The 57,671-nt window shown below is 63.2% G+C and carries 44 protein-coding genes and 2 tRNA genes (2 of these 46 running past the window's edge); 28 read left to right on the forward strand and 18 right to left on the reverse strand.

Features of this window, described 5'->3' with window-relative positions:
- The 6 genes from EB812_RS00710 to EB812_RS00735 all read left to right on the forward strand — a co-directional run.
- On the forward strand, positions 1 to 2,155 hold the 3' portion of the coding sequence (locus EB812_RS00710; protein ID WP_242621152.1) for a DNA translocase FtsK. The gene continues 314 nt to the left of window position 1, outside the view; only the last 2,155 of its 2,469 coding nucleotides appear in the window; its start codon lies beyond the left edge, outside the window; it ends in the stop codon at positions 2,153 to 2,155.
- A 97-nt stretch (positions 2,156 to 2,252) separates the two neighbouring features.
- Positions 2,253 to 2,924, forward strand: coding sequence for an outer membrane lipoprotein periplasmic chaperone LolA (gene lolA, locus EB812_RS00715; protein WP_118228952.1), 672 nt, complete (start codon positions 2,253 to 2,255; stop codon positions 2,922 to 2,924).
- Positions 2,925 to 3,135: 211 nt separating this feature from the next.
- Positions 3,136 to 4,620 carry a 30S ribosomal protein S1 gene (locus EB812_RS00720; protein WP_118228951.1) on the forward strand — a complete coding sequence of 495 codons (1,485 nt, stop codon included), beginning with the start codon at positions 3,136 to 3,138 and terminating at the stop codon, positions 4,618 to 4,620.
- Positions 4,621 to 4,633: 13 nt separating this feature from the next.
- Positions 4,634 to 6,061, forward strand: coding sequence for a DegQ family serine endoprotease (locus EB812_RS00725; RefSeq protein ID WP_118228950.1), 1,428 nt, complete (start codon positions 4,634 to 4,636; stop codon positions 6,059 to 6,061).
- 551 nt (positions 6,062 to 6,612) lie between these two features.
- Positions 6,613 to 7,557 carry a glycosyltransferase family protein gene (locus tag EB812_RS00730; RefSeq protein WP_165450851.1) on the forward strand — a complete coding sequence of 315 codons (945 nt, stop codon included), beginning with the start codon at positions 6,613 to 6,615 and terminating at the stop codon, positions 7,555 to 7,557.
- A gap of 82 nt (positions 7,558 to 7,639) precedes the next feature.
- Positions 7,640 to 9,289 carry a phosphoglucomutase gene (locus tag EB812_RS00735; RefSeq protein ID WP_118228948.1) on the forward strand — a complete coding sequence of 550 codons (1,650 nt, stop codon included), beginning with the start codon at positions 7,640 to 7,642 and terminating at the stop codon, positions 9,287 to 9,289.
- Positions 9,290 to 9,321: 32 nt separating this feature from the next.
- Here EB812_RS00735 and EB812_RS00740 read toward each other — a convergent pair whose 3' ends face one another.
- Complete coding sequence (locus tag EB812_RS00740; protein WP_118229070.1) at positions 9,322 to 10,068, reverse strand: pseudouridine synthase; 747 nt, start codon at positions 10,066 to 10,068, stop codon at positions 9,322 to 9,324.
- A gap of 1,303 nt (positions 10,069 to 11,371) precedes the next feature.
- Between EB812_RS00740 and rdgC the strand changes: the two genes are divergently transcribed.
- From rdgC to EB812_RS00765, 5 genes are read left to right on the forward strand one after another with little or no spacing between them, the layout of a single operon-like run.
- Positions 11,372 to 11,995: a recombination-associated protein RdgC gene (gene rdgC / locus EB812_RS00745; protein WP_118228947.1), complete on the forward strand. Its 624-nt coding sequence runs from the start codon at positions 11,372 to 11,374 to the stop codon at positions 11,993 to 11,995.
- 13 nt (positions 11,996 to 12,008) lie between these two features.
- Positions 12,009 to 12,536, forward strand: a complete 528-nt coding sequence (locus EB812_RS00750; RefSeq protein WP_118228946.1) for a hypothetical protein — start codon at positions 12,009 to 12,011, stop codon at positions 12,534 to 12,536.
- A gap of 9 nt (positions 12,537 to 12,545) precedes the next feature.
- The gene (locus EB812_RS00755; protein WP_118228945.1) at positions 12,546 to 13,583 is read left to right on the forward strand and encodes an ABC transporter permease; all 1,038 of its coding nucleotides are present in this window, start codon (positions 12,546 to 12,548) and stop codon (positions 13,581 to 13,583) included.
- Position 13,584: 1 nt separating this feature from the next.
- Positions 13,585 to 14,421 carry an ABC transporter permease gene (locus EB812_RS00760; protein WP_118228944.1) on the forward strand — a complete coding sequence of 279 codons (837 nt, stop codon included), beginning with the start codon at positions 13,585 to 13,587 and terminating at the stop codon, positions 14,419 to 14,421.
- 60 nt (positions 14,422 to 14,481) lie between these two features.
- Complete coding sequence (locus tag EB812_RS00765; RefSeq protein ID WP_118228943.1) at positions 14,482 to 16,089, forward strand: DNA repair protein RecN; 1,608 nt, start codon at positions 14,482 to 14,484, stop codon at positions 16,087 to 16,089.
- A 104-nt stretch (positions 16,090 to 16,193) separates the two neighbouring features.
- On the opposite strand, the gene glmM is transcribed toward EB812_RS00765, so the two are convergent.
- From glmM to ftsH, 5 genes are all read right to left on the reverse strand, one after another.
- Positions 16,194 to 17,546 carry a phosphoglucosamine mutase gene (glmM, locus tag EB812_RS00770; protein WP_118228942.1) on the reverse strand — a complete coding sequence of 451 codons (1,353 nt, stop codon included), beginning with the start codon at positions 17,544 to 17,546 and terminating at the stop codon, positions 16,194 to 16,196.
- Between the two features lie 21 nt (positions 17,547 to 17,567).
- Entirely contained in the window at positions 17,568 to 18,518 is a 951-nt protein-coding gene (locus EB812_RS00775) for a CdaR family protein (protein ID WP_118228941.1), read from the reverse strand.
- Positions 18,505 to 19,242 (reverse strand): diadenylate cyclase CdaA, encoded by a 738-nt coding sequence (cdaA, locus tag EB812_RS00780; protein ID WP_118228940.1) that lies wholly within the window; start codon positions 19,240 to 19,242, stop codon positions 18,505 to 18,507. Before cdaA ends, EB812_RS00775 begins: the two co-directional genes overlap by 14 nt.
- 106 nt (positions 19,243 to 19,348) lie before the next feature.
- The gene (gene folP / locus EB812_RS00785; protein WP_118228939.1) at positions 19,349 to 20,227 is read right to left on the reverse strand and encodes a dihydropteroate synthase; all 879 of its coding nucleotides are present in this window, start codon (positions 20,225 to 20,227) and stop codon (positions 19,349 to 19,351) included.
- A complete protein-coding gene (gene ftsH, locus EB812_RS00790; protein WP_130957736.1) occupies positions 20,214 to 22,220 on the reverse strand; it encodes an ATP-dependent zinc metalloprotease FtsH in 2,007 nt (668 codons plus the stop codon). Before ftsH ends, folP begins: the two co-directional genes overlap by 14 nt.
- A gap of 305 nt (positions 22,221 to 22,525) precedes the next feature.
- Here ftsH and EB812_RS00795 point away from each other — a divergent pair.
- A tRNA-Sec gene (locus EB812_RS00795) sits at positions 22,526 to 22,619 on the forward strand.
- 340 nt (positions 22,620 to 22,959) lie between these two features.
- On the opposite strand, the gene EB812_RS00800 is transcribed toward EB812_RS00795, so the two are convergent.
- A tRNA-Met gene (locus tag EB812_RS00800) sits at positions 22,960 to 23,036 on the reverse strand.
- Between the two features lie 77 nt (positions 23,037 to 23,113).
- Positions 23,114 to 23,911 carry an undecaprenyl-diphosphate phosphatase gene (locus EB812_RS00805; protein ID WP_118228938.1) on the reverse strand — a complete coding sequence of 266 codons (798 nt, stop codon included), beginning with the start codon at positions 23,909 to 23,911 and terminating at the stop codon, positions 23,114 to 23,116.
- A gap of 132 nt (positions 23,912 to 24,043) precedes the next feature.
- On the opposite strand from EB812_RS00805, the gene EB812_RS00810 reads away from it, so the two are divergent.
- Positions 24,044 to 24,235: a hypothetical protein gene (locus EB812_RS00810; RefSeq protein WP_118228937.1), complete on the forward strand. Its 192-nt coding sequence runs from the start codon at positions 24,044 to 24,046 to the stop codon at positions 24,233 to 24,235.
- A 211-nt stretch (positions 24,236 to 24,446) separates the two neighbouring features.
- Here the strand turns inward: EB812_RS00810 and metG are convergent, their stop codons facing one another.
- Both metG and EB812_RS00820 read right to left on the reverse strand, forming a co-directional pair.
- Positions 24,447 to 26,435 carry a methionine--tRNA ligase gene (metG, locus tag EB812_RS00815; protein ID WP_130957708.1) on the reverse strand — a complete coding sequence of 663 codons (1,989 nt, stop codon included), beginning with the start codon at positions 26,433 to 26,435 and terminating at the stop codon, positions 24,447 to 24,449.
- Between the two features lie 23 nt (positions 26,436 to 26,458).
- The gene (locus EB812_RS00820; RefSeq protein ID WP_118228935.1) at positions 26,459 to 27,520 is read right to left on the reverse strand and encodes a PSP1 domain-containing protein; all 1,062 of its coding nucleotides are present in this window, start codon (positions 27,518 to 27,520) and stop codon (positions 26,459 to 26,461) included.
- Positions 27,521 to 27,668: 148 nt separating this feature from the next.
- Between EB812_RS00820 and EB812_RS00825 the strand changes: the two genes are divergently transcribed.
- From EB812_RS00825 to EB812_RS00845, 5 genes are all read left to right on the forward strand, one after another.
- A complete protein-coding gene (locus tag EB812_RS00825) occupies positions 27,669 to 28,238 on the forward strand; it encodes an HD domain-containing protein (RefSeq protein WP_118228934.1) in 570 nt (189 codons plus the stop codon).
- Positions 28,235 to 29,548, forward strand: coding sequence for an ATP-dependent 6-phosphofructokinase (locus tag EB812_RS00830; protein WP_118228933.1), 1,314 nt, complete (start codon positions 28,235 to 28,237; stop codon positions 29,546 to 29,548). Before EB812_RS00825 ends, EB812_RS00830 begins: the two co-directional genes overlap by 4 nt.
- Positions 29,548 to 32,961, forward strand: coding sequence for a UvrD-helicase domain-containing protein (locus EB812_RS00835; protein ID WP_242621144.1), 3,414 nt, complete (start codon positions 29,548 to 29,550; stop codon positions 32,959 to 32,961). The genes EB812_RS00830 and EB812_RS00835 overlap by 1 nt, the downstream gene beginning before the upstream one ends.
- A complete protein-coding gene (locus tag EB812_RS00840; RefSeq protein WP_130957709.1) occupies positions 32,958 to 36,023 on the forward strand; it encodes a PD-(D/E)XK nuclease family protein in 3,066 nt (1,021 codons plus the stop codon). The genes EB812_RS00835 and EB812_RS00840 overlap by 4 nt, the downstream gene beginning before the upstream one ends.
- 518 nt (positions 36,024 to 36,541) lie before the next feature.
- Entirely contained in the window at positions 36,542 to 37,699 is a 1,158-nt protein-coding gene (locus tag EB812_RS00845; protein WP_118228931.1) for an NAD(P)H-dependent flavin oxidoreductase, read from the forward strand.
- A 399-nt stretch (positions 37,700 to 38,098) separates the two neighbouring features.
- Here EB812_RS00845 and EB812_RS00850 read toward each other — a convergent pair whose 3' ends face one another.
- The gene (locus EB812_RS00850) at positions 38,099 to 38,407 is read right to left on the reverse strand and encodes a transcriptional regulator (protein ID WP_118228930.1); all 309 of its coding nucleotides are present in this window, start codon (positions 38,405 to 38,407) and stop codon (positions 38,099 to 38,101) included.
- 116 nt (positions 38,408 to 38,523) lie between these two features.
- Positions 38,524 to 39,039: a 2-amino-4-hydroxy-6-hydroxymethyldihydropteridine diphosphokinase gene (gene folK / locus EB812_RS00855; RefSeq protein ID WP_118228929.1), complete on the reverse strand. Its 516-nt coding sequence runs from the start codon at positions 39,037 to 39,039 to the stop codon at positions 38,524 to 38,526.
- Between the two features lie 157 nt (positions 39,040 to 39,196).
- Here folK and xerD point away from each other — a divergent pair, with 157 nt between their 5' ends.
- From xerD to EB812_RS00885, 6 genes are all read left to right on the forward strand, one after another.
- Positions 39,197 to 40,132 (forward strand): site-specific tyrosine recombinase XerD, encoded by a 936-nt coding sequence (xerD, locus tag EB812_RS00860; protein ID WP_207287298.1) that lies wholly within the window; start codon positions 39,197 to 39,199, stop codon positions 40,130 to 40,132.
- Positions 40,129 to 42,807, forward strand: coding sequence for a CBS domain-containing protein (locus tag EB812_RS00865; protein WP_380059451.1), 2,679 nt, complete (start codon positions 40,129 to 40,131; stop codon positions 42,805 to 42,807). Before xerD ends, EB812_RS00865 begins: the two co-directional genes overlap by 4 nt.
- A gap of 20 nt (positions 42,808 to 42,827) precedes the next feature.
- The gene (locus EB812_RS00870) at positions 42,828 to 43,343 is read left to right on the forward strand and encodes an HIT family protein (protein WP_118228927.1); all 516 of its coding nucleotides are present in this window, start codon (positions 42,828 to 42,830) and stop codon (positions 43,341 to 43,343) included.
- A 370-nt stretch (positions 43,344 to 43,713) separates the two neighbouring features.
- On the forward strand, positions 43,714 to 44,178 hold the full coding sequence (locus tag EB812_RS00875) for a LapA family protein (RefSeq protein WP_118228926.1): 465 nt from the start codon (positions 43,714 to 43,716) through the stop codon (positions 44,176 to 44,178).
- Positions 44,179 to 44,387: 209 nt separating this feature from the next.
- Entirely contained in the window at positions 44,388 to 47,174 is a 2,787-nt protein-coding gene (mutS, locus tag EB812_RS00880) for a DNA mismatch repair protein MutS (RefSeq protein WP_118228925.1), read from the forward strand.
- Positions 47,175 to 47,295: 121 nt separating this feature from the next.
- A complete protein-coding gene (locus EB812_RS00885; RefSeq protein WP_118228924.1) occupies positions 47,296 to 47,721 on the forward strand; it encodes a DnaJ family domain-containing protein in 426 nt (141 codons plus the stop codon).
- Between the two features lie 53 nt (positions 47,722 to 47,774).
- Here EB812_RS00885 and EB812_RS00890 read toward each other — a convergent pair whose 3' ends face one another.
- On the reverse strand, positions 47,775 to 48,218 hold the full coding sequence (locus EB812_RS00890; RefSeq protein ID WP_118228923.1) for an acyl-CoA thioesterase: 444 nt from the start codon (positions 48,216 to 48,218) through the stop codon (positions 47,775 to 47,777).
- A gap of 209 nt (positions 48,219 to 48,427) precedes the next feature.
- Positions 48,428 to 50,206, reverse strand: coding sequence for a formate--tetrahydrofolate ligase (locus tag EB812_RS00895; protein ID WP_118228922.1), 1,779 nt, complete (start codon positions 50,204 to 50,206; stop codon positions 48,428 to 48,430).
- A gap of 384 nt (positions 50,207 to 50,590) precedes the next feature.
- Here EB812_RS00895 and lpdD point away from each other — a divergent pair, with 384 nt between their 5' ends.
- Both lpdD and EB812_RS00905 read left to right on the forward strand, forming a co-directional pair.
- Positions 50,591 to 50,962 carry a prenylated flavin chaperone LpdD gene (gene lpdD / locus EB812_RS00900; RefSeq protein WP_118228921.1) on the forward strand — a complete coding sequence of 124 codons (372 nt, stop codon included), beginning with the start codon at positions 50,591 to 50,593 and terminating at the stop codon, positions 50,960 to 50,962.
- Positions 50,963 to 51,127: 165 nt separating this feature from the next.
- The gene (locus EB812_RS00905) at positions 51,128 to 51,328 is read left to right on the forward strand and encodes a hypothetical protein (RefSeq protein WP_118228920.1); all 201 of its coding nucleotides are present in this window, start codon (positions 51,128 to 51,130) and stop codon (positions 51,326 to 51,328) included.
- Here the strand turns inward: EB812_RS00905 and EB812_RS00910 are convergent.
- The 4 genes from EB812_RS00910 to EB812_RS00930 all read right to left on the reverse strand — a co-directional run bounded on the left by EB812_RS00910 (position 51,291) and on the right by EB812_RS00930 (position 56,327).
- A complete protein-coding gene (locus tag EB812_RS00910; protein ID WP_165450852.1) occupies positions 51,291 to 52,640 on the reverse strand; it encodes a sodium:solute symporter family protein in 1,350 nt (449 codons plus the stop codon). The two genes, EB812_RS00905 and EB812_RS00910, sit on opposite strands and share 38 nt — an antisense overlap.
- Positions 52,637 to 54,826, reverse strand: a complete 2,190-nt coding sequence (gene bioA / locus EB812_RS00915) for an adenosylmethionine--8-amino-7-oxononanoate transaminase (protein WP_242621145.1) — start codon at positions 54,824 to 54,826, stop codon at positions 52,637 to 52,639. Before bioA ends, EB812_RS00910 begins: the two co-directional genes overlap by 4 nt.
- Positions 54,827 to 54,863: 37 nt before the next feature.
- Positions 54,864 to 55,826 (reverse strand): biotin synthase BioB, encoded by a 963-nt coding sequence (gene bioB, locus EB812_RS00925; protein ID WP_130957710.1) that lies wholly within the window; start codon positions 55,824 to 55,826, stop codon positions 54,864 to 54,866.
- Positions 55,827 to 55,928: 102 nt separating this feature from the next.
- Complete coding sequence (locus EB812_RS00930; RefSeq protein WP_118228917.1) at positions 55,929 to 56,327, reverse strand: Ros/MucR family transcriptional regulator; 399 nt, start codon at positions 56,325 to 56,327, stop codon at positions 55,929 to 55,931.
- Positions 56,328 to 56,955: 628 nt separating this feature from the next.
- Between EB812_RS00930 and EB812_RS00935 the strand changes: the two genes are divergently transcribed.
- Entirely contained in the window at positions 56,956 to 57,246 is a 291-nt protein-coding gene (locus EB812_RS00935) for a hypothetical protein (RefSeq protein WP_118228916.1), read from the forward strand.
- Positions 57,247 to 57,515: 269 nt separating this feature from the next.
- Positions 57,516 to 57,671, forward strand: partial view of a cytochrome c3 family protein gene (locus tag EB812_RS00940; RefSeq protein WP_118228915.1) — the 5' portion only. 249 nt of this gene lie beyond the right edge of the window; 156 of the gene's 405 nt are visible here — the first part of the coding sequence; its start codon is at positions 57,516 to 57,518; its stop codon lies off the right edge, out of view.

A 57,671-nucleotide genomic window follows, 5' to 3' on the forward strand; every position in this document is an offset into this window, starting at 1 on the left:
CTGGGGCGGCGGCATGGTGGGCAGCGCCCTGCACAATAACGCCAGCCACTATCTCAGCCCCGGCGGTTCAGCCCTGCTCTGGCTGTTTGTGGCCCTGGTGGGCACGCAGCTGGCGGGCAATATCTCCTGGTTTACCCTGGCCGGCCGGCTGGGGCGCTGGCTGCACGCCCGCTGGCTGACCTGGCGGGAAAAGGCCGCGCAAAAAGAAAAAGCGTCCGCTTCCGAAGCTGTCAGCTTTGCCGAGCCGGAACCTGCGGCAGCAGGCGCGGAAGAGACTCCCGTGCTGGATCGCCTGCTGGCCCGTTGGCGCCTGCCCGCGCGTGATCTCTGGACCAGGCTGCTGGATAAACTGGGCGACATCCGGCCCACTGCAGGGCGGCTGCCCAGGGTCTATGAGGACGGTAACCCCATAGATGCGCCTGGGTCGGGCAGTTTGGGGGCAGCTGACTCCGGCACGGAGCAGCCTGACGCGGACGCCCCACCCGTTAAAGGGGCGGATTCCGTGGCTCCGGGCACGGCGTCGGGCTTTGCGCTTGACGATGACCCCTTCCCCCGGGCTGAAGCCTTCGGGCCTGCGACGCCTTCTACGCCTGTCGCGCCTGCCGACGCGGCAAAGCCGCAACCCGCTCCTGAAGAAGCGCCTGCCGCTCCCGCCCCTGAGGAGAAAGCCCCGCGCGGCGGTGGGGTGCGGGCCGCTTTGGCCCCCCTGCTGGGCAAAAAGGCCCCCATTCCTCTGCCTGGCCTGGACCTGCTGGCCCCCCCGACCAAAACGGCGGGCGGTCCGGCCCGGGAAGACCGGGAGGCCAGGGGCAAGGCCCTTATCGCCTGCCTCAAGGATTTTGACATTCAGGGCGAGCTGGTGCGCATTACACCCGGCCCCGTGGTCACCATGTATGAAGTGCGCCCGGCGCCCGGCATCCGGGTGAGCCGCATCGCCAATCTGAGCGACGACCTTTCCTTGGCCCTCAAAGCCATTGCCGTACGCATCCAGGCCCCCATACCCGGCACGGACACCGTCGGCATAGAGATCCCCAATGAGAACCGTGAAACCGTCAATTTTCGCGAGCTGGCGGCCTGCGAGGCCTTCCGCAAGGGCTGCGGCCCTCTGACCATGATCCTCGGCAAGGACATTGCCGGGCAGCCCTACATGGCCGATCTGACCCGCATGCCGCACCTGCTGGTGGCCGGGGCTACTGGCGCGGGCAAAAGCGTCTGCCTCAACGGCATCCTCATCAGCCTGCTTTACCGCACGCAGCCGGAAGACCTGCAGCTTTTGCTGGTGGACCCCAAGCGCATCGAAATGGCCGTGTATGCCGACGAACCGCACCTGGTGCACCCCGTGGTCACGGAAATGAGCGAGGCCAAAAACGCCCTGGACTGGGCCGTGCACGAGATGGACCGCCGCTACGAAGCCATGGCCCGGCTGGGCGTGCGCAACGTGGCCGGCTTTAACCAGAAGCTGGCCGCCTACAAAAATGACCTGCCGTCCGACTTTGCCGACCTGGAGCCTTTGCCTTATCTGGTCATTGTCATCGACGAGCTGGCGGACCTTATGATGACCGCCGCCCGCGAGGTGGAAACCAGCATTGTGCGTCTGGCCCAGCTGGCCCGCGCGGCGGGCATCCACATGATTCTGGCCACCCAGCGCCCCAGCGTGGATGTGGTCACGGGGCTGATCAAGGCCAATTTCCCCTGCCGCATTTCCTTCCAGGTCACTTCCAAGCACGATTCGCGCACCATTCTGGACCAGGTGGGCGCGGAACACCTGCTGGGCCGGGGCGACATGCTCTTCAAGCCCAGCGGCGGCCGTCTGCTGCGCCTGCACGGCCCCTTCCTGAGCGACGAGGAGGTGCAGCGCGTGGTGGCCCACTGGAAGCGCCACCTGCGGCCTTCCTATAAGGTGGATTTTGCGCAGTGGAGCCCGGAAGCGGCCAACGGCGGTTCCGGCGGCGGTGGCGGCGGCGATGCGGCCCAGGATCCTCTGTATAGCGAAGTGCAGGTTTTTGTAAGCGAGCAGGGCAGGGCCTCCATATCCCTGGTGCAACGGCGTTTCAAAATCGGTTTCAACCGCGCCGCCCGCCTGGTAGAGCAACTGGAGCAGGACGGCATCATCGGCCCGGCCGACGGCAGCAAACCCAGGGCGGTGGTGAAGTAACCCTCGCCCCGCGGCGGCCCGGACGCCGGACCAGACACCTTTCGGCGACGCCCGGCTGCGCGCCGTCGGAAAAGGCGGCTTCGGCCGCGGAGGAAGTATGCGCGCTCTTGTCCTGGCATTTCTGGCCCTGGCCCTGTGCGCTCCCGCCCCGGCGGCGAGCGCTGCCGACCCTCTGACGCAGACCATTCAGGCCCGCTACGAAAAACTGCAGGCTTTTTCCGCCGGCTTCACCCAGACCCTCAGCCACAAGGAGAGCGGCTCGGTGGAGCAACGGCAGGGCACGCTGCTGTTCCAAAAGCCCCTGCGCATCCGCTGGCAGACGGCACGGCCCCATGAAGAAACGCTGGTGGTCACGGACAGGGAGATCTGGGACTATCTGCCCGACGAAGACGTGGCCTATCGCTACCCGCCGAGCCTGGTGCAGGATTCACGCAGCATTATCCAGGTCATCACCGGTCAGGCCGCCCTTACCAAAGACTTTGAAATCAAGAATGAAGGACAGGACGATGGTCTGGTCAGGCTGCGGCTCTACCCCAAAGACCCTTCGCCGCAGATGGTGGAGGCCGTCATCTGGGTGGAGCGGAATACGGGCTATATCCGTCGGGCCGCCATCACGGATTTTTACGGCAACGGCAACGACGTGCGCCTCACCAGCTTTACGCCCGACGCCCGTCTGGAGGCCGGGGCCTTCAGCTTTACGCCGCCCAAGGGCATAGAGGTGGAAGACCGCATTGACCATAAGGTTCCCGAACGGGAACTGTTCAAATAATTTTTTCGGCGCCTGCGGCCGCTTGTGCCGCCTGTCGCGTACGGCCGGGCAGCGGGTAAAAAATACCCAGCTGCGTAAAAGTCACCCACTTTTGCCGACAAACAGGCGCAGCGTCGCTGCGGAACCCTGCCGGGCCGCATTGTTTTTCTACCAGAGATAGCATAGAATTTATAACTCAAGTATGAAATCCGCTTGTGAAGGAGCAGGAAAGATGATCGAGGAGAAAACCCCGGCCGTCGCGCCGGAGGAAGGCGTTGAAGATTTTGCCGCGCTGCTGGCGGCCCACGAGGCCACAGCAGGGCGTCTGCAGCCCGGCCAGAAGGTGGAAGGCACGGTCATCGCCATCAGCGGCGACAATGTCTTTGTGGATGTGGGCATCAAGGTGGACGGCATCCTAGACCGCAAGGACATTCTGGACGCTGAGGGCAACGAAACCGTCAAGCCCGACGATAAGCTGGAAGCCTGGGTCATCGGCGTTTCTCCGCAGGAAATCCGCCTTTCCCGTTCCATGAGCGGTAGCGGCGTGGCGGCCATAGAAGAAGCCCGCGACAGCGGCGTGCCCGTGGAAGGTCGGGTGGCAGCCATCTGCAAGGGCGGCTACACCGTTGAAGTACTGGGCAAAACTGCGTTCTGCCCCGGCAGCCAGATCGGCGCGTCCACGGCGGAAGCCGAAGGCCTGGTGGGCCGCACCCTGCAGTTCCTGGTCACACGGGTAGAAAATCGTGGGCGCAACATTGTGGTTTCGCGCCGCGCCCTGCTGGATCGTGAGCGGCAGGAAAATCTGGACGCTTTGCTCCAGACCCTCAAGGTGGGCGATACGGTGGAAGGCACGGTCAGCCGCCTGGCCCCCTTTGGCGCTTTTGTGGAACTGGCCCCGGCCGTGGAGGGCATGATCCATATTTCCGAGCTTTCCTGGTCCAGAGTCAGCGCCCCGGATGAGGCCGTGAGCCTCGGCGACGTGGTGCGCGCCAAGGTGCTCAACCTGGAAAAGGACAAAAAAGGGCAGGTGCGCATAGCCCTTTCGCGCAAGCAGGCCCAGGGCGACCCCTGGCAGGAAGTTTCCCAGCGCCTTACCCCCGGCGAAGTGGTGCCTGGCAAGGTGGTGCGCCTGGCGCCCTTCGGCGCTTTTGTGGAAATTCTGCCCGGTGTGGAAGGGCTGGTGCACATTTCTGAAATGTCCTGGGAACGGCGGGTGCTCAAGGCCGAGGACGTGGTGCAGCCTGGCGATGCCGTATCCGTAAAAATCAGGGACATCAATCCTGAAACCCGCCGCATATCTTTGAGCCTGCGTGAAGCCGAAGGCGACCCCTGGCAGGACGCGGCCCAACGCTTCCCCGTGGGCGCCAGCGTTGACGGCACGGTGGAAAGCCGCAGCCAGTACGGCCTGTTTGTTACGCTTGCTCCCGGCATCACCGGTCTGTTGCCCGCCGGGGTGCTCAAAAGCGCCAAAAACGCCGCCCAGTTCAGCAAATTGGACAAAGGCGACGCCGTGACCCTGGTGGTGCAAAATATGGACCCTGCGGCCCGACGCATCAGCCTGGCTCCCGAAGGCACCGAAGCCGCAGAAATGGCCGAGGATAAGGCCTGGCGGCAACATGCCAAAGCCGCAGCCGGCCACGGCGCCGGAAGCAATGGCGGCAGCATGGGAACAAGTATTATGGCACAGGCTTTGCAGAAGGCTTTGCAGAAAAAATAGCAAGGAGCTTTCCATGACTGTGCGCAAATACCTTTCCGCTTTGGTGGCTCTGGCGTTGCTGCTTTCCTGGCAGAGCGCCGGGGCCGCCGGACTGCCCGATTTCAGCGATCTGGCCGCCAAATGCGGCCCCGCCGTGGTCAATATTAATACAGAGCGCAAGGCCAGTGGCGGCGACCAGGACGACATCTTCGGTGAGATGTTCCGCAACATGCCTCCCGGTTTTGAAAAATTCTTTGACCAGTTCGGCATGCGCGGCGGCAAACGCCCGCAGATGCGCCAAAAATCCCTGGGGTCCGGCTTTATCATCTCTGAAGACGGCTACATCGTCACCAACAACCATGTGGTGGCCGACGCGGACGTTATCCGGGTGACCCTGGACCAGAGCACGGGCAAGAGCGAAGCCATCCCGGCCAAGCTCATCGGTGCGGACGAAGAGACGGACCTGGCCCTGCTCAAAGTGGACGTGAAAAAGCCGCTGCCCTTCCTCAGTTTTGGTGATTCCGCAGCCCTGCAGGTGGGTAATTGGGTGCTGGCCATCGGCAATCCTTTTGGTCTGGACCACACGGTAACGGCGGGCATCTTGTCGGCCAAAAACCGGAATATCCACGCCGGGCCTTTTGACAACTTTTTGCAGACCGACGCCTCCATCAACCCTGGCAACAGCGGTGGCCCTCTGCTCAACCTTCAGGGGCAGGTTATCGGCATTAACACGGCCATTATCGCCAGCGGGCAGGGCATTGGTTTTGCCATCCCCAGCAATATGGCCTCCAGCATCATTACCCAGATCAAAAGCGGCAAAAAAGTCAGCCGCGGCTGGATCGGCGTGACCATTCAGGACGTGGATGAAGGCACGGCCAAGGCCCTGGGTCTGGGCGAAGCCAAGGGCGCCCTGGTGGGCAGCGTCATGGAAGGCGAACCCGCCGCCAAGGCGGGCATGAAGGACGGCGACATCATCCTGAGCGTGGACGGCAAAAACATTGCCGACGCCGCAGCCCTGCTGCGGGCCATTGCGGACAAAGCCCCCGCCTCCAAGGCTGCCATCACCGTCTGGCGGGACGGCAAAACCCGTGACCTCACCGTAACCCTGGGCGAACGTAAGTCCTCCCTTACGGGCTTCAATGGCGGCAAGGCCGGCAAACACGGACAGAATGAAGGGCAGCTCGGCATCGCCGTGCGTCCCCTTACCCCAGAGGAACGCCGTGAACTGAAGCTGGACGCCAACGAAGGCCTGCTCATTGTGGATGTGGACCAGAACAAACCCGCTGCTGAAGCGGACCTGCGTCCTGGCGACGTGATTCTCAAAGCCAACCTCAAGCCCGTCAGCAGCGCCCAGGATCTTTCCCGGATCGTCAACGACGAGGGCGTCAAACGCGGCGCCGTCATGCTGCAGATTTCCCGGCGCGGAGACGTTTACTTCCGCACGGTGACATTGGGCAAATAGCACGAGCAGCGGCAGCGGGGTGGTCCGCACCGCATTTCCGGGGCGTCCCATTGACGGGACGCCCCGTTTTTTTTACTATTTTGCAACGTTATTGGTAAAAACACTTCCAAGACAGAGCAGCCCGGCACTGCCTTGGCGACTGCACCCATATGCCGCACAAGAGCATGGGCGTTAGAGCAGTTTACGAATGAAATGAGTTAATTGCTCTGCAAGGATTTTCTTGAAAATCCTTGCCACGAAATGCGAGAAGGCAGGCTTTTGCCTGCCGTAAGCGAGCATTTCAAGTGTTAAATACTCTAGTCTGGCTCACTTGCATTGAAGGGAGTTGCGACCCCAGCTACCGTGCCAGTTACGTGCGCACAGGTGCAGTTTTTGCTTCTCTTTGAGGGATGAACGAAATTCCAAAGGAAATCCGCTTACGACGGGCGGACGGTTCTGAGTGTGCGGAAAGACCATGGCAGTGGGGCAGGGACGTGGACGAGCGCATTCTAGTGTTTGGGGGTACATACCTCTGTGACGCCTTGAAAAAACTGGGATTCCAGGTGCTTCATATGGGCCCCGGGGCACACCAGGGCCTGGTGCTGGAACATCCGGTCACTGCGGCGCGGCTCTGGCAGTTGCTGGCCGCCCGCGGTTTTCTTCCGGATGCCTTCTTTTATGCCGACAACGGCAACCTGCCCCTGCTGCTGAATCCGGAAGACGTCCCGTGCCCCAGTGCCTTCTACTCCATAGACACGTATTGCAATCCCTGGCACATCCCCTATGCCCGCGGCTTTGACTTGGCTCTGGCGGCGCAGAAGGACCACCTCCAGCTGTTCATGGGTGAAGGCCAGTCCTGTCGTTGGCTGCCCCTGTTCTATCCCGGAGAGCCGCCTTCAATGCCGCTTTGGGAGAGCAGGGATGTGCCTGTAGTTTTTGTGGGCACCCTGGGGCACAAAAACAATCCGGATCGGCAGCCCTTTCTACAAGGCTTCAAGCGTCGCCACCCCCTTGTCTGCCGCAGCGGCGACTACCGCCCCCTGTTTGCGCGCAGTCGCATTGTGCTTAACCAGACGGCTTTTTCCGAACTGAATTTCCGCGTTTTTGAAGCCATGGCCTGGGGCGCGGCATTACTTATGGAACAGTGCGCCAATGGCCTGACGGAGCTGTTCTGCCCCGGTGAAAATATTTTGCCCCCCTATCCCCGTAACGACGCCGACGCCGCAGCCGCTGCGGCCGCGACTGCCCTGGCCGACCCTGTGGGGCTGGCCGCAGTGGCCGCGGCGGGGCAAGCCCTGGTCGCCGCAAGGCACACCGCCCTGGTCCGGGCCCGCACCCTGGTGGGATTGCTGCGCTGGGTGCGAACTACAGAACAGTGGCAAACGCGCCTTCAAGCGGAACATGAAGTCCGCCGACGGGCGGTGCATACGGCCTTCGGCATGCTGGCCGGGGAGCTGGTCGGGCCGGACTGGGGCTCCTATCGCGAATTTTTTGCCCGCGTCGCCTGCGGCGCGTGAGCGGCATTGCCGCCCGGCCCGTTCCGGCGTATGAGTCAGGGCAGGAGCAGCGGCAGCCCGCCACACAACAAGGGAGATTGTCATGCCTGTGGTCCATACGGATGCGGGGCAGCTTGCCCCCCCGGAAAAGCTGGAAAATATCCCCGCGCTCATGAGCGCGTACTATACCGAAGTTCCCGATCCCGGCCGACCGGAGCAGCGGGTGGCCTTCGGCACGTCCGGGCACCGGGGCACATCCCTGTTGTGCAGTTTTAATGAAGAGCACATCTACGCCATCACCCAGGCCGTGTGCGACTACCGTAAGGCGCAGGGCATTGACGGCCCGCTTTTTCTGGGCGGCGACACCCACGCCCTCTCCGAAGCGGCCTTCCGCTCAGCTCTGGAAGTGCTGACGGCCAACAACGTGGCGGTGCGTGTGCCGCGCCATGGGGCGTACACGCCTACCCCGGCCGTTTCTCACGCCATTTTGCGCTGGAATGCGGGGCGCGCCACGGGCCTTGCGGACGGCATCGTCATCACGCCTTCCCATAATCCCCCGCGCGACGGCGGCTTCAAGTATAATCCGCCCCACGGCGGCCCGGCCGAGGCGGCGGTCACCAGGCAGATCCAAAGTCTGGCCAATGTCTGCCTTGAAAGCGGCAACCGCAGCGTGCGACTTGTGTCCCTGCGTACGGCCTTGGCCTCGCCCCTGGTGGAGGAATACGACTTTATTCGTCAGTATGTGGATGACCTGGCCCTGGTGCTGGACATGAAGGCCATCGCCGCCTCTGGCCTCAAGCTGGGCGCGGACCCCTTGGGCGGGGCCAGCCTGCCCCTGTGGGAACCCATTGCCGAAACTTACGGCCTGGACATTGCGGTGGTCAACAAGGTGGTGGACCCCACCTTTCGCTTTGTGCCCTGCGATAAGGACGGCAAAATCCGCATGGACTGCTCGTCGCCTTACGCCATGAGCCGTCTGCTGGAAATGCGCGGGCGTTTTGACCTGGCTTTTGCCTGCGACCCCGATTCAGACCGGCACGGCATTGTCACGCGCGAAGAGCTCATGCCGCCCAACCACTACCTCAGCGTAGCGGCCTGGTATTTGTTCCGCACCCGGCGGCAGTGGCCCGCGCACAGCGGCATCGGCAAAACGCTGGTGACCAGCGCCATGCTGGACAGGGTGGGGCAGAGCCTGGGGCGTCCTGTGCTGGAGGTGCCCGTGGGTTTCAAGTGGTTTGTGCCCTATTTGCGCGACGGCAGCTGCGGCCTGGCCTGCGAAGAGAGCGCCGGGGCCTCCTTTCTTTGCTTTGACGGCAGCCCCTGGAGCACGGACAAGGACGGTCCCCTCATGTGCCTGCTGGCCGCCGAAATGATGGCCGTGGAGCAGGCTTCGCCTTCTGAACTTTACGAACGACTGGCCGAGCGCCTGGGCCGCCCCGTTTATCAGCGCCTGGACGCGCCTGCGGACGACGATGTGCGCGCCGCTCTGGCCGCTGTCAGGCCGGAGGATGTGCCCTTGCGCAGCCTGGGCGGATCGCCCGTAACCGCAGTGCTGACCCGCGCGCCGGGCAACGATGCGCCCATGGGCGGCGTTAAAGTGGTAAGTGAAGATGGCTGGTTTGCCGTGCGTCCTTCGGGCACCGAGCCCATTTGCAAGGTCTACACCGAAAGTTTTAAAGGAGAGGAGCACCTCTGCGCTCTGCAGAAGGATGCGCTGGGCTTTCTGGAGCGTCTGCTCAAAAGGGGCGCGTAGGGAAAAAACTTTTGCAGAGCCGAGGGGAAGCCTCAAAGCCCCACACTGCGCCGCAGGGCTTCCACCTCGCGGCTGGTCAGAGCTCTGGCCACACCGGCGGGCAGATCTCCCAAGGCCAGAGGCCCTTGGGCCACGCGGCACAAACGCAGGATAGTCAGAGCCAGGTCGCGGCACATGCGGCGGATCTGTCGGTTGAGCCCTTGGTGCAGCACCATGCGCAGCAACGTACCCCTGGCCTGAGGCACAGCCGATACCGTCACCGGGGCGAGCTGTTCCCCTTCGGCCAGGCGCATGCCCGCGCGCATGGCTTCCAGAGCTGCGGGCGGCACCGCGCCGCGCACCAGCACCTCATAGGTCTTGGGCTGGTGGTGGCTGGGGTGACACAGCCGCTGGGCCAGCGCGCCGTCATTGGTCAGCAGCAGCAATCCTTCAGAGAAATAGTCCAAGCGGCCCACCGGGTAGAGCCGCAGCTCGCGCAAAGCCTCAGGCAGGCAATCCAGCACGGTGGGTCGCCCTTCGGGGTCGTGCGCCGTGCAGACAACCCGCACGGGTTTGTGCAGCAGCACATAGGCGTAACTCTGGGGGGCCGCCAAGGGGCTTCCGTCCACGGCCAGCACATCCTGCGGCCTCACCTGACGGCCGGGGCTGGGTTCCGGCAGACCGTTGACAGAAACCCGGCCCGCCAGAATAAGCTCGTCCGCCTTGCGCCGGGAGCACAGACCACTGGCCGCAATGGCCTTGTTCAGCCGCTGAGTTGCGGGCGCGTCCGGCCCGGTCATTTCTGCCTGTGCGGCCGTAGCGCCGACTCGTGTGCGCGCCGTGCGCTGCTGGTGCCCCTTCCCGTTCATGTCCCAATCTCCTGAAAAAATACCCCAGGGCATTGCAACGTTGGAATGCCCTGACGGTTGTGTAAGCAGACGCCCGCCGCGGAGGCGCCAGCGTAGCTTCAGCCGTTGCGCCGCGGGAGCCTGGCCCGTTACGACGAAAAAAGTTACGGGCAAAGACAGCAGTAGGGCTAGTTACAGATGAAGCAGCGCCGCCCTTTATTTGCGCGGTTACGTGCCGAAACGAGCGTGCCGTAAATTTCTTAATGTTACTATACGTTAAAGAAATACTTTAATTGTATGAAAGCCGGACACTCCACGCGGCGGCAAACCCCTGACAGCCGCGCGAAAAGACCTACCAACCATGCGACTACGCCATGCAGAGGGGAGAGCGGTGCGAGAACGCTCCCTTTTTCTTATGTGGAACCTTTTGAGAAGGGGTATCTCCCAAAGAGGAATAGAGGCCCAAGCACCACACCGAACCCTGTCCATGCATAAAAAGTCTGCGCGCGGGGATCCGCTTGAGCGCATGGTGCGCGAAGCGGGAGCCCGCGTCAAGACGCGGATTTTTGACGGCGCAGGTTTATTCGACGGAAGTCCATGTTGACGGCGTGGATTTGGGGCCGCCGTGGGTTCGGTAGGCTGTGCGACAGCCAAATCGAGCCAGATAAAAGCGCCAGGCCCGACGCTTGAAGCGTTTGGCCGGATGCGTACACGGGCCGTACAGACGGGCACAACGGGGCAAGCTCTGCGGGATGGCGGCCCTGGCTGCGTCCAAAGCGTTTACTGCAGGGACAACGCGGTTTTTTGTCTCAAAAGTTTACATAATTATCATTATGGGACATTTAAATCCGCGCCGGGGGAGCCTGCCCTTTGCCCCATCCCGCAGACCATACCTTGCCGCCAGAGACCCCGGCGGGTTTGGACAAAAGCCAAAATCGCCGTACCGCAAGCCATCGCAAAGACAGACAAGACACAAGTACGCTGCAGCACCACAATTTTCCCCGGCTTCAGGTGGTTCAGCCCTCTGTTGTTGTGCCAGCCTTTGTGCGGCGGGACACAGCCATGCTGTCGTACGCATGCCCTCTGAACACAGTCCAGCCGTCCCCTTTGCCGGCACCGTCCGCATTGGTGGCGCATACGCCCCCCGTCCTGCCTGCGGCAACGGCCACACCCCAAGGGCCGCGCCACACTGGGCTTGCCCACGGCGCGGCTCTGACGTACAACACAGGCCAACGTCTTACGCCGAGGTATGTTCATGGGCTTTGCCAACAGCGCCTGCAGTTTTACCCGTTTCCGCATTTTGGATCCCGTGCCCGCCGAGCTCTGGCCGCAGATTCCGGACAAGCTCAAGCAGTACGCCATGCAGGATATCGACAATATCCCGGAGCCGCAGGCTTGCGGCTGGGTCAGCTTTGAAGACATGCTGGACACCCAGTGGACCACGGCCACACCCCACAAGGGGGCGTACCTGGTCTTTTCTCTGCGGCTGGACACGCGCCGCATCCCTGCCGGAGTTGTCAAAAAGCACCTGGCCCTGGCCCTTAAAGAGGAAAAAAACCGGCTCCGCGACCAGGGCAAGACCTTTATTGCGCGTGAACGCAAAAAAGAACTCAAGGAACAGGTCATGCTGCGCCTGCGGCAGCGTTTTTTGCCTGTACCGGCGGAATTCAACGTACTTTGGGCCACGGACAAAAACGAAATCTGGTTCGCCTCCACCCAGGGCAAGATGATCGAATTGTTTATGGAAGAATTCCTCAAGACTTTTGATCTGCACCTGGAGCAGCTTACGCCCTACAATCTGGCGGCCAGCCTGCTGGACGAAGACAGCCTCATCCGCCTGGACCAGCTTGAAGCCACCCAGTTCGCCCCACAGGCGTAAAGGAAGACAGAACATGAGCACAGCCTATTCCGCCGAATCCCCAGACAGCATCCTGGGTAGGGAATTTCTGACCTGGCTCTGGTATCAGAGCGACACGGCCCCTGGCGGCTTTACAGACGCCACGGGCGCGCCCTTTGCGGTTTCTATGGAGCAGCGCATCGTGGTGGAAGGCGGCGAAGGCGAAGCGCGGGAAACGGCAACGGTTTCCGGCTCGCTCTCTCCGCTGCGCGAGGCCCGTTTCGGCCTGGGCACGGGCAAGAAGGTCAGCCGCGCCCTGGTACGCCTGGAAAAGGACGAGCTGGCTTTTCAGCTCAGTCTCAAGGCTGAGGACTTTTGCTTAAACAGTCTGCGCACGCCCAAAATCGACACCAGTGATGCGGACGACGACCCCGACGCCCTGCTGTTGGAAAAGATCGCCCTGATGGAAATCTGCACCGGCCTGCTGGATGCGCTCTATGCCCGCTTTCTGCGCCTGCGCCTTTCTCCGGACTGGCTCAAGGAAGTGACGGACATGCGCCAGTGGATGACCCGCACGGAGTAATCCAGATCCATGAGCGCCCTGCCCTCCTCTCCCGTCCGCAGCCGTTCCGCCTGGGGCGATGTGGCCCGCAACACCCTGCGCAAAACCCTCTGGATGTTGCTGGTGCTTTGGGGCATTACCATCATCAGCTTCTGGGTCATCCACCTGGCCCCCGGTTCGCCCACGGATATGGAAACTACCCTCAACCCCCTGGCCGGCGCGGCTGCACGTCAGCGGCTGGAGGCCCTCTACGGGCTGGACCGCCCTCTGTACGTGCAGTACTGGGACTGGCTGGTGCGCCTGTTGCACCTGGATTTCGGCAATTCCATGTCCGCCGATGGCAGGCCCGTGCTGACCAGAATTCTGGAGCGTCTGCCCCTTACCGTGGGCATGAACCTGGTTTCTCTGCTCCTTACCCTGGCCATCGCCATTCCCGTGGGCATTATTTCGGCCTGCCGCCGCAATTCCCTGCTGGACCGCACGGTGACCGTTCTGGTTTTTCTGGGTTTCGCCATGCCCTCTTTCTGGTTGGCCCTGCTGCTCATGCTCTTTTTCGGCATTGATCTGCAATGGCTGCCCATTTCCGGCCTCACTTCCATGAACTACGCCCAAATGGGCCCCTGGGAGCGCTTCTGCGACCTGGCCCGGCATCTGGCCCTGCCTATTACGGTCTATACTGTGGGCGGGCTTGCGGGCATGTCCCGGTATATGCGGGCCTGCATGCTGGAAGTGCTGCGGCAGGACTACATCCTTACCGCCAGGGCCAAAGGGCTGAGCGAAACCGCCGTGGTCCTGCGCCACGCTCTGCGCAACGCCCTTTTGCCGGTCATTACCCTGCTGGGTCTTTCCGTGCCGGGGCTCATCGGCGGCAGCGTCATCATCGAGTCCATCTTTGCCTTGCCCGGCCTGGGCCAGCTTTTTTATGCCGCCGTCATGGCCCGCGACTACACCATGATCATGGGCAACCTGGTGTTGGGCGCGGTGCTCACCCTGGCGGGCAATCTGCTGGCTGACGTTTGTTACGGCCTGGCCGATCCGCGCATCCGCAGCGCCGGGGAAGGCAGCTGACATGTGCCCCGTCGTCCTGAAAAAACTGCTGGGCCGTAACCTCATGCTGACGCTGGGGCTCATTTTGGTGCTGGGCATGTCCCTGGCCGCCCTGCTGGCCCCCTGGCTGGCCCCTTACAATCCCGATGCCCTGCACCTGGACCATATTCTGGAGCCGCCTTCCGCCCTGTTCTGGCTGGGCACGGACCGGCTGGGGCGAGACGTTTTTTCCCGTCTGCTCTTCGGCGGGCGCATTTCCCTCTGGGTAGGCTTTGTGGCCGTGGGCATTTCGGTCAGCATCGGCACGGTGCTGGGTCTGGTGAGCGGTTATTTTCGCGGCTGGGTGGATGAGGTGGTCATGCGCGCCGTGGATATTATGCTCTGCTTCCCCTCCTTTTTTCTCATCCTGGCGGTCATTGCCTTTCTGGAACCAAGCCTTACCAATATAATGGTCGTTATCGGGCTCACCTCCTGGATGGGCGTCACCAGGCTGGTGCGGGCCGAGGCCCTCAGCCTGCGCCAAAGGGAGTTTGTGGATGCGGCCCGCCTGGCGGGTACGCCCGCCTGGCGCATATTGCTGCGGCATATCCTGCCCAACGCCTTGGCGCCCGTGCTCATCACGGCCACCCTGGGCGTGGCCGGGGCCATCCTGGTGGAATCCAGTCTGAGTTTTCTGGGCCTGGGCGTACAGCCGCCTACGGCCAGCTGGGGCAACATGCTCATGGACGGCAAATCCGTCATCGAAACCGCGCCCTGGCTTTCCGTCTATCCCGGGCTGGCTATTTTGGTCACGGTACTGGGCTATAATCTTTTGGGCGAAAGCCTGCGCGACCTTAGCGACCCGCGCCTGCGCCGCTGAAGAGCCTGTTGGTATAAAATTTAAAGTTATACTTTAAAATGTAAGCCCGCGGAACCTGCCATGCTGGAATATCTGCGCATTCGCAACCTGGCCCTCATTGAGGACATGGAGCTGGAATTTGCCCCCGGCATGAACGTGCTGACTGGTGAAACCGGGGCCGGCAAGAGCTTTATTCTTAAAGCCTTGGGTTTTCTGCTGGGCGACAGATTGGCGGCGGACATGGTGCGCCCAGGGGCCGAGCGCGCCCAGGTGGAAGCCCTGTTCAGTCAGCCGGAACAGGATCTGATCCTGCGCCGCGAACTTCTGGCCGAAAGCGGCCGCAGTCGGCTCTACATCAATGACAGTCTGCGCTCCCAGGAAAGCCTGCGTGACCTGCGCGACCGTCTGGTCAGCCACACCAGCCAGCACGCCCAGCAAAAACTTTTGCAGCCGGCCGTGCAGGCCCGCCTGTTGGAACACGGCCTTGCCGACCCCACCCTGCCCACCCAAAGGGACGCCCTTTTGGAAGACCTGCGCCGCTTGGCCGCGCAACGGGAAGCCCTGCGCCAAAAACAGGCCGGCCTGGCCGAGCGTCGCGAACTGCTGGAGATGCAGCAGCAGGAAATCGCCAAGGTGGCTCCGGAGCCCGGCGAGGAAGAGCGCCTGGAATCGCTGCGAGCCCAGGTCCGCCAGGCGGAACGGCGGCGTGAGGACCACGAACGGGCCCTTGCCCTGCTCCACGGCGACGAAGGGGAAGGTCTGCTGGACCAGCTTGTGCGGCTGGAAAAGTTGCTGGACCATCTAGCCGAAGGGGACGCAGGTTGTAAGGCCACGGCTGAAACCGCAGCGAGCCTGCGTGAACAATTGACGGAGCTGGCCCGACGTCTGCGACGCGGCCCCCTGGATGATGACCTGCCCGATCTGGATAAGGTGGAGGAACGCCTTTTTACCCTGGCTCAGCTCAAGCGCAAGTTGCACCGGACCTTGCCGGAAATCCTTGCCTTGCAAGATGAGATAGGCCAGAACCTTTCCTTTCTGGATGTCTGTGCCCTGGATCTGCACCGTCTGGATACGGAGGAGGCCGCTCTGGCCGTACGTCTGCACGGTGTGCTGGAGCGCCTGCGCCCCGCACGTCGCGCCGCCGCTGCAGCAACGGTGCGGCGGCTGGAAGAGGAGCTGCGCGGTCTGGGCTTTTCCGACCAGGTGCGCGTGCTGGCGGAATTTACGCCTCAGGAGGTCTGGCCCGGCCTTCATGATGAGCGCGGACGCATCCTCTGGGCCCCCAACCCCGGCCAACCGCCCCAGCCCCTGGACAAGATTGCCTCCGGCGGCGAACTTTCCCGGTTCTTGCTGGCGCTCGCCGGTGTGCGCGGCGAAGAGGCGGAAGGGGCCACCTTTATTTTTGATGAAGTAGACGCGGGCGTGGGCGGGCTTACCCTCAACAAGCTGGCGGAAAAACTTTCTGCTCTGGCCGCCAGTCGGCAAATGCTGCTGATCACCCACTGGCCGCAGCTGGCCGTCCGGGCCCGCAAGCATTTTCAGATCGTCAAAACCGTACGCGCAGGGGCCACCTTCACCCTCTGTGCGCCCCTGGACCCGGCGGCCCGCCACGCGGAGCTGGCCCGCATGGCCGGCGGCGGCCCTCAGGGGGAAGCCCTGGCCCGCAGCCTGGAAGCTGCGGCGGGATAAGACAACTTCACTCTGCGATGGCGCTGCATGTCGCAAAAATGCGGTCCGCTGCAGACCCCTTCATGGAGACCTGCGGCGGACCGCATCAAAATTGCGTGACGGCTTCAGCGCAGTTCGCGTTCCACCACTGCGGCCAGATCCTGAGCATACTGCCGGACCTTGTCGGGATGCTCACCCTCCACCATGACACGACAAAGCGCTTCTGTGCCGGAATAACGCAGCAGCACCCGTCCCCGCCCCGCCAAATCCTGTTCCACTTGGGCTACGGCCGCGCCGATGGCCGGACGTTCCTCAAAGGGCAGACGTTTTTCCACCCGCACGTTGATGAGGGTTTGGGGCAGGGGCGTGAGCAGCCCGGCCAGCTGGGAAAGGGGCTTTTCCTTCTCGCGCATGATGCGCAGGATCTGCAGGGCGGCCAGCAGGCCGTCGCCGGTAGTGCTGTAACGGTGGAAAATCAGATGGCCGGACTGTTCGCCGCCCAGCATGGCGCCCTCGCGGCGCATGGCCTCCATGACGTAGCGGTCGCCCACCTTGGTGCGCAACAAGGTGCCGCCGTGCTCGCGCATAAAGATTTCCAAAGCCATATTGCTCATGGCCGTGGCCACCAGCAGGTTGCCCGGCAGTTCCCCCCTGGCCATCATGGCCTGGGCGCACATGGCCATAAGCTGATCGCCGTCCAGGATGGTTCCGTGCTCATCCACTACGATGAGTCGGTCAGCGTCGCCGTCCAGGGCAAGGCCCACGTCGGCGCGTACCTCGCGCACCTTGGCCGCCACCAATTCCGGATGCAGAGAGCCGCAGTGCTCATTGATGTTGGTGCCGTTGGGATTGGTGCCCAGGCGAAAAACCTCGGCCCCCAGCTCTTCCAGGGCCAGGGGGGCCACTTTGTAGCTGGCGCCGTTGGCGCAGTCCACCACAATACGCAGGCCGGAGAGGGTCAGCTGGGGCGGAAAGCAGCTTTTGGTGTACACGATGTAGCGGCCGCCCGCATCTTCTATCTTGCTGGCCCGCCCTACTCCACGCGCATCGGGGTACGGCCAAGCGAAGTCGGGGGCAAGCACCATGCGGGCGATTTCGTCTTCGGTTTCATCGGGCAGTTTGTAGCCTTCTGCGTCAAAGAACTTGATGCCGTTGTCCTGAAAAGGATTGTGCGAAGCAGAAATGACCACGCCCAAATCTGCACGCATGCTGCGCGTAAGAAAGGATATGGCCGGCGTGGGCAGAGGACCGGTCATGATCACATGCATGCCGGCGGCGCACAGCCCTGCCGTAAGCGCCGACTCAAACATATAGCCTGAAAGGCGCGTATCCTTGCCGATGACCACCTTGTGCTGATGCTCCCCACGACGGAAACGTACGCCGGCGGCCAGGCCCAGGCGCAAAGCCACGTCCACGGTCATGGGGGCCGTGTTGACCGTACCGCGCAGACCATCCGTGCCAAAAAGACGTTCAGCCATATTCTGCCTCTGGATTACTGTCTACTGTTTTTTCTTGTCGGCGGGATTGTTGCGGGTCACCGTTGCCGCTTCGGTGACAGGATTAAGCAGGGTCATACCTTCAGGCAGGCGGAAGCGCAGTTCCACATCCTTGCTTTTGCCCGGATCCAGATCAGGCGGCGTGACGCTGACCTCCAACTGTCCAAGATATTTGCTGCTTTTTGCCAGGGCTTCGGGCACTTCCACCATAACGGTCACTTCGTCGGGCGTGACGGTGTAAGCGCGACGGTTTTCTCCGGAAATTTCAATTCTGCAGCGGCGGCTCACCACTGTACGCCCGCTGGTAATGGTGTACTGCACCCGTACCGAGGAAGGATTGGCCGTGACCATGCCGGGCGTATCCAGAGGGATGGTCTGGTGCACGGTGGTGCCGGCAGCCTTGGGGTCCAGCATGATGGTCAGGGGCACATTGGCAATATCTTCCACTACGGCTTCCGGCCCGCGCAGAACCACAGTGGCAGGGGTTACGCTCACGTTTTCCACTGTAAGGGCGCCGCCCTTGAGGGGCGAATCCACAATGGCCCGCACGGGTACGCTACGCTCCAGCAGGTTGTCCGCCTTGATGACAATGCGCGGGGGCTGCACGTCGATGAGCTCAAAGGCGCGGAAGCCCGGTCCCAGGTGTTCGGCTGTGAGGGGCACCACAGTCGTGCCTTTCTTGATGTTGGAGAGGTTTACGGCCTGGATGAGCTTGCGTTGGGTTACGGAGCGCAGCAGCGTTTCCGGCCCGCGCAGACGCACCGTGGCCTTGGTGATAAGGCCGTCGGTGATGACCAGATTGGCCGGGATACCGTAATAGTCCAGATTAACGTCAAACTGGGCTTCCAGCCTGTCCCGCACGCTGACCATATACCACATGCCCACAGCAATAAGGACGGAAAGTAAAAATGAAAGCAAATGGGGCGGACGACGGGAAGGGTCAGACGATTTCATTGAGCACCTGCCTCAGGCGGGCCGCGTCCAGGGCGCGCACCAGCTCGCCCTTCATGGCCAAAGAAATTTCGCCCCGCTCTTCAGAAACCACAATGGCCACGGCGTCGCTTTCTCTGGTAATGCCCAGGGCCGCGCGGTGGCGTGTGCCAAAGCTCTGCCCTTTGGCCACGGCTAAGGGCAGAATGCAGGCGGCCGCTGTGATCCTCCCGTGGCTCAAAATGACCGCGCCGTCGTGCAGCGGAGCCTTGGGGTAAAAAATATTCATGAGCAGACGGCGGGAAAGCTGGGCGTCCACCCGCACGCCCTCGCGTTCAATCATGTCACCCAGGCGCATGCTGCGCTCCACCACAATCAGCGCGCCTACGCGCAGGCGCGCCATTTCCACGCAGGCGGCTACCACCTCTTCCACCGCGTCCTGCTGCAGGCCCCGTTTGCGGAACAGACGGCTGGCCCCCATTTCGCCCAATGCCTGGCGAATGTCAGACTGAAAAATAACAACAATAAGGATAAACAGGGAACTAAAAATGTGCTGGAGCAGCCAAGTCAGGGTATAAAGACCCAGAATATTTGAAACAAAATAAAGGACCGTCAGCAGCCCAAGGCCCGTAAGTACAGCCAGAGCACGTGAGCTGCGCAGCATCTGAATGACCTGGTAGAGCAGCACGCTGACCACGGCAATGTCCATGGCATCGCGCCAGTCAAAGGCAATGTGCTCCAACCCCATAAATGTTCCTTGCTGCAAAAGTACGGGGACCGAAAGTCCCGTGGCTTGCCATACGCGCTCTGCGGGCCCGTGTCCAGAGGCCTGGGACGCAGTGCGCCGGCCAGGGTCAGCGCTGGCCGGTCAGGACGGCCGCCACGGCCAGACTCTGCCGGGCTGCTTCCACCCGGTGCACCCGGTGCCAGAAGACGCCACGGATCCGCAGCAGGGCTGTGGCCGTATCTGTGGCCGTGCCGCGAGCCGCAGGCTGCAGCCCCAGCAGGCCGCCGAATACGGATTTCATGGAAAGCCCCATGAGCACGGGCCGCCCCAGCGTGAGCCAGTCTTCAGGGTGGGCCAGCAAGGTCAGGTTATGCTCCAGGGTTTTGCCAAAGCCGATGCCAGGGTCCAGCACGATTCTGTCTTCCGGCAGACCGGCGCGCACCAGGCGGTTCATTTCGCGCTCAAAAAAGGCTCTTACGTCGCGCCGCACATCGTCGTAACGCGGATCGCGCTGCATGGTGTCTGGTCGACCCTGGCTGTGCATGAGCACATAGCCGGGCTTGTACTGCACCAGCACGTCCAGCAGGGCCGGATCAAAGGCACAGGCAGAAATATCATTGATGATGGTCACACCTTGCGCGAGCACAGCGGCCGCAGTGGCGGCGTGGTAGGTATCTACAGAAAGCACGGCGGCCGGGGCCTGACGGCGCAGGCCAGCCAGTACCGGCAACAGGCGGGCCAGCTCCGCCTGCGGGTCCAAGGCGGCCGCGCCGGGACGGGAGGATTCCGCGCCCAGGTCCAGGATGTCTGCCCCCTGGGCATGCAGGCGCAGCGCATGAGCCAGGCCGAGGGGCCCGTCCGGGTGGCTGCCGCCGTCATAGAACGAATCGGGCGTGAGGTTGACGATACCCATGACGCCAAAGGGGGCGGGCGTGGTCAGCGCCCTCCCCCCCAGAATATGCCAGGCCGAAGCCGTGGCGGCGGCAGCGCCGCTAGTGGTTGTCATTATCCCGTGAATCCTTGGAATCGACCGGCCGCGCGGGAGCGTCGGAATCCGGCTCCAGCGTGAAGTCCGCATTTTTGTCGGACGGAGCAGCGGCGCCCGTGCCATCAGTGGGGTCGGTTGCGACGGGGGCGGCGCCAGAGTCGCCGCCCTGCCCTTCGGGCGCAGCCGGTTTGACGGGTTTGCCGTTGCTGTCCAAAGGGGGCAGATCCTTGTTTTCCAGCAGCAGGTCGAGGTCGCTGCCCGTGATGGTTTCGCGTTCCAGCAGGGCCGCAGCAATGCGGTGGAGCACCTCCACGTTGTCCTGCAGCAGTTTAAGGCAACGGCTATGGGCCTCTTCCACAATCCGCTTGACTTCAGAATCCACCAGGCGGGCGGTGTCTTCACTGAAATTTTTGTTCTGCACCCATTCCCGGCCGATAAAGACTTCTTCGCCTGTCTCGCCGATGGAGAGCGTGCCCACGGCCTCGCTCATGCCCCATTCGCAGACCATTTTGCGGGCCAGCCGGGTGACGCGCTCAATGTCATTGGAAGCGCCGGTGGTGATGTCGTCAAAAATAATTTCTTCGGCTACGCGACCGCCCAGCAGCACTACAAGATTGTTGCGCAAATAGGAGCGGGAATAGCCGTGGCGGTCTTCCTCCGGCAGCTGCATGGTCACGCCCAGAGCCCGCCCGCGCGGGATGATGGTGACCTTGTGCACCGGGTCAGATCCGGGCAGCAGGCGGGCGCACAGGGCGTGGCCGCCTTCATGGTAGGCGGTGATGCGCTTTTCTTCTTCAGAGAGGATCAGGCTGCGGCGCTCACGGCCCATGAGTACTTTGTCCTTGGCGTACTCAAAATCGCGCATGTCCAGACGGTCCTGATTGAGCTTGGCGGCCTGCAGGGCGGCCTCGTTGACCAGGTTTTCCAGATCAGCGCCGGAAAAGCCCGGCGTGCCCCTGGCCAGGACTTCCAGATCCACATCGCCGGCCAGCGGCGTGCGTTTGGTGTGCACTTCAAGGATACGGCGACGGCCGCGCAGGTCGGGGGTGGGCACCACCACCTGACGGTCAAAACGGCCAGGCCGCAGCAGGGCCGGGTCCAGCACGTCCGGGCGGTTGGTGGCGGCAATAAGGATGACGCCCTCGTTGCTTTCAAACCCATCCATTTCCACCAGCAGCTGGTTCAGAGTCTGTTCCCGCTCGTCGTGGCCGCCGCCCAGGCCCGCACCGCGTTGCCGGCCCACAGCGTCAATTTCATCAATAAAAATAAGACACGGAGCGTTTTTCTTGCCCTGAACAAAGAGGTCGCGCACGCGCGAAGCGCCTACGCCCACAAACATCTCCACAAAATCAGAACCGGAAATGGAAAAAAACGGCACGCCCGCCTCACCCGCTACGGCGCGGGCCAGCAGGGTTTTGCCCGTACCGGGAGGGCCCACCAGCAATACACCCTTGGGAATACGACCACCCAGCCGCGTGAATTTTTTGGGGTTGGAGAGAAACTCCACCACTTCCTGCAGTTCTTCCTTGGCCTCATCCACCCCCGCCACATCGGCAAAGGTGACGCGCGCGCCTTCTTGGTTGAGCATGCGGGCGCGTGAGCGGCCAAAACTCATGGCTTTGCCGCCGCCGCTCTGCATCTGACGCATAAAGAATATCCATACGCCCACCAGCAGCAGCATGGGGAACCAGGAAACCAGCAAGGTCATGTACCAGGGCTGTTCTTCCGGCGGCTCAGCCTTAACTTCAACTTTTTTCTCAATAAGGCGGTTGACCAGGCCCAGATCCTGAGGCGCATAGGTCTGCACGGTCTTGCCGTCCGCAGTTCTGCCAGTGAGGGTGTGCCCTTGAATGGTTACGGACATAACCTGCCCGTTGTCCACCTGACTGAGAAAGTCAGAGTACGGCACCCGCTGCATGACGCCTTGCGGTTGCTGGAACATATTGAAAAGCATGACCATAGCCAGGACGATAATCGCCCAGAGCATCAGGTTGCGGCTTATCTGGTTCAACATTGCCTCCGTAACGTTTTCCGTACGCGGGGGCGCACGGCCAAGGCCGGACAAACGGCCCGCACCCATACCGGAATACTACCTGTTCGCGCTCGGTGTCAAATATCTTTAAAGGGGAACAGCCCCCAAGGGGCGTTGCCTGGGCTTATATAAGTCCGCAACAGCGTTTGGCAATGTGCCATCCTGCAAAAATCGGCCTGAGGCATCTTGGCCTCGGTACGCACTACCTCTACGACTGGGGCCACAGGCACAGTCTTTAATCCCCTTGCGCAGCAGCGTTTTTTTGCCTATGTTGCCTTCAGCGCGGAGGCGTTTCGTCACCGGTGTGGCGCCCGGTCTTCAAAACCGGTGGCAGGCTTTACGGTCTGCGGTAGGTTCGACCCCTATGCGCCTCCGCCAAGTTTGCTCAGTGCCGCCATTATCCAGGACGGTTTCAGCTAACCCCTTTGAGGCCTTGCTGCAGAGGGGGCTTTTTATATTGCCGCTCTTTGCAACGCTTTTCGCTGCACTGTCGGCCGTCACAAGCGCGACCGCTTCTCTTTGAGGTTGGGGGAAATCGGTCCGCAGCTCTGTCGGAAAAACTGCCCGTTGAAGGGGCTTGCCCCCGTCTTTGGTGTAGAGCCGTCTTTGGTGTAGAGCCGGCTTGCCCCCGTCTTTGGTGTAGAGCCCCTACAGGCAGCACAAAAAACAAAGAGCCCCAAGGCCTTTTAGACAACCTTGGGGCTCTTTGACAAATTTGTGGTAGCAAGGGAGGGATTTGAACCCCCGACACTGCGGGTATGAACCGCATGCTCTAACCAACTGAGCTACCTTGCCATGTCAGCCGCTGTTCAACGGCGCGACGCATTCAATACAAAATTTGCGTGCCGCTGGCAAGAATTTTTTTACAGAAATCAGTAGACCATGAAAAAATAAACCAGCGGGGCCAGCACCAGCCGGTATACGGCAAAGGGGATGAGGGTCATGCGCCCCACCAGGGCCACAAAGGCCTTTACGGCCACCAGGGCGGAAAGAAACGAACCGATCATGCCCACAGCAAAAAAAGGCAGGTCTGCCGCGGAAAACAGGCTCCAGCTTTTGAGCAGATCGTAGCCCGTGGCCGCCACCATGATGGGTACGGCCGCGATGAACGAATACTCCGCCGCCAACGGCCGCTTGGCCCCCAGCATCATGCCGCCCATGATGGTGGCCGCCGAGCGTGAAAAGCCCGGCCACAGGGCCAGACACTGGAAGCAGCCGATGCCCAGCGCCAGGCGCGGCGTCATATCGTCCAGGGTGATGCAGGTAGGCCGAAACTTGCGCCTTTCCACCAAGATCATGCAGAACGCGCCCACCACCAAGGCCAGCAGCACGGTGCCCGGACGGAACAGGTATTCCTTGATATAATCGTGCACAAGCAGCCCCATGACGCAGGCGGGCAGCGAAGTGAGCATCAGTAGGGCAATGCCGCGCATGCCGGCGAAGCGCATGTAGGGCTGTGGCCGCAGCAGCCCCCAGAAGCGCTGCCGGTACAGCACCGCTACAGCCAGAATGGCCCCCAACTGGATGACCACCTCAAAGGTAGCGGCCCTTTCGCCCACAAAATTGAGCAGATTTCCCACCAGAATGAGATGCCCGGAAGAGGACACGGGTAAAAATTCCGTAATGCCTTCCACAATACTCAGAATCAGCGCTGTAAGCAGGTTGTCCATATATATTTTCCCTGGTCGCGCCAGAGGGCGGCGCGACACGGTTCAGCGGTTTAGCAAAAAGACCGCAACCGGGAATCGGCATTGCCAAATCCCGCTGCGGCGGCTATAGTCAGGGGAAAAAGGAAGTGTTCCATGAGCAGCATCATGCCACAAGGCGAACTGGTTCGCAAAGCCGCCGCCTACCTGGCGGAGCAACGGGCCGCACATCCCGGCAAAAGCCTGGCCACGCTTCTGGATGAGGCGGGCATGCGTTTCAACCTCACCCCGCTGGACGCCGCCGCCCTGGAGCGGCTCTTTCGCCAGTCCTGTCAGGACAAAAGGTAGCAACGGCCGCTTCCACCGGGCTTATGTAAAGCCCGGCCCTGGTCAGACTGGGCCTGGTTGGCATAGTATAGGTCGGATCGCCGGGCCTGCTCCCTTTGGAATCCGTACAGCCGAGGCCGCCTTCGGCAATGCCCGTCAGGCTCCGGCGCACTCCATTTATTGGCCGTAAACGGCGCCCGGTCGCGGCAGGTTCGCACCGGGCGCACAGGCCTTACGCAATCCGCCCGCCGTTGGGCACGGGCTTATCCACGCTGAGCAGGGCCAGCGTCGCGTCGTCTCCAGCCGTCAGCACCATTCCCTGAGAAACCAGCCCACGGATGGTGCGCGGCGGCAGATTGAGGATGGCGCAGACCTGACGGCCCACCAAGGCTTCAGGCGCATAATGCGCCGCCAGGCCGGAGAGTATCTGCCGGGGCTCGGCTTCGCCGAAGTCTATTTCCAGTTTCAGGATGCGGTCGGCGTTGGGGTGTTTTTCCGCCCGCAGCACCGTGCCTACCCGCAGGTCCAGAGCCTGAAACCGGCTGAATTCCACCAGCTCTTTTCCCGCCCCGTCCGTTCCGGTCGCCACAGTGGCCGGAGTTTTTTTGTCGGCAGGCTTTTTAGTCTCCTGCACGGCTTTGGCTGTACTTTTTTTGTCGGTAGGCGCTTGCGCGTCCTTTTTGACCTCGATGCGCGGAAAGAGGTTGGAGGTCGCCGCCAGGGTTGTGCCCGGCGCGAGCCCGTCAAAAGTGTCCACCTCGTCTTCCAGCCGGGGCACGGGAGGCGCTTTGGGCGGCACCGTCTGCCCCAGCTGCTCCAGCATGCGGGCCGCAGCCGTGGGCATGACCGGCCAGAGGCAGAGGGCCGTCTTGCGCATGGCCGAAAGCAGCACATACATCACCGTACCGAGCCGCTCCATATTACCCTGCTTGTACAGAGTCCAGGGGGCCTGAACATCTACATATTTGTTCAAGGCGCGCACCAGTTCCCACAAGGATTCCAGCCCCTGCGCAAACTGCACGTTGCCGAAAAGCTGCGTAAAATTCCGCATGGCCGTGGCGCAGAGCTCCACAACGGCCAGATCCGCCTCCTGAAAAGCCGCGGGGCGGGGCACGACGCTGCCAAAATATTTGCCGCTCATGGACAGCACCCGGCTGAAGAGGTTGCCCAGGTCGTTGGCCAGGTCTGCATTGATACGGCCTGTAAGGGCCTCATCGCTGAAGCTGGCGTCGGAACCGAAGTGCATTTCACGCAGCAGAAAGTAGCGGAAAGCGTCTGCGCCGAAGCGTGCGCTCATGGCCTCCGGCTCCACCACATTGCCCAGGGATTTTGACATCTTGGTGTCGCGCACCAGCCAATAGCCGTGCACGTTGAGGTGGCGGTAGAGAGGCAGGCCGGCGGCCTTGAGCATGGTGGGCCAGAACACGGCGTGGGGTTTGAGAATATCCTTGGCCACCAGATGTTCGCCGGGCCAGTAGCGGGGGTAGTCTGCGCCGTCGGGCCAGCCCAGAGCGCTGATGTAGTTGAGCAGGGCGTCAAACCAGACGTAACAGACGTAGTCCTTGTCAAAGGGCAGCTCTATGCCCCAGGTCAGGCGCGATTTGGGCCGCGAGATGCAAAGGTCTTCCAGCGCGCCTGATTCCAGCATGGCCAGCACTTCAGAGCGGTAGCGCTCCGGCCGGATAAAGGAGGGGTTCTCCTCAATGTGCTGTTTGAGCCAGGGCAGATACTTGGACATGCGGAAAAAATAATTTTTTTCGCTGATGTATTCCGGCTTGGTCAAATGCTGAGGACAGAGGCCGTTTTCCAGCTCTTTTTCCGTATAAAAGCGTTCGCAGCCGTAGCAGTAGTGCCCGCCGAACTCGCCGAAGTAAATGTCGCCCCGGTCGTAAACCCGTTGCAGAAAGGTCTGTACCGCAGCCATGTGCTGCGGGTCTGTGGTGCGCACAAAGCGGTCGTTGGCTATATCCAGGTGGGGCCAGAGGGCCTGGAAGCGGCCGCTGATGTCGTCTACAAACTCCTTGGGCGTTTTGCCCAGCTTTTCCGCCGCCTGCACGATCTTGTCGCCGTGCTCGTCTGTGCCGGTAAGAAAGAGCGTGTCCTCGCCCAGCAGTTTGTGGTAGCGGGCCATGGCGTCGGCCACCACCGTGGTATAGGCGTGCCCCAGATGGGGGCGGGCATTGACGTAGTAAATGGGCGTGGTGATGAAATAGCTGTTCACGGGGGGCTCCGTTGCTTGTGACGTCATTGATCTGCTTCAGAGGTTTGCGGTTTACGGCGGCGTTTGCGACGCGGCTTGCCGACCCCGGCCTGGGCCGGATCGCCTGCAGCGCTTGTGTCGCCCGTTGCGGCAGGGGCGCACTCCGCTCCTTCAGGCGCAAAGTCATGGTCCACGCTGTCCACAGTTTCCGGAGAAACGGAAACCACCAGCAAACCGTCGCCCTGCGGCGGCCTGGCGGGCTGTCGCCCCTGCGCGGCGGCATTCTGCGGCGCTTCGGGACGGAAAGGAGAAAGGGCCTGCCATTCATCCAGATGAATTTCCTGCTCCTCGCCGCTTTCTGTCAGCACCGCTATGGAATTGCGGAACAGGTTGGCCCGCAAGACCTTCATGGGGCCCTTATCCGTCTGATAGCGTTTGCCCAGACGGGGACAATGGCGATGGAAATTGTCGTAATTTTCCTGCTCATAGGCCAGGCAGCAGAGCAGGCGACCGCAGATCCCGGAAATTTTTGCGGGGTTCAGAAAAAGGTTTTGTTCCTTGGCCATACGGATAGTCACAGGGGCGAACTTGCGCAGGTAGCGGCGGCAGCAGCAGACCATGCCGCAGTTGCCCACGGCCCCCACCATCTGGGTTTCGTGGCGCACGCCGATCTGGCGCAGCTCAATACGCGCCCGGTATTCGCGCACCAGATCCTTGACCAGGTCGCGGAAGTCAATGCGGGCGGGCGCGGTGAAGTAAAAAATCAGCTTGCTGCGGTCAAAAAAAACTTCCACATCTACCAGCTTCATATCCATGCGGCGTTCACGGATACAGCGGCGGCAAAAGGCCGTGGCTTCAGCGGCCAGACGGTCATTCTCCTCCCCCTGGCAGATATCTTCCGGGCTGGCTTGACGCAGAATCTGCGGCAGATCTTCGTCGCTCCGCCCTTCCGGCAGTTCTGCCGGGCCGGAAACCACGCGGCCCAGAGCTGAACCCTGTTCCGCAGCAACAAGCACGTAGTCTCCCGCCTTGAGCTCAAACGGCCCCTGATAGTAACTGGTCTGCCCCAAAGGGCGGGAGCGGACGCCATACACGGGCGAGGACATGGGCACGGCACACCTTTTATTAAAAGATTTCCAAAACAATTCTTTTCGGCCATTACCGCCCCGCTGTCAACTCCGCCCTCACGGCGCGGGCCGCGCCTTGCCTTCACCCCGCCCCTGCCGTACACTGGCAGGAGAGGAAGGTATAGCCATGATCACACGCGATTCTGCCCTGCACTTGCTGGAGGAACACCGCACCCCGCCCGCCCTGCTGCAGCACGCCCTGGCCTCGGAGGCCATTTTGCGGGCCCTGGCGCGACATTTTGGGGAAGACGAAGAGCTCTGGGGCCTCACCGGTCTGCTCCACGATCTGGACTACCCCGCCACGGTTGAAACCCCCGAACGGCACGGTCTGGACAGCGCGGAGCTTTTGCGCCACAGCCTGCCCGAACCCGCCCTTGCAGCTATTCGCGCCCATAACGGCGAGATGAACGGCGTCGCCCCCCAAAGCCGCTTTGACTACGCCCTGCGCTGCGGCGAAACGGTCACCGGGCTTATCAGCGCCGCGGCGCTCATGCGACCCACGGGGCTGGAAGGCATGGAACCCAAGAGCATCAAAAAAAAGATGAAAGACAAAGCCTTTGCCGCCAGCGTCAGCCGTGACAACATCCGCCAGTGCGCCGAAGCCGGGCTGGAACTGGACGCTTTTTTGAGCCTGGCTATTGAAGCCATGCGCGGCATTGCCCCGCAGCTGGGCCTGGTCAAGGAGGTGCGCCCATGACGTCCCCTGAAGCCGCCGTCCTGCAGACGGAAATCCGCACCCTGGGCCCCTGCAAACTGGATTCCGCCTTACCCTACCGCACCTGGGCCGATGACAAAATCGTGCGGATTTTTGTGGATGAGGAACTTTCCGATGAAGCCGCGACCCCTTTCGGCGTCTGTCTGGAGGCCGCAGGCCCGCGCAAAAAGCTCTACTTTGACCCCACCAGGGCAAAATGCGCCATCGTCACCTGCGGCGGTCTCTGTCCGGGCATCAACGACGTCATCCGGGCCATTGTTATGGAGGCCTTTCACGCCTACCATGTGCCCTCGGTGCTGGGCATTCCCTACGGGCTGGAGGGCTTTATCCCTAACTACGGCCACACTCCCCTGGAGCTGACCCCCGCCGTTGTGGCGGACATTCACCGTTTTGGCGGCACTATGCTGGGGTCTTCGCGCGGGCCGCAGGCGCCCGAAGAAATCGTGGACACTCTGGAACGCAGCAACGTCAACGCATTGTTCGTCATCGGCGGCGACGGCACCATGAAGGCCGCCCAGGCCATCAGCGCCGAAGTGCAGACCCGCGGCCTCAGAATTGCCGTCATCGGCATCCCCAAAACCATTGACAACGACATTAACTTCATCCCCCAGTCCTTTGGCTTTGAAACCGCCGCCTTCAAGGCCACAGAGGCCATTGAATGCGCCCATACTGAAGCCTGCGGCGTGCCCAACGGCATTGGTCTGGTCAAACTCATGGGGCGGGAGTCGGGCTTCATCGCCGCACGCGCGGCCCTTGCCCTGAAGGAAGTAAACTTCGTCCTCATCCCTGAAGCTCCCTTTGCCCTTGAAGGACAAGGCGGCCTGCTGCCCGCGCTGGAAGAACGCCTGCGTCGGCGCGGCCACGCCGTCATTGTGGCCGCCGAAGGGGCCGGGCAGCACCTGCTGGACCAGCAGTCCGGCACAGACGCCTCGGGCAACCCCGTGCTGGGCGACGTGGCCACCCTGCTGCGCGGCGCCATGACCAAATACCTGAACGCGCGCGGCCTGGAGCACTCCATCAAATACATTGACCCCAGCTACATTATCCGCTCCGTGCCGGCCAACGCCAACGACAAGGTCTACTGCGGCTTTTTGGGCCAGTACGCCGTGCACGCGGCCATGGCCGGCCGCACAGACATGGTGGTGGGCAAAATTCAGGACCGCTATGTGCATCTGCCGCTGGAGCTGGTCACCCGCAAGCGGCGCAAACTCAACATTTATTCCGATCTCTGGCGGGCCGTGCTGGAATCCACCGGGCAAGGCACGTTGGCGGGCATGCTGCCGCCCCTGTAATGGACGTTCGGCCCCGTTCGCGGCAGTTACGCCAGATCAAGGCTTCGGCCGGGTCCGGCAAAACCTTTGAGCTGACGCGCTGCTTTTTGCAGCACGTGGTGGCCTGCGGCGCGCCCGCACCCGCCACGGGCGTCTGCGCCCTGAGTGCGGCCGGCCCCACTGGCTGGGGCGACGTCCTGGCCGTCACCTTCACCAACGCCGCCGCCGCCGAAATGCGCGAGCGCGTGGTGCGCCAGTTAAAAAACGCCGCCCTGGGCCATCCGCCCGAAGGTCTGCCCCTGGCCGCGGACGAGGCCGGCCGCTGGGTCACAGCCATCATGCGGGACATGGGCGCGCTGCAGATACGCACTATCGACAGCCTGCTGCACAGCATTGTCCGCGCGGCGGCTCTGGACCTGGGCCTGCACCCGGAGTTTCAGCCCGTGTTCGCCAGCGAGGAGGCTCTGACGCCCTACCTGGACCTACTGCTGGAAGAAGCCCGGCGGCAGAACCCGGCCATGCTTGAGCTGCTGCGGCAGGTCTGTCACGCCCTGGTCTGGCACGGCAACAGCCGGGGTTTTCTGGCTGGAGAAAAAATCCTGGGGCAACTGCGTCCCTTTATGGATAAAGCGCTTTTGGGCGAGCTGGAGGACGTTTCTCCACCGGCCGCGCTGGAACAGCGCTGGACCACCCTCCTGCTGGCGGCGCGCTCCGCCGGACAGGCCCTTCTGGAGGCGGCCGAGGCCGCAAGTCTGACCTGGAAAAAACAGGCCTATGCCGCTGTGGAAAGCATGGCCGCAGGCACTGTGAAGGATTCGGCTTTTTTTAAAAAGCCTGAAGCCGCCGATCTGTTCACCAAACATCAGACCGTTCCCGCCGCCGTGGCGGCATCCTTTACCCGCTGCGCGGCCGCCGCCGGAACATGGCTGGAGGAGGCCCCTTTGCTGCAGCTGGGCCTGCGCTACGCCCCGGCCGTGGAACTGGCCCGTACCTTGGCCGAGGCCTTTCGCAGTAATCAGGCTGAAGAAGGCCATCTGCCCGGTCTGCTTATCCCCCATCTGGCGGCGGACCTGCTGCGCGCCGAGCACGGCGTGCCGGACGCCCTCTGCCGCCTGGGCGCGCGGCTCACCCATTTTTTGGTGGACGAATTTCAGGACACCAGCGCCGAGCAGTGGCGCGCCCTGCGCCCCTTGGTGCTGGAGGCGCTCTCGCGCGGCGGTTCGCTGACCTGGGTGGGCGACGTAAAGCAGTCCATCTACGGCTGGCGCGGGGGCGACCCGGACCTGTTCGACGCCGTGCTTGGCGATGCGTCCCTGACCGCCCTGGTCCCAGAGGGGGAACGCGTCACCCTGCCCCATAACTGGCGCAGTCGGCGGGAGGTGGTGCAGCACAATAACCTGTTGTTCACCCCTCTGGAAAACCGCGAAACGGCCCTGCGCGTGCTCACGGCCCTGTTGCCCGGCACCTCGCCCACCGAGGGGCTGCCGCAGGCCGCCGCCAAACTGGCCCAGGCTTTTGCGGGCGCGGCGCAGCAAAGCCCGCCCCAGGGCAAGCCCGGCGGGCTGGTGCAAGTGGACGTGCTGGAGGCAGAAAACGTTGAGGCCCTCACAGCCGCGACCCTGGAACGCCTGGGCAACCTGCTGGAAGAAGACATCGGCCCGACGCGCCCTTGGTCGGACGTGCTGGTGCTGGTGCGCTCCAACCGCATGGCCGCCATTGTGGCGGATACCCTGCTGGGCCGGGGCATCCCGGTCATTACGGAAAACAGCCTGCGCCTCGCCGGGCATCCCCTGGTGGCGCAGACTGCGGCCCTGCTCAGCTTTCTGGACAATCCCGAAGACGATATTGCCTTCCTTACTGTTGTCACCGGCGTGCTGTTTCACGACCACCCTGAGGCCGCGCCCCTGGCGGAGGAAGATCTGCACGGCTGGTGCGCGGGCGGGCCGCGAGGCGGGCCTTTGTACCGCCTGTTCCGCCAGCGCTGGCCGCAGGTCTGGCAGGCCTTGCTGGAGCCCTTTTTTAACCAGTCCGGGCTCATGACTCCTTACGACCTGACCCAGGAATGGTTCTCCCGCCTGGAGGCGGCCCGACGCTTCCCCGAAGCCGAAGCCTTTTTGCGTCGTTTTATGGAAGTGCTGCACAGTGCCGAAGAAAAAGGCCTCTCCACCCTGCCTACCTTTCTGGAGCACTGGCGGGATAAAGGCGACGCCGAGCGGGTGCCCATGCCCGAACAAATGGACGCCGTGCGCATCATGACCATCCATAAATCCAAGGGTCTGGAAGCCCCCGTGGTGGTGGTGCCCTGGACGGACTTCCGCCTGCGGGTCCACCCCGACCCCCGCACCGTCACCCTTGGCGGCCTGCGCTATGTGGTGGGCAACGCCAGGGCCCTCAACGCTCCTTATTTTGCAGAGCTGGTCCGCCAGGCCCGCGAATGCCTGCATCTGCTCTATGTGGCCTTTACCCGCGCGCGGGATGCTCTGTACGTGTTTCGCGGCGCCCCCGTGGGCGGCCAGAAATCCGCCTGCGACGCCCTGGACGTGCTTTGGGAGGCGGCCGGTCTGCAGCCCCCCTATACCCTGGGCGCACTGCCGGAGCCCCTTGTCGACGCACCCGTAGCCGCCCAGACCGACATGACAACGGCCGATGTGGCCCCCACTGCAGGGGGCTACGCGCAGGCAACAGCGTCCTCCCCCACGTCCGACTCGGAGGCAGACGCGGTGGACCACAGGCCCCGCGCCGGCGCCGGTGCAAAGGACGGGCCCGCAATGGACAGATTTGCTGCGGGCAAGGGCCCATCCGTACCCGCCGCACAGCCTGCGGCTTCGCACAGCGCGGATCCCGACGCCGCGCCCTGGCGGCCCATGCAGTGGCTGCCGCGCCTGAAGATTTACCGCAACCCGCTGGCGGGCATGGCCTTTCGTGCGGAAGACCGGGGCACCTTGCTGCACGCCTGCCTGGAGCGTCTGCGCCCCACGGGGCAGCCGGAGGCGGACGCTCGCGCGGCCCTGGAATACGGCCTGCGCCAGTACGCCCTGCCCGTGCCCCAGGACGCGGGCTTTCGGGAGGAGCTTGCCGCCTCTCTGGCCTGGCTGGCAGCGCAACCGCAGGCTGCGAGCTGGCTTGCGCACGGTCTGCCGGAGCATTCTCTGCTGGACGGCCAGGGCAACCTGCTGCGTGTGGACCTGCTGGTGCCCGAAGCCTGGGGCAGCCTGGTCCTCGACTACAAAAGCGGTCAGGCCAGGGAAGAGCACGTGGCGCAGGTGCGCACCTATCTGCGCTGTCTGCACGCGCCGGGGACAACAAGCCGGGAAGCGCGCGCGCTGCTGGTCTATCTGGATCTGCGCCGCTTCCGCCTGGTCACGGATACGGTCGTTTCCCCTTTGCAGGAACACTGCGACGGCCTGTTGCCCCCGGAGGATGCCTTGGCATGAGCGGCGCGCCCTTTCTGGTTTTTCCCTGGCAACATCCCTTTTTGGCGGACCTCAAGGCCCACCTGGACCGGCTCTGCGGCGATATGCCTGGCCAGGCCCTGGTGGTGGTGCCCCACCACCGGCCCTGGCGCTACCTGGCGCGGCTTTATGCGGCTTCCGGCCATGTGGGGCCCCTGCCGCGCGTTCTGCCCCTCACGGATCTGACGGCCCAATGGCGGGCGCGCCTGGCTCAGGCCCCTTTGTACACGGCGGGCGACCTGGACCGTGTGGCGGCATTGCAGCAGGCTGTGGCTGCCGTTGCCCAGGAAGACAGCGCCCTGGCCGCGCGCTTCGCCCATATGGACGTAGGCCGCTTTTTGCCCTGGGGCCTGCGCCTGGCCCAGGTTTTTGAAGACATGTTCCAGCAGCAGGTGGCGGCCGTGGATCTGACCCACATGGAGCAGGAGGTGGCCGCACCGGCTGCGGCCCTGCTGGGCGCACTGGGGCGCATCGGCAAGGCCTATGCGGCGGAACTGCGGGCCAGAGGCTGGACTACGCCGGGCCTGGATACGGCCAGCGTGGCTGCAGACGCCACAGACATCCCGGTCCTGTTCCGCCCCACAGAACGCCGCCCCGTACTGCTTGCGGGCTTTTCTCTGCTGACGCGCGGGGAGGAAGCCGTGCTGCGGCGGCTGTGGGAGGCCGGGGCGCAGGTCTGCCTGCACGCGGACCCGGCCCTGGCGCAAGGGGGCACGCCCCACTGGTCCTGTGAGCCTCTGGCTGCCTGGATCCGCCGCTGGCGCGCCACGGCCCTTCCGGCAACGCCGCGTTTTGCCGCACAGAATTTGCCGCAGGCCGCTGATCAGGACACGGCCTGTCCGTCCCCGCGCCCGGACTATCATTTTTTTGCCGGGTACGACCTGCATTCACAACTTAAAGAACTGCGTGAAGTTTTAACAAACGCGCCGGACCCGCCCCCCAGTCCGGAGCAGGCTGTTGCCACAGACGCCGCCACGGCCGTGGTACTGACGGACAGCGCCCTGCTTATGCCGGTGCTGCACCACTTGCCGCACAAGGATGTGAACGTCTCCATGGGCTATCCGCTGGAGCGCTCCCCCCTCTACCACTTGCTGGATGCCCTGCTGCGCCTGCAGGAAACCCGCGATGCGGATGGCCGCTACTACTGGCGAGCCCTGCTGCGGTGTCTGCGCCACCCCTACCTTAATCTGCTGCGCGCCGCCCCCCGCACGCCGCAAGCTGGCCCTGACGCCGCTGTCGGGGGCGATGGCGCTCCTGTGGCGGTCGCGGGGCCGCCCCTGCGCGAGGCCCTGCGCCGTCTGGAGCACCACATCCGCACGGGCGCGCGCTTTGTGGACTTGTCTGCCATAGTCCCGGCCTGCGCCGCCGAGATCCCCGCAGATCAGGCGGCTCTGCTGCACGAAACCCTGACCCTGTGCACCACAGGCTTCGGCACGGCTACCACTCTGGAAGACACCGCCCGCGGTCTGTTGCGGATCTGTGACTTTCTGCTGCTGCACGGCGGGGACATCTGGCGGCGCTTTCCGCTGGACGCCGAAGCCCTCTACCGCCTGAGCCGTCATGTGGCCCCGCGGCTGCGCGACAATTGCCTGGCGCAGACCCCCTTGCAGCCTGCAGTGTTGCACGCGGTACTGCGTGGCATGCTGGAGCAGGAGCGCGTGCCCTTTGAGGCTGAACCGCTCACGGGCCTGCAGGTCTTGGGCATGCTGGAAACCCGCCTGCTGCACTTTGACCGTGTGCTCATTGTGGACGCCACGGACGACAAGCTGCCGGGCGCGCCCGCCCCGGACCCGCTGCTGCCCGATGCCCTGCGCCGCGTGTTGGGCCTGCCCGACGCCCGTGGGCGCGAAAAGGCCGCCGCCTATACCCTTTACCGCCTTTGCGCCGGGGCGCGGGAAGTACGTTTTTTCTGGCAGGAGGGCATCACCCGCTCCGAACTTTTTGATGGGAAGAAAAGTCGCAGCCGTTTTGTGGAACAACTGCTTTGGGAGGAGGAGCAAAGTCGGGGGGCCCTGCTCGAACCCGGCCAGGGGCCGCTCACGGCGGCCCGCTGCACCCTGCGCGCCTTTGCCGCGCACCCCCAAAGCCTGCCACGTCAGGGCGGGCTGGATACGGCTTTGAGGCGACTTTTACGCCGTCCCCTTTCCGCCACTCTGTTGGACGTCTATCTGGAATGTCCCTTGCGCTTTGTCCGCCAGTATCTTTGCGCCCTGGAACCACCGCAGGAGGTCAACGAGGGCGACGACCCGGCTGCGGTGGGCATTTGCGTTCATGAAACCCTGCGCGCGCTGTATGCCCCGTACCTGCAGCGCAGCGTCCGGCGCAGCGCTTTGGGCCCCGCCGCCGTACAGGCCGCCTTTGTTCAGGCTCTCGCCTCTTCCGGGCTGGAAGCGCAACTGCCGCCGGACAGTCTGCTTATTCTTAAGGAAGCCGTGCCCATGCGGCTGCAGCGCTTTCTGGACAACCAGCCCGAAACCACCCTGATCGACGCTCTGGAAACGCCTCTGGACGCCACTTTACGCCTGGCCGGGGCCGACTATGCCTTTAAGGGCGTCTGCGACCGTCTGGACCGACGGGACGGCCTGCTCCATGTGCTGGACTACAAGACCGGCCGCATCAAACTGCCAGATGGCGACCTATGGACAGACGTACGCTTTTTCCGTCAGGCCGGGCAGCTTTGTGACCGCCTGAATGGCCAGACCGGCGAAGCCGCCTCCCCTGCGGAAGCCCTGGAGGATCTGGACGCCCTGTTCTGCCGACTTTGCGAGCGGCTCCGCAGCCTGCAGCTGCCCGTCTATCTGCTCATGGCCCAGGCCGCGGGCCTGGGCCCCCTTGGCGACGCGGCCCTGGTGGACCTTGGCGACACGGGCCGGGAGGCCCCCCTGTTCGGCGGCCTTGTGGGTGAGGACGTGCAGGCCGCCCTGGGCTACTGCCGCACGGCCCTGGAGCTCACTCTCCTGCACCTGACGCGCGCCCCGCACTTTGCGGCCCGGCCCGACAAGCACTGTCGCTACTGCCCTTACGCAGGCCTCTGCACCGTTTAGATAAGAAAATGTATTTTTAACAGCTACGGCATGCCCGTTGCGTCGCTTACCCGCGCAAATACAGAGGCTGTGCTGTCTGTATCTGTAGCCAGCGCTGCTGTCTTTGCCCGTAACTTTCCGCGTCGTTACGGCTGCAGCTACGCTTGCGCCTCCACAGCGGACGTCTGCTTACACAAGCGCCAGGGCCCTGTAACGTTGCAATGCTCTGGCCCGGACATTGGTTGTTGCGGCAGAAGCCTTTGGCGGTTCAGGGGCATGGCCCCGTGAAATTTCTTTTTTCGTCCGGCATCTCCGGCAGCAGCATAACATAAGACGAATACGGTTCTGACCGTCCTGCCCGGCTGCCGTATCATAAAAAATCTGAATACCCGCGCCCGGTTGGCGTTCTGACAACAATTCCCTGTTGCGCCCCGTAAGAAATGCGCTTATATTTATTCCAAAAATCACCGGGGAACGATCTGGTCGTCAATCCGCGGCCCTGCCCGCTTTCCCGTTTCCGTCAGGACGGAGGTCTTGTCATGCCTTTCCCCGCGCTTCGCATAGGTAATCTCACGGCCCGCATCCCTGTTATTCAGGGCGGCATGGGCGTGGGCATCTCACTTTCCGGTCTGGCGTCGGCCGTGGCCAATCAGGGCGGCATCGGCGTCATTGCCGGAGCCATGATCGGCATGAAAGAACCCGATGTGGCCAAAGACCCGCTCACCGCCAACCTGCGCGCCCTGAGCACTGAAATACTCAAAGCCCGCCAGATGACGGACGGCATCATCGGCGTCAACCTCATGGTGGCTCTCACCACTTTTACGCAGATGGTGCGTACGGCCATTGAAAACAGGGCGGACATCATCTTTTCCGGCGCAGGACTGCCTTTGGATATGCCCCGGCACCTGCTCCAGATGTGTGAAGAAAAGAAAGAAGAATTCAAGACCAAGCTGGTGCCCATCGTGTCTTCGGCCAGGGCAGCCACGGTCATTGCCAAAAAATGGGTGACCCATTTCGGCTACACCCCGGACGCCTTTGTGGTGGAAGGCCCCAAGGCCGGCGGCCACCTGGGTTTTAAGCCGGAAGAGCTGCACGACCCCGCCCACGCCCTGGAAGTGCTGGTGCCCCAGGTGGTGGACGCCGTCAAACCCATGGAAGACAAGTGCGGCCGGTCCGTGCCCGTCATCGCCGCAGGCGGCGTCTATTCCGGCGCGGACATCATGAAGTTTCTGAACCTCGGCGCTTCCGGCGTGCAGATGGGCACCCGCTTTGTGGCCACCCACGAATGCGATGCCGACGAACGCTTCAAACAGTCCTACCTGGCGGCCCGCCCCGAAGACGTGACCATTATCAAAAGCCCGGTGGGCATGCCCGGACGCGCTCTGGAAAACGAATTTATCCAGGAATCCCGCGCGGGCAACAAAAAGCCCTTCAAATGCATCTTCCACTGCGTCAAAACCTGCGAGCAGGAAAAAACGCCCTACTGCATCGCTCAGGCCCTGATCAACGCCATGCGCGGCAATCTGGAACGCGGCTTCGCCTTCTGTGGGGCCAATGTGGCGCGCGTCAACGCTATTATTTCCGTACGCGAGCTCATGGACAGCCTGCAGAAAGAATTTGACGAGGCCAAAAGCAGCCTCAGCAAAAGCGTGCAGAACGTTCAGAGTATGCTGGGCCGCGTGGCCGGCATGAAATAAGCGCGATCCCGACTGCCGAAAAAATCCCCCTTGGCCGATCTGCATAGCCAAGGGGGATTTGTTACGTTTTTCGAAACTGCGTATTCGTAAATTTCTCTATGTACGGCTGCGCAGGTTGCCCGCTCAGCGCTGCACCGCGCATCCGCACCACTGACGTTGCTCCGTAACCAGCGCTGCTGTCTTTGCCCGTAACGTCCTTCGTCGCAAACGGGCCAATAAGGAGCAAACGACGCCTGTTCCTTTGCGACGAGCGGCCGCCTGCGCGTCCACAGCCTGCTGCAAGCCTATCCATGCCCACGCGCCAAGGGCTGTTTTTTCCCGTGACCTGCCGCGACCGCGAAGATATGGCGTCCTGTGCGCCAGGGGCTGGTCCTTGCCGTCCCGGCGCGTATGGCCGCCCTATTCTTCTGTATCCTTATCCCTGGGCGGCAGTTCGCGGCCCCCTTCCTGCAGGCGCTGCAAAAATTTGTCTCGACACTCGTAACTGCAAAAACGGTAAATCTTTTCGCCGTCCCGTACGGAGATATTGCCCTCGGTAGAAACATAGGCCCCGCATTCCGGGTCTTTGACCATCTCGCCGGCGGCCACTTTACGCTCTACTTCGGCGGCGCTGTCTTCTTTGTGTTCTTTTTTCTTTTTGAGCAGGTCATTGGCAAACAGGCGGTACAGCACATAGCCCGCCACAATAAGAATCAGCCATTTCCACATGCAACGCTCCTCCAACCCAAACTGCGGCCGCAGGGACCGCGCCGGGGGCTTGACAAAAAATGACGCGCGGCGCGCTGGCCGCTGCCGAGCATTTGTAGCACAGGGGCCGCGCCCCGTCACTGAAAAATTCTGTGCCCTTCCAGCCGCCAGGGCAAACGCGCCAGCCACTGGCGGCCAGGCAGACCGCAGATGCGGATCTGCGGGGCCACCTCCAGCAGGGGCACCAGCACAAAGGCCCGCCGCGTCAGGCGCGGATGGGGCAAAAGACAGTGTGGGTGTGTGCTCTGCACATCTCCAAAAAGCAGCAAATCCAGGTCAATGACGCGCGGTCCGTAGCGCAGGGCCGGGTCCGGGCTGCGCACCCGTCCCTGGGCCGCCTCAATCTGCAGCAGCGCATCCATCAGGGCGTGGGGTTCCCAGTCCGCTCCGGGCAAGAGCTCCGCCGCCCGGTTCAGAAACCAGGGCTGGTCCGCATAGTCCTGCGGCTCCGTGGCGTAGACGGACGAAACCACGCCCAGCCGCATATCCGGCAGGGCCGCCAAAGCCGCAAGCGCCTGCTCCAGATGCTCCGCAGCCCCGGCCGCGTTGGATCCCAGCCCCACATAGGCCCGTAAAGCCTCGTCAGACCGCATAACGCCTCCTTCTGCGGATTTCCGGCAGCAGAATTGCAGGGCACTGCAACAAAACCGCGCTTGAACGTGTGCCGCCGACACGGCATAGCACAGCTTTGCCCGACGGAAAAGCCGCGGCCACCCCCGCCCCTTGCCCCCCGGAGGCAAGACGGCTAGCATGGAGTCCATGACGCAAAGCCCGCCCTTTTCTTCGCCTCTGGCGCCGCTGCTGCCGCAGTGGTGCGACCATCTGCTGGCCGAGCGCGGTTTGGCCGTCCGTACCGTGGAGGCCTACCGCCAAGACCTGGAAAATTTTTTTCTGTTTCAGGAAGAACTGGCCCTGAGCGGCGGCCGCCTTCCGGCCACGCCGGACGAGCAGGAAATTTTCCTCTACCTCTCCTGGCTGCGGGCGCACCAGAACACGGGGCGCACCCTGGCGCGGCGGCTTTCGGCCTTGCGGGCTTTTTTTGCCTTTGCCCTGGACGCGGGCGCGGTGACCAAGAACCCCGCTCTGCTGCTGGAAAATCCCAAGCTCCCCCTGCATTTGCCGGAGGTGCTGCGCAAGGATGAAATGGAGGCTTTGCTGGCCCAGCCAGACTGCGGCGTTAAAACAGGCGCGCGCGACCGCTGTATGCTGGAGATGCTGTACGCGGCGGGGCTGCGCGTCTCCGAGCTGTGCAATCTGGACGTCCTGGATCTGGACCTGCAGCGGGGGCTGGTGCGCGTTTTCGGCAAGGGCGCCAAGGAACGCCTTGTCCCTTTGCACGACGCCATGCAGCAGATGCTTGCCACCTATCTTAAGGACTGGCGGCCCGCCTTCAGCCCCACGGGCGGGCAGCTCTTCGTCAACCGTTCGGGCCGGGCTCTGAGCCGCCAATACGTCTGGAAGATGGTCAAAAACTACGCCCTGCAGGCCGGCATCCGCCGCGCCATTTCACCGCACACCTTCCGCCATTCCTTTGCCACACACCTTTTGGAAGGCGGCGCGGATCTGCGCTCCGTGCAGCTGCTCCTGGGCCACGCGGACATCAGCGCCACAGAAATCTACACCCATGTGCAGGCCGAGCGGTTGCGCGCCCTGCACCACCAGTTTCACCCCCGGAGCCGCGTGTGAGCCCCGCCACCCTCGTCACCTGCCACGCCAACGCGGATTTCGACGCTTTTGCGGCCATGCTGGCGGCCCGTCGGCTTTATGCTCCCTGCGTGCTGCTCTTTCCCGGCACGCAGGAACGCGGCCTGCAAAAACTTTATGCCCGCCTGGACGCCCAGACCTACGACTTCGTCACCGCCGACAGCCTGGACTGGGCCGCCTTTGACCGTCTGGTGCTGGTAGACACCCGTCAGCGCGGCCGCGTGCGGCATGTGGCCCCCCTGCTGGACCGCCCAGGTTTGCGGCTGGAAGTCTGGGACCACCACCCCGACGCTGCCGACGACGTGACGGCGGACGCGGCCTACACGGCCCGCGTGGGCGCGCTGACCAGCCTGATGGTGCGCCACCTGCGTGAGCGCGGCATTGCCCTTACCCCGGAAGAAGCCACCTTGCTGGGCCTGGGCATTTACGGCGATACGGGTTCCTTCACCTATTCCTCCACGACGGAAGAGGACTTTCAGGCCGCGTCCTGGCTGCTCAGTCAGGGCATGGACGTGAACCGCATAGACGACTTGGCCGCCCACCAGCTCACCAGCCTGCACGTTCAGGCCCTCAACAGTCTGCTGGAGTCTGTGCAGACCTACGTCATCAACGACGTGAGCGTGGCTCTGGCCGAGGCCTCCATGGAGCACTATCTGGGCGATTTTGCCTACCTGGCGCACCGCCTGATGGAAATGGAAAAATTCACGGTGCTCTTTGCCGTCGGCAGGATGGAAGACCGCATCCAGGTGGTGGCCCGCAGCCGCAGCGAGGCGGTCAACGTGGGCGACGTCTGCGCTGCGCTGGGCGGCGGCGGGCATGCTTACGCCGCTTCGGCCTCCATCCGTTCCATGACCCTGCACGAAGTGCGCGAAACCATATTGCGGGAGCTCTACGCCCAGGCGCATCCGGACAAAACGGCCAGGGACTATATGTCTGTGCCGGCCGTGGGCATTGAGGCCGGGGCCAGCATCCGCGAGGCGGACGAGCTTATGCTCCACTTCGGGCTCAAGGCCGTGCCCGTGTTTGCGCCGGGCAGCCGCGCCTGCGTGGGGCTGCTGGACGCGCAGACGGCCTCGCGCGCCGTGGCCCACGGCCTGGCCGTGGCCAGGGTAGAGGAATACATGACCCGCCATGTGCGCACCCTGCCGCCGCACGCGAGCCTGCAGGATCTTACGGACGTCATTGTGGGCGGACGGCAACGGCTGGCGCCCATTGTGGAGGATAACAAAGTTGTGGGCGTGGTCACCCGCACAGACCTCATCAACGTCTTTGCCAACGCCTCCGGCCATCTGCCGGAGCACAAAGGCGGCGGCAAGGAACGCTCCCTGGCCAAGCTCATCCAGGACCGCCTGCCCGCGTCCACGCGGGATCTGCTCCACCTGGCCGGGCGTCTGGGCGCGGCCCGCGGTCTGCCGGTCTACGCCGTGGGCGGTTTTGTGCGCGACCTGCTGCTGCAGCGGCCCAATCAGGATATCGACCTGGTGGTGGAAGGCGACGGCCTGGCCCTGGCCCGCGAACTGGCCCGTGAACTGGGCGGCCGCGTGCGGGAGCACCGCAAATTTCTTACTTCCATGGTCATCTTTCCCGACGCCCAGGGGCAGGAACAACGCCTGGACGTGGCCACAGCCCGGCTGGAATACTACGAACACCCGGCCGCCCTGCCCACAGTAGAGCTTTCATCCCTCAAAATGGACCTCTTCCGGCGAGATTTTTCCATCAACGCCCTGGCCGTGCGTCTGGATGACCCCTTTGGCCTGCTGGTGGATTTTTTCGGCGGGCAACGGGACATTAAGGATAAGGTCATCCGCGTGCTGCACACCCTGAGCTTTGTGGAAGACCCCACCCGTTGCCTGCGCGCTGTGCGCTTTGAGCAGCGTTACGGCTTCCATCTGGGCCAGGGCACGGAAAAATTGGTCAAAAACGCCTTGTCGCTCAAGCTCATGGACCGCCTTTCGCCCCAGCGCCTGTTCAGCGAATTCAAGCACATTTGTGATGAAGAAGCCCCCCTGGCCTGCTTCACGCGCATGGACCAGCTGGGCATCTGGGAGACCATAGCCCCCCAACTGGCCCTGATCCCCGCACGCAAGGCCCTGTTGCAGGGGCTGCAGGAAATTCTCGGCTGGTACCGTTTGCTCTATTTTGAGGAACAGCCCCTGCCCTGGCTGGTCTATTTTCTGGGCCTCAACCATGGTCTGAATTATGCCCTTACGCTGGAACACTACCGCCGCCTGGGCCTGCCCGAAGCCCTGCGCGCCACAGTGCTGGCCCAACGAGAACGTCTGCGCGCCCTGGGCAGCCAGCTGACCAACTGGCAAGAAACATCGGCCCGGCCCAGCGAACTCTGCGCCCTGCTCCGGCCCTTGCGCCTGGAGTTTTTGCTCTACCTCATGGCCAGAACCAGCGATGCGCCCCTGCAAAAAAACATTTCGCGCTACATTACCCAATGGCGAAGAGAAAAGGCAGACATCACCGGCCAGGATCTGCAGCGCCTGGGGCTTCTCCCCGGTCCGGCCTACAGCCGGATTCTGGCGGCCGTGCTGCGCGCCAAGCTGGACGGCCAGGCTCCCAATGCCGAAAGCCAGCTGGCCCTGGCCAAAAGCCTGCTGGCAAAAAACGGCCGCACGTCCGGCGGGGCCCCCCTTGCCCGTCGGCCCTAAGCGGTGTATAGCTCAACATTATGAAACAATTGTGGGCGCCTTGGCGTATAGACTACATTCTGGGCCCGAAACCCGATACCTGCGTGTTCTGCCTGCCCCAAGGCACGGAAGAAGACGCGGAGCGGCTCGTGCTCTACCGCGGGGAACATTGCTTTGTGATCATGAACAAATACCCGTATAATAACGGGCACATCATGGTCTGCCCCTACCGCCACGTCATGCTGCTGGCCGAGCTTTCACGCCGAGAAGCGCATGAAATTATGGACCTTTTGCAGGTCTGCGCCACTATATTAAAGGAACACTTTACCTGTCCGGGCATCAATATCGGCCTGAACCAAGGCGAGGCCGCGGGCGCCGGCATTCGGGAGCATCTGCACTTTCATCTGGTGCCGCGCTGGAACGGGGATTCCTCCTTTATGGCCGTATTTGACGAGGTACGCACCATGCCGCAGCACCTCAGCTGCAGCTATGCGGCCCTGCGGCCCTACTTTGCGCCTCAGGCCGTGGCCGTGCGCCTGGCTGCCCTGACGGACTGACGCCCCCTGCCCGCAGTGCCGACTGTGCTGCGGCGTGCCGCAGCAACTGCAGGATACGTCGGCCGGAACGCCGCTGGTGCGACCCGGCCAAAGAATTTTTCGGCCGCGCGACCCCCAAACGTCGTGCCCTTTGCCGGTGCGGCCGCAGGCCCTGCCCGCCCCGACAAACCACGGCGGACAGCCAAACTTTTTTGCGACGCGTGCCGCATGCCGCGTCAGGCGGTCCGCCGACGCCGGGACCGCCAAGGCCGGGGACCGGGCAATCCTCGGCGGGAGGCGCACCCGCCTACAGGGCGGGAAGCGACATCCGCAAGAGCCCATGCAGCGTACAGTTTATTTCAGCGTTTTTTAGCCTGTGAGGAGTGTGCCCATGCGGTATGTCAAGGTTCTGCTGCTTGCCGTGGTGTTTTTTCTGTCCCTGGTTTTCTTTTTCCAGAACCAGGCCTCCCTTTCCCAGCAACTGGTTCTTACGCTCAACCTCTTTTTCATTCCGCCCATGTCCTCCATCCCACTGCCGTTCTATTTCCTGGTGGTGGCGGCCTTTGCTCTGGGCGCGCTCTTCACGCTCTGCTTCCTGGTCTGGGACAAGGTCAATCTTTCCGCACGGTTGCTGAAGCACAAGTGGCAGATCAGCAGTCTGGAGCGCGAAGTGGAAAAGCTCCGCAAAAAGCTGGGTAGTGAAACCGCGCGCGCCACCTTCCTGCGCAAGGCCGACAAAGCCGCCGCGCTGGAAGCCAAAACCGGCGGCAAGGCCGATGCAGCTGCCTGTGCGCCCCAAGGGGCAGATCTGACCGCAGAAGGCGCGGCTCTGGCCCCGGACCCAGACCGGCCGTAATTTCCCCGCTGCGTGCTGACCGTGCGCTCACGGGCCAACACGCGCCACGCGCTCCGGGCCGTCTGCGGCCACGTCCCGCACGCAGTTGTCGGCCGCGTTCCGTGTCTGCGCCGTTTTATGGGCTGCAAGGGCGCGCAGCGTGTTCACATTGTTTGCCGCGTCCACGCCTGTTGCGGGCGCGTCTTTCTGCACCTTTTACCCTTTGAGCCATGCCTGAAGCCCCGGTAAAAATGACCCCCATGTTCGAGCAGTACCTGCGCATCAAGGCCGAACATCCTGATGCCCTGCTCTTTTACCGCATGGGGGATTTTTACGAACTTTTTTTTGACGACGCCCGCACGGCCGCCCGCGAACTGCGCATTGCCCTCACCAGCCGCAGCCGCGACGCGGAAAACCCCGTACCCATGTGCGGCGTGCCCTGGCACGCCGTGGAAAGCTATGTGGCCCAGCTCATCGGCAAGGGCTACCAGATTGCCATCTGCGACCAGACCGAAGACCCCAAGGCCGCCAAGGGCCTGGTCAAACGCGCCGTCACCAGAGTTATCACGCCGGGCACGGTACTGGAGGACGCCAACCTCCAGACCAAGAGCCACAACTATCTGGGCGCGCTCTATGCCGCCGCGCCGGACCAGGGCGGCGCCTTTGCCTGGGCGGACATCTCCACCGGCCAGTGGTCCGGCCTGGAATTTAAGCGCCCCGCCGAGCTCTGGCAGTGGGTGCAAAAGCTGGCTCCCCGCGAACTGCTCACGCCCGAAGGGCTGGAACCGCCACCCCGCACGCTGCTGGACGGCGTGCGCCTGGTGCGCCTGCCGCGTCCGCAGTTCGACGTGCAGCGCGCCACGGAGCGCGTGCTGACCGCCCAAGGCGTGCGCGAACTGGGGGCCCTGGGGCTGGAAGGCAGGCCGGAGCTTGTCCGCGCCTGCGGCGCGCTCCTGCTTTATCTCAATCAAACGCAGATGCGCAGCCCGGACCACCTCCAGCCCTTCCGGCCTCTGGACCTGAGCCGTCGCCTGATCATCGACGACGTCACCGAACGCAATCTCGAAATTTTTGTCCGGCTCAACGGCCGTAGAGGTAAAGGTACGCTTCGCCATGTGCTGGACCAGACCCTCACCCCCATGGGCGGTCGCTTGCTGGAGGACATGCTGCGCCACCCCTGGCGCGAGGCCGGACCCATCAGACGCATTCAGGAGGCTGTGGTCTTTTTCCACGCCTGCGACGCCCGGCGCGAGGCCCTGCGCGCGGCTCTGGACCGGGTCTACGATCTGGAACGTCTTTCCACACGCATCAGCCTAAATCAGGGTGCGCCGCGCGACTGCATTGCTCTGCGGGAGAGTCTGGCCGCCCTGCCCCAGGTGCTGGCGGCCCTGGAGGACTCTTTTCCGCCCAATCAGGGCGAACAGGATGCCGCGCCCCCCAAGGCCATAGAAGAAATACTCCGCGCCTGGGACAGCATGGAAGACTGCGCCGCCCTCCTTGATGCCGCTTTGGTGGATGCTCCGCCCGCCGTGATCACGGAGGGCGGGCTGTTCAAAGTTGGCTACAATGTGGAGCTGGACCGCCTGCTGGACCTGGTGGAGCACGGCGAGCAGAAGCTGCAGGCCATGCTGGCCGAAGAACAGGCCAAAACCGGCATCAGCCGCCTCAAACTGGGCTGCAACCGCGTTTTCGGCTACTACTACGAAATTTCCCGCGCGGCCCACAGTGGGCCGGTCCCCTACCATTTTATCCGCCGTCAGAGTCTGGCCAATGCGGAACGCTTCACCACCGCCGAGCTGAAAGAACTGGAAGAGGAACTGCTCTCCGCGGCGGAAAAGCGTAAAAGCCTGGAATATAGCCTCTTTCAGGAGCTTCGCGCTCAACTGGCGGCCCAGCGGCCGCGCATTATCCAGATGGCCGACTGCATTGCCCATCTGGACTACTGGCAGAGCCTTGCCCAGGTGGGGCGCGCCCAGGGCTGGCGTATGCCGCAACTTACCGCCGACGCCCACCTGGAAATCCGTCAGGGCCGCCACCCCGTGGTGGAAGCCATCCAGGGCCGGGCCAACTTTGTGCCCAACGATTTTGTCCTGGACGAGCGCCGCCGCCTTTGCCTGCTTACCGGTCCCAACATGGCGGGCAAATCCACGGTGCTGCGTCAGGTGGCCATCATTTGCCTGCTGGCCCAGATGGGCTCCATGGTGCCGGCGGATGCGGCGCGTCTCGGCCTGGTGGACCGCCTCTTTTCCCGCGTGGGGGCTTCGGACAACCTCGCCCAGGGCCAGAGCACCTTTATGGTGGAAATGATGGAAACGGCCCGCATTTTGCGGCAGGCCACCAGACGCAGCCTGATCATTCTGGACGAAATCGGTCGGGGCACCAGCACCTACGACGGCGTGGCCCTGGCCTGGGCCGTGGTGGAAGACCTGGCCCGCCGCGCGGGCGGTGAACTGCGCACCCTCTTTGCCACCCACTACCACGAGCTCACCGCCCTGGAAGGCCGCGTGCCCGGCGTGTTCACCATGAATATCGCCATCCGCGAATACAATAACGACATCCTTTTTCTGCACAAACTGGTGCCCGGCCCCTCGGACCGCAGCTACGGCGTGGAGGTGGCCCGCCTGGCCGGCGTGCCGGGGTCTGTGGTGCAGCGGGCCAGAACCATTCTGGCTGGCCTGGAACGGGGCCGGGAAGGCGCGCGCAAAACCGTGGTAACGGCTGTGGCCCTGCCGGGCCTGGACCTGCCGGAACCGGAACCCGCTGCAACGGAAGCCCTGCCGGAGCCCACCCCGCCTGAAAATCTGGAACACCCCTTGGTACGCCTGCTGCGTGAGCTGCAGCCCGAAGCCCTCAGCCCCCTGGAGGCCCTCCGCCTGCTTATGGAATGGAAAAAACTCTGGGCCGACGCCCCGCAGCCCGCTCCGTCGGCCACAGGCCCGATAGGCGGCGCGCCAGGTGACGGGCCAGATGATGAGCCCGACGCCGAACCGCCGTCCTTGCCGGGAGAAGAAAAATAGCAGAGCGGTTTTGGGGAAAAAACCTCAAAAAAATTTCTCTCGCGCAGGTCCGCGCCTGGCGTACCCTGCGCAAAACAACCGGGCGGAAAAATCCGCGCGCCCGTCCGCAAGGTCCACCGTCATGGCCGAAGCCAATCCCTTTTCCGTCATCCAGTTCATCGCTGAGCAACGCATCGCCGAGGCCCAGGCCCAGGGAGTTTTTGACAACCTCCCCGGCACGGGTCGCCCCCTGGAGCTGGAGGACATGAGCCACGTGCCCGAAGAACTGCGTATGGCCTACAAAATTCTGAGCAACGCCGGCTGCCTGCCGCCGGAGCTGGAGCAGCGCAAAGAACTGAACCGGCTGGTGGACCTGCTGGAGCAGTGTGAGGACGAGCAGGAGCGCGTACGCCAGATGCAGCGGCTGCGCTTTATGATTACGCGGGCGCAAATCCGTTTTCAGCGGCCCATCCATCTGGAGCAGGACGACCCCTACTACGACCGCCTGCTGGAACGCCTCTCCCGCGCAGACGGCCAGTCCGGAAAGGCCGGGGGAAAGCCGCGCTGACAACCGGCCTGCGCCAAAGGGCGACACGACCCTGTTTGCGGGCCGACGCCCTCTTACCCCGCGGCCAGGGCTGCCCGCACTTCCGCTTCCTCGGCTGCCGCAAAGTCCCGGCTGAGTTCCTCAGGAATGCGCACGGGCCGTCCGCTGGCATAATCAATATAGATCCAGAGGGTTTCCGCTTCCGCCAGGAGAGCCGCATCCGCGCCGCGCCAAAAAAGATAGCGTCGCGTGCATTGGCGCGAGGCAAAGTCGGCTACCCAGGTAGCCCCGCTGATGACCTGCCCCGCTACTGCCGGTTTGCGGTAAGTAATGCGGTGCTGCCGCACCACCCAGCCCTGGCCCACGGCCGCATAGCGCTCCATGCTCCAGCCGTTGGCTGCGGAATGGGCCACGGCCAGATCCTGCATCCACTGGACATAGCGCAGGTTGCTCACTCTGCCCTGCATGTCCATATCCGCCTCGGTCACGGTTATCTTCTCAATATAATAACGGTACATTGTTCTTCCTTTGTCGCAGGGCTGCAGAGCCGCGCAGGTTTGAACCGTCCGGCGGCAATGCAGGACGGCCATCCACCATACAGGCGCTGCGGTTCACGCGCTGCAATCCCGGAATGATCGGGGTTTAACAGTACAAATAAACGGCGTTTATACCTGTGTGCGGGCGTCTGTTCAGGCCGTGGCCAGAGCAACTTCAAAGGGAAAAGGCGCTAAAACAGCCCCGAAACCTGGCCCGTTTCCACATCCACGTCAATGTTGCGGAAACCCGGCCGTGAGCCCGTGCCCGGCATAAGGCTGATGTCGCCCGCTACCGGCACCACCAGCCCAGCGCCGCCAAACAGGAGTGCGTCGCGCACGTGCAGCCGCCAGGAGGCGGGCACGCCCCGCCTGCTGGGGTCATCAGACAGAGAATACTGGGTTTTGACCATGCAGACGCCCAGCTCAGCCGCGTCGGGCCGTTCCTGTAAGGCGGCCAGACGCTGGGCCGCCAGGGGTTCAAAATCCACGCCGTCCGCGCCGTAAACCTCGCGGGCGATGCGCACAATGCGTTCCCGCAGGGGCAGATTCCAGTCGTACAGGGGGCGGAATGCGCGGCGGTCCGTGCGGCAGGCGTCCAGCACGGCGTCGGCCAGCTCCAGCGCGCCTTCGCCGCCCCGCGCCCAGTGGTCGGAAACGGCCACCCGCGCCCCGGCCTTTTCGCAGATGCGGCGCACCGTATCCAGCTCCGCCTGGGTATCGGTGTGAAAGCGGTTGAGGCAGACCACGGCCGGCACGCCGGAGCGCCGCACAATGCCCAGATGGTGCAGCAGGTTGACGCAACCGGCCTCCACCAGGGCCAGATCCTCGTGGGTATAGGCTTCGGGCAAGGGCTGACCGGGGCGCAGCTGCGGCGCGCCGCCGTGGTATTTGAGCGCGCGCACTGTGGCCACCAGCACTGCCGCGTCCGGGGTCAGACCGCTGTAGCGGCATTTGAGGTTCCAGAACTTTTCATAGCCCATTTCGGCGGCAAAGCCCGATTCGGTCACATGCGCCTCGCTGAGTTTGAGGCCCACCCGATCGGCAATGACGGAGCTCTGCCCCAGAGCGATGTTGCCAAAAGGCCCTGTGTGCACCAGTACGGGCTGGCCTTCCATGGTCTGGATCAGGTTGGGCTTCACGGCCTCCACCAGCCAGGCGGTCATGGCTCCGTCCACCTGCAGGTCGGCGGTGGTCACGGGCTTGCCGTCACGGTCCAGCGCCAGCACCATACGGCCCATGCGCTGCCGCAGATCCCGCAGATCACGCGCCACCGAAAGGATGGACATGACCTCCGAGGCCACGGTGATGTCAAAGTGCGAGCGCATCATGAAGCCGTCATTGCGGCGGCCTTCGCCTTCTATACCGATGACCACATGGCGCAGGGCCTGAGCGCAGAAGTCCACCACCCAGCCCGTGTTCACGCGGGTGGGGTCAATGTTCAGGCGGCGCATGCCCGAAAGCCGTTCCAGGGTGGCGTCGTCGTAGTTGCGCTCATGCTGCATGCGGGACGTCAGGGCGGTCATGGCCAGGTTATGGGCTGCGCCCACGGCGTGGATGTCCCCTGTGAAGTTGAGAGAATAGGGCGCCAGTGGAATGCACTGCGAAAGCCCCCCACCGGCAGCCGAACCCTTCATGCCCATGGTGGGGCCGCCCGAAGGCTGGCGAATGGCCGCCGAAGAGCGCAGTCCGCGTCGGGCCAGGCCCTGTACCAGACCAATGGTAGTGGTGGATTTGCCCTCGCCCAGGGGCGTGGGGGTGATGGCCGTCACATCTATATAAAGACCGTCGGGCTTGTCCGCCAGACGCTGCAGCACGGCCTGCTGCTCAATCTTGCCCATATAGTGCCCATAGGGCAGAATTTCAGAAGATTCCAGGCCCATTTCCGCGGCCAGCGTGAGGATGGGCTTCATATGGGATTCGGCTTCCTGGGCCAGTTGCCAATCGGGGTGCCGGGTGGGATCCAGGGTCATGACGTCTCCAGGTCTTGCAGTAGGCATTTCAACGTTGAAATGTTCTGGCGGTTGCGTAAGCAGACGCCCGCCGGGAAGCGCAAGCGCAACTTATTTGCGCTGTTAAGCGCCGGAGCGAGCGTGTCGTAACCTTTGAGAATACCTATTCTCAAAGGCAATCTGTTCCAAAAGCGGCGCGTCCGCAGGGATGCGGGAATGCGGCGCGGGGGATGCGCGGATGGTACGGGCAGCGGGCGGCAGCGTCAAGACAGCGGCCTTGCGGCTGCGGGCCCGGGAAGGTAGAATAGCAGCGGCGCGACGACGCTGCAAAGGGCGTGCAACCACCCTTGCGCCGGGCGGGAAAGCTGTGGCGGCGGAGGCCTGCGCCATTGTCTGGGAGGAAATATGCGTTTTACCGCCCGTCAGGGCAGAATCTGCCTGCAGTTGCGCGTTTGCCGCCAGGGTGGCGACCTGCAGGTGCTGCTGGGCGGCGGCACGGCCCATCTGGGGGCCGTAGCCCTGGCCTATGCCCCTGCGTCGGGGGCCCAGGCCCAGGGGCGGCTGCTGGTTTTGCCCGGCCACCGGGAGGACGTCCTGGCCCTGCGCACGGCCACCGCCTTGGCCGATGGCCTCGGCTGCGCCGTATGCGTGAGCGCGGGCATCCACTATCCGGCCATCACGCGCGAAGAAATCGCCGTGGTGGAGGCGCTTGCCGACGTTTTGACCCAACGCTGCCTCATGGCTTTGCGCAAGCAGACGTCCGATCCGGAGGCGTAAGTTCAGCCCGGCCCGTTACGACGAAGGAAGTTACGGGCAAAGACAGCAGCGCTAGTTACGGGCCAAGACAGCAGCGCTGGTTAGTTGCACTGTTCTGTACCGGAGTGGACATCCTGAAATTTTTGAAATGTATATCCTCAAAAGTACAATGCGCAAGGAGAAAGCATGCTGACCGTCGCGGACCTGGAAGCCTTGGAGGCATACATCAATTCCGGCCAGTTGGAGGCAGATTTTGTGGACGGTTGTGAACACGACCGTCACTATCTGCTGGAACTGCTGGAAAAACTTATGGATGTGGCGGACCTGGCCGATGCGGCAGCCACCAGGCTCATATTCCGGGGTCTGCCTCTGCCGCCTTCGGCCTGACGGGCTCCCTGCGGCGCGCCGCAGCCAGGCTGCCCAGCAGGGACACGCCAAGGCCCGCAAAGCTCCAGGCGCTGTTGTCGCTCAGAGTAGCCGTGAGGCCCAGCAGGCCGCCGGCCGCCATGGCGGCAGCCACGCCCCAGGGGCGGAAGCGGGCCTTGCGGTAGAGGAGCATGCCCACAAACACGGGTGGCACCACGCCGCAGACGTAAATATCATTGGCCATGAGCAGCAGGGCCAGGATGCCCTTGCCGTAGAGGGCCAGCACCATGGCGGCCAGCGCCGCGCCCAGCATGCACAGACGGCAGGCGGCCACGCCGGGACGGCGCAGAATATCGTTGCTGCACACTGAGGCCGCCGTGATGATGCAGGAATCTCCGGCTGAAATAATGGCGCTGAAAATGCCCAGCAAAATAGGCGTGGAGGCCCAGGTCGGCAGATGGGTCAGCAGGGCGGCACTGAGCACCTGCTCCGGCGGCGTGCCTGCGGGCACCAGGTCGCGGCAGGCTATGCCCAGGGCCACGATGATGGCTGCCGTGATGGTGAGCCCCGCCACGGCCCACAACCCGCCACGGCGGGCGGCTGCCGCGTCCCGCGCCGTGAGCAGACGCCCGAACAGCATGGGGCAGACCACATAACTGCCGCCCAGAATGCAGAGGTAATAACGCAGCTTGGAAACGGGAAAGTCCGCATTGACCGCTTCCAACGGCACGGCCGCCAGGGCATGCCCGCCGCCCGCCTTGACGCTCAGGGCCAGGGCCAGCAAGAGGGCCGCCATGAGCACGGAAAACTGCCACACGTCGGTCTTCATGACCGCCGCCTGCCCGCCCACCAGGGTGTAGGCCAAAAGCGCCGCCGCGCCCAGCAGCACGGCCGGACCTTTGGCAAGGCCGGTCAGGGGCATGATGATGGCCGCCATGGCGCTGAACTGCGCGGCCAGGATGGCCAGCCAGGCCGTGACAATGATCACGGAGGCCAGGGGACGGCTTGGTTCTCCCAAAAAGGCTGTGAGCATTTCCGGCATGGTCACGGCCCCGCTTTCCCGTACTTTTTGGGCCAGAAACAGGCTCAGCACGGTAAGGCCCACAGCCCCGGAGCCCAGCCACCAGAAGGCCGGAGTGCCCACCTGCCAGGCCAGACCGGCCATGCCCATGGTGGCGGAACCGCCCACGCAGGAGGACACGATGGAAAGGGCCACTGCAAAGGCCGTGCTGCGCCGTCCGTTAAGAAAATAGGTGGCCGCGTCCACGCCATTGCGGGTGGACCACAGGGCCACAAAGAACAGGACGGCGAAATAGAAGACCAAAAAAGTCACGGCCGGTGAGCCCCCTCGCGCAGCGCTCCTCGCACGGCCGCGCACAGCCGGGCCGCGTCTTCCGGCGGCGTGTTATAGGGGGGCATAATGTAGATGAGCCGGTTGAAGGGGCGCAGCCACACGCCCCGCTCCACAAAGTAGCGCTGCAGTCGGGCCGTGTGGACCGGGCGGCGCGTTTCCACTACGCCTATGGCCCCCAGCACACGCACGTCCGCCACATCGGGCTCCGCGGCGCAGGGGGCGAGCCCCGCGCGCAGGGTCGCTTCCAGCCCGGCCACCTGTTCCGGCCAGGCGTTTTCGGCCAGCAGGTCCAGACTGGCCCCGGCCACGGCGCAGGCCAGGGCGTTGGCCATAAAGGTGGGGCCGTGCATGAGCACACCGTTGTGGCGGCAGATGTCTTCTGCCACGCTGTCCGTGCAGGCCGTAGCGGCCAGGGTCAGCATGCCGCCCGTGAGCGCCTTGCCGCAGCAGAGAATATCCGGACATATCCCGGCCCATTCCGCCGCAAACATTTTGCCCGTGCGGCCGAAGCCCGTGGCGATTTCGTCCAGGATGAGCAGCGCGCCGGCCTCTCGGCACAAGTCGGCCAGGCCGCGCAGATAGTCCGGATGGTAAAACCACATGCCCCCGGCTCCCTGCACCACGGGTTCCAGGATGACGGCGGCCACCTCCGGCCCGTGGGCTGCCAGCAGACGGCGGGCGTCGTCCAGGCTGGAGGGGTCAAAGGGCTGATCAAAGCGGCAGGCGGGCCGTTCCATAAAGATCTGCCGGGGCAGCGCGGCCGTAAACAGGCTGTGCATGCCCGTCACGGGGTCGCAGACGGACATGGCCCCGAAGGTGTCGCCGTGGTAGCCCCCGCGTGGAGTGAGAAAGCGTGTGCGCTGTGCTTCCCCCCTGCCCCGCTGGCACTGCAGGGCCATTTTGAGAGCCACCTCCACCGCCACGGAACCGGAATCGGCAAAAAAAACCTTGCCAAGCCCTGAGGGCATGAGGCCAAGCAGGCGCTCGGCCAGGGCCACGGCCGGTTCGTGGGTCAGCCCGCCGAACATAATGTGCGGCATGCATCGGGCCTGGGCCTGCAGGGCCGCCAGCAGACGTGGGTGGTTGTAGCCGTGGATGGCCGCCCACCAGGAGGACATGCCGTCCACCAGCTCTCGCCCGTCCTGCAGCAGGATGCGGTTGCCGCATGTGCTCCGCACCGCGTCCAGTACTGGTGGCGGGCAGGCGGCAGCGTAGGGATGCCAGACGGCAGCGTGGTCGCGTGCGATAAGGGAAGCGGCGGCGTCCGCTGCCGTGGCGTTGGGACCGGCGGCAGCCTCTGCGGGGGCGCACGGTTTGACGGCATCAGCTAGGCCAAGGGCTGACGCGACGCAGGCCTTGGCCCGCGCCAAAGCAGCGGGCGCGCCGGCGTGGCCGGTCGGCATATCCAGAGGGGCCGCCAGCGCAGCACATTGCCGGGCCAGCGGTTCCAGACGGCGCGCCAGCAGATCCCAGGCGGCCGCGTCCAGCTGCGGCACGCGGGGCAGCTCCAGCACCGGGGCGTCCGACCATCCGGCGGCCCGCAGACGCACGCGCAGCAGGCGAGCCGTATCGGCCAGCATGGCGGGCACATCCACGCCGGGGCAACCGGCGTCGGGACGCTCTGTGGGCGTGAGCACCAGCCCCGCCAGGGGCAGCCCCCGCGCGGCCAAGGCGTCCAGCGAAAGCAAAATGTGGTTGATGCCGCCCAGGCAATTGCCGCCCACCAGCAGCACCGGCAGCCCCAGCAGAGCCATCAGGTCCAGCAGATCTTCGTCATCGTTGAGGGGTACGCGCAGGCCCCCGGCCCCTTCCAGCAGGAGAACAGCTGCGCCGCTGGCGTGAGCTTGCTGCGCCACATCCTTTGCCAGTCCGGCGCAGGTAAGACGCGCGCCGGACCGCGCGGCGGCCAGATGCGGCGAAGCCGGCAAGGGAAAGCAGTGCAGACAGGCGGCGGGAGAGACGGAAGGGAAAAGCCGGGGGGAGAGGTCGGCCACAGCTGCGGCGTAAACGCTCATGTCCGCCAGGGGCGCGCTGGACAGGTTTTTGGGGGGGACGCCGGTCTGCACGGGCTTCACGGCCTGTGCGGCCCATCCGCCCAGGCGCAGGGCTCGCAGCAAGGCCGCTGTGGTCACCGTTTTGCCCACATCCGTGCCGGATCCGCTCACAAACAGGCCGCGCGGTCCTGGCCACGCAACCGCACTCTCAGGACGCCGCAGCGCAGACGCCGTCACCGTCCACCTCCAGGCCCAGACGGGCCAGCATATTCAGGTCGCTTTCCAGGCACTGGCCGTGCGTGGTCAGATAGTCGCCCGTCATGAGGGCATTGGCCCCAGCGGCGAAGGCTTCGGCCTGCCTGTCGCCCAGCACTACGGGACGCCCGCCGCAGATGCGCAGGGTGGCCGTGGGCAGAATGTGCCGGAACAAGGCCACGATGCGCAGGGCCTCTTCCGCCGTAAGGGGAGGCTGCCCGGCCAGCGGCGTTTGCGGGTGGGGGTGCAGAAAATTCATGGGCACCTGCCGCACCCCCAGCTTTTTGAGGCTGAAGGCAAAGGCCACCCTGTCCTCCCAGCTTTCGCCCAGGCCGAACAGGCCACCCGTACAGGCCGTGAACCCGACGCGCATGCCGCGCAGCACGGTTTCTCGCCGCTGTTCCCAGGTCTGGGTGGTGCAGACGTGCGGATAATAGGCCTGGGAGGTTTCCAGATTGTGGTGGTAGCGGCTGAGACCGGCGGCGGCCAGGTCTGTGAGTTGTTCCGCTGCAAGACGGCCCAGTGAAGCGCAGACCCGCGGCTTCACGGCTGTGGGCAGAGCGGCGATGCAGGCGCGCAGACGGGAAAATTCCTCCCCGCTCAAGGCCGCGCCGCTGGTGACGATACCGATGTGCGCCACGGGCAGAGCGGCCATGCGCAGGATGCGCTCCCGCAGCTCGGCGTCGGGCAAAAGCGGAAAAATGTCAATGGGCGTGTGGTTATGCCGACTTTGAGAGCAGAACCGGCAGTCCATGGCGCAGTTGCCGCTACGGGCGTTGATGATGGCGCAGAGCACAATGCGCCGACCGAAAATCGCCTCGCGCAGGGCGGTAGCCTGTTTCAGAAGACGGGAAAGCGGCAGCGCCAACAAATCCAGAGCCTGTATCGGCGTGCCGACTGCCAGAGATTTGATCATAATTCAAAAAGTCTGAAAGCAAAAACAGGGTTCGCCGCCGCTGCCCCCGACGCAACGGCCGGGTCGGCAGAACAGCGGCGCGAAATGTGGCGGCCTGTGAGCCTACTGCACCTTGCGGCGCTTTTCCCACAGTTTCATGTCCTTCATCTTTTTGCGGCGTTCGCGCTGCAGGGCCTTGCAAACCAGGGGCGCGTCCTTTTTGAAGCCCCACTTTTCGCGGTATTCCGCAGTGGTCATGCCATGACTGGCAAGATGGCGCTTGGTAAGAATTTTGAAGCTTTTGCCACATTCAAGGCAGGTGACGGACTTTTCTTTTACCGACTTACGGGCTTCTTGCGCCATTTCTGCGCTGTCCATCTCCATTGGAGCTTCGCCTTCAGCCACGGCGCGGATGCCTTGAGCCACTTTCTGAATAAAGGTGGCGATCTCCTCTTCGCTCATTACCCGTACGCCGGCCTGTGCCCTGGTAATTTCCAGCGCCTCTTTCAGATAATCATCCATAGCTACCTCTGCTTGTTAGCACCACGACGCCGTCTTAGCGTTGCAGTGGGCAACAGTGACATTTCCAAATGAAACAATATAAGTTGGATTCTCCAATGGAGGCACCATACACAGGAGCTATTGCTTCGTCAATGTTTTCGCGCTCCATGAATAAATAATTATGAGGCATGCCCGTAAAAGACCTGTGTCTACCGGGGTAAAAATCAGCCTTGAAATTGATAATATTTTCACAAAAGCAAATTGTGTCCGCCATTGACCATTCTTTTGGGACAACACGGGGCAATTCCAATGCATTGCTATGCTGTTGCAAGTATGGTCACTCGCACGCAAAAAAGTCCTAAATACCAAGCTGCATACTATGTAACTTGGTATTTTGTAACCCTTTGACGTTAGTGACGTTGTTTTTAATTGTTATTTTTTTCTCATGCAGACATAGGCACTCTTGAAAATGAGGGAACTATACTGTTTTTTTGGATTAAAAGCCTCCCAAGGCCTTGACGTGGTATATTTAATATGAGAATAATTTTGTAGGAATTAATTCCATCGTGTTTTTTACAATTTAATTGCTCTTTCCATCTGCCTCATATATATTGTGGGGCACAGCCGCGTGTGACGCAAGGGAGTTGCCATGTCAGCGTTGTCCGACCGTGAGTTTCTGGCCGAGGAAATGTGCGCCCTGTACTCCCGTTTGACGGGTGAAGAGTCCGCTCAGGCCGACCTGGATCTGGCGCGCAGGTTTGCCGGTGATCAGGAGCCGCACGACCATTGGCTTGAGACAGGCAAACTGGATTATGAATCCCGCCTCTTCCTTTATATGGCCGCGGCTTACGCCATGCGCTGTATGAAGCAGGATACGTACAAATGCGCCGTCTTTATGCGCAGCGCAGCCACGGCCCTGGCCGACAAAGCCCGGGCCTGACCGCCACTTTACGGAACCAGGGGAAATCCCGTTGCAGGTGCGCGGGGTTTCCTTCAAGTAGCGGAGCTTTGGGCCCGACCCGCCCAAAAGCTGCAGGCCCCGCCGCGCGGGCGTCGGCGCAACAGGCTTGCGTCAGCGCCCGCACGGCGGATGTAGCCCCCGCAGCCGCCGGAGCTGTTTCAAAGTGGAATTGCTCCTACCTTTATACCCGGCGCTGGTTTGTAACCGGGGAAAAACCACCAGGACCTGTCAGGAAGCAAGGAACTATCATGCGGGAAAAACCTTTCGGATGCAGAACCACCCTCCCCTGCCTGCTGTTCGTGTGCTTCGCCCTGGCCTTGCCGTCAGGCGCGGCCTACAGTGCGGAGCGCATCCCCATTACCACCCCTGCCGTCAAGGCCAAACAAATGCCGCAGGTGTTTTTC

The sequence above is a fragment of the Desulfovibrio legallii genome (assembly GCF_004309735.1).
GTDB lineage: Bacteria > Desulfobacterota > Desulfovibrionia > Desulfovibrionales > Desulfovibrionaceae > Desulfovibrio > Desulfovibrio legallii.

Bases quoted from the DNA above. Each gene is read 5' to 3' on its own strand.
- EB812_RS00735 (WP_118228948.1), top strand. From the start codon at position 7,640: ATGCCTGTGGTCCATACGGATGCGGGGCAGCTTGCCCCCCCGGAAAAG.
- EB812_RS00875 (WP_118228926.1), top strand. From the start codon at position 43,714: ATGCGGTATGTCAAGGTTCTGCTGCTTGCCGTGGTGTTTTTTCTGTCC.
- lolA (WP_118228952.1), top strand. From the start codon at position 2,253: ATGCGCGCTCTTGTCCTGGCATTTCTGGCCCTGGCCCTGTGCGCTCCC.
- EB812_RS00755 (WP_118228945.1), top strand. From the start codon at position 12,546: ATGAGCGCCCTGCCCTCCTCTCCCGTCCGCAGCCGTTCCGCCTGGGGC.
- EB812_RS00720 (WP_118228951.1), top strand. From the start codon at position 3,136: ATGATCGAGGAGAAAACCCCGGCCGTCGCGCCGGAGGAAGGCGTTGAA.
- EB812_RS00775 (WP_118228941.1), bottom strand. From the start codon at position 18,518: ATGAAATCGTCTGACCCTTCCCGTCGTCCGCCCCATTTGCTTTCATTT.
- xerD (WP_207287298.1), top strand. From the start codon at position 39,197: ATGGAGTCCATGACGCAAAGCCCGCCCTTTTCTTCGCCTCTGGCGCCG.
- EB812_RS00765 (WP_118228943.1), top strand. From the start codon at position 14,482: ATGCTGGAATATCTGCGCATTCGCAACCTGGCCCTCATTGAGGACATG.
- folP (WP_118228939.1), bottom strand. From the start codon at position 20,227: ATGACAACCACTAGCGGCGCTGCCGCCGCCACGGCTTCGGCCTGGCAT.
- EB812_RS00870 (WP_118228927.1), top strand. From the start codon at position 42,828: ATGAAACAATTGTGGGCGCCTTGGCGTATAGACTACATTCTGGGCCCG.
- rdgC (WP_118228947.1), top strand. From the start codon at position 11,372: ATGGGCTTTGCCAACAGCGCCTGCAGTTTTACCCGTTTCCGCATTTTG.
- folK (WP_118228929.1), bottom strand. From the start codon at position 39,039: ATGCGGTCTGACGAGGCTTTACGGGCCTATGTGGGGCTGGGATCCAAC.
- EB812_RS00930 (WP_118228917.1), bottom strand. From the start codon at position 56,327: ATGGATGATTATCTGAAAGAGGCGCTGGAAATTACCAGGGCACAGGCC.
- EB812_RS00750 (WP_118228946.1), top strand. From the start codon at position 12,009: ATGAGCACAGCCTATTCCGCCGAATCCCCAGACAGCATCCTGGGTAGG.
- EB812_RS00730 (WP_165450851.1), top strand. From the start codon at position 6,613: ATGGGCCCCGGGGCACACCAGGGCCTGGTGCTGGAACATCCGGTCACT.
- lpdD (WP_118228921.1), top strand. From the start codon at position 50,591: ATGCGTTTTACCGCCCGTCAGGGCAGAATCTGCCTGCAGTTGCGCGTT.
- EB812_RS00805 (WP_118228938.1), bottom strand. From the start codon at position 23,911: ATGGACAACCTGCTTACAGCGCTGATTCTGAGTATTGTGGAAGGCATT.
- EB812_RS00820 (WP_118228935.1), bottom strand. From the start codon at position 27,520: ATGTCCTCGCCCGTGTATGGCGTCCGCTCCCGCCCTTTGGGGCAGACC.
- EB812_RS00840 (WP_130957709.1), top strand. From the start codon at position 32,958: ATGAGCGGCGCGCCCTTTCTGGTTTTTCCCTGGCAACATCCCTTTTTG.
- EB812_RS00935 (WP_118228916.1), top strand. From the start codon at position 56,956: ATGTCAGCGTTGTCCGACCGTGAGTTTCTGGCCGAGGAAATGTGCGCC.
- mutS (WP_118228925.1), top strand. From the start codon at position 44,388: ATGCCTGAAGCCCCGGTAAAAATGACCCCCATGTTCGAGCAGTACCTG.
- EB812_RS00890 (WP_118228923.1), bottom strand. From the start codon at position 48,218: ATGTACCGTTATTATATTGAGAAGATAACCGTGACCGAGGCGGATATG.
- EB812_RS00835 (WP_242621144.1), top strand. From the start codon at position 29,548: ATGGACGTTCGGCCCCGTTCGCGGCAGTTACGCCAGATCAAGGCTTCG.
- glmM (WP_118228942.1), bottom strand. From the start codon at position 17,546: ATGGCTGAACGTCTTTTTGGCACGGATGGTCTGCGCGGTACGGTCAAC.
- EB812_RS00725 (WP_118228950.1), top strand. From the start codon at position 4,634: ATGACTGTGCGCAAATACCTTTCCGCTTTGGTGGCTCTGGCGTTGCTG.
- cdaA (WP_118228940.1), bottom strand. From the start codon at position 19,242: ATGGGGTTGGAGCACATTGCCTTTGACTGGCGCGATGCCATGGACATT.
- EB812_RS00740 (WP_118229070.1), bottom strand. From the start codon at position 10,068: ATGACCGGGCCGGACGCGCCCGCAACTCAGCGGCTGAACAAGGCCATT.
- EB812_RS00830 (WP_118228933.1), top strand. From the start codon at position 28,235: ATGACGTCCCCTGAAGCCGCCGTCCTGCAGACGGAAATCCGCACCCTG.
- EB812_RS00895 (WP_118228922.1), bottom strand. From the start codon at position 50,206: ATGACCCTGGATCCCACCCGGCACCCCGATTGGCAACTGGCCCAGGAA.
- EB812_RS00905 (WP_118228920.1), top strand. From the start codon at position 51,128: ATGCTGACCGTCGCGGACCTGGAAGCCTTGGAGGCATACATCAATTCC.
- bioB (WP_130957710.1), bottom strand. From the start codon at position 55,826: ATGATCAAATCTCTGGCAGTCGGCACGCCGATACAGGCTCTGGATTTG.
- EB812_RS00810 (WP_118228937.1), top strand. From the start codon at position 24,044: ATGAGCAGCATCATGCCACAAGGCGAACTGGTTCGCAAAGCCGCCGCC.
- EB812_RS00885 (WP_118228924.1), top strand. From the start codon at position 47,296: ATGGCCGAAGCCAATCCCTTTTCCGTCATCCAGTTCATCGCTGAGCAA.
- EB812_RS00825 (WP_118228934.1), top strand. From the start codon at position 27,669: ATGATCACACGCGATTCTGCCCTGCACTTGCTGGAGGAACACCGCACC.
- EB812_RS00850 (WP_118228930.1), bottom strand. From the start codon at position 38,407: ATGTGGAAATGGCTGATTCTTATTGTGGCGGGCTATGTGCTGTACCGC.
- EB812_RS00845 (WP_118228931.1), top strand. From the start codon at position 36,542: ATGCCTTTCCCCGCGCTTCGCATAGGTAATCTCACGGCCCGCATCCCT.
- EB812_RS00760 (WP_118228944.1), top strand. From the start codon at position 13,585: ATGTGCCCCGTCGTCCTGAAAAAACTGCTGGGCCGTAACCTCATGCTG.